This window comes from Morganella sp. BCCO 40_0007, assembly GCF_032989665.1.
Taxonomy (GTDB): Bacteria; Pseudomonadota; Gammaproteobacteria; order Enterobacterales; family Enterobacteriaceae; genus Morganella; species Morganella sibonii.
Genome location: NZ_JAVBIN010000011.1, coordinates 114824 through 171289, shown reverse-complemented (window position 1 = coordinate 171289; position 56466 = coordinate 114824). Strand labels below are relative to the sequence as shown.

Here is a 56466-nt window from a genome sequence, read left to right as displayed (position 1 = left end):
GCTCCGCGGCCTTCTCTCCCTGCGAGGCTCTGACTTTCTGAACCTCCGTGGCCACACTCAGATCCGCCATTTTACGGGCATACTGCTCCGCCTGACGTTCCGCTTCTTTCTGCTCTTTATTGAAAGCACTCTGAGCACTTTTACCCGCTTTCAGTTCCTTACTCAGCTTTTCCTGATTCCGGTAGGCTGCCACCTGATTATCAATATACTTCTGCCGGTTATCGGCAAATTCAGGTTTATTCAGCAGACCGATATCATCTGCGGCAAACTCAGCCTGCCGGATAACACGGGCTTCCCCGGTCAGTGCGGACAGTTCTTTGTCCCGCTCTGATTTTTGAATGAAATCCTGCTGTTTTTCGCTGAGAGGCGCTGCCGGGATACGCATCGGGCTGTTAACCAGAGCCAGGCGGTTAGTCAGGATCTGATTTCCGGCAGACATTATCCGGTTAAATTCGCTATGCTCCGCATTCACCATCAGTAATGAATGACGCATATTATTCTGGGCAGCAGACTGCTGACGAATAAGAAAATCACGCTGACTTTCGACCGCCTTCAGTGCTGACTGAATCTCTTCCGATTTTTTGCTCAGCTCATTGAGCCTGCTCTGTTCAACAGAAAGTTCACCCTGCGCAGCCGCCAGGGATTTAACCGCATCCTCCTGACTGATCAGATGATTAATCAGATAGCCGTTGATGCTGGGGCCGGGTGAGGCCAGCATCTGCTGATATCCTGCTATCGCTGATTTTAATCTCTCGACTTTCTGACGCTGCTCATCAACCAGTTTATTTTGCACCGCCAGCGATTCTTTGGTTTTACCAGAGTTATCAGCGGTTTCCGGCAGCGTCATTTTATTAAGATTGGCACGAACCTGGTCAATGGTGGCGGCGTATTCAAGTGCGGACTGTCTTGCCTGTTCCTGCTTCTGGTACATGGTGTACCAGGCACCGGCACCCAGCATCACCAGCCCCGGAATACCACCGACCAGCCCCAGCGCACCACCAAGAAGACGTGAACCGACAGATGTGACGTTATTCAGGTTGTTTTGTGCGATATTGCGGGCGTTAATATTGCGTGTAACGGATGCCTGTACAGCGGCAAGCCGCTTTTCTGCGCCTGCCTGCGCATCGGTTCCGCGTGCAGCTGCCAGTGATTTTTGTGCCCGGTACTCTGCCGCACGCGCTCTGGCAACCGCAATTTGTGTCCCGCGCAGCTGGGCCTGCGCAAGAGCGACCTCGCCTTTTGCGGCACTGACCACCCCGGAGGATGCTTTAACCACGCTGGCGGTCAGTCCACCGAAATACCGTGCCAGGCCAACCCCGACCAGTGCCCCTGCAACAGTGGCGATGGTATCTATATTTCCTGCAATACCATTCAGTGCCCCGGTCAGTGTGCTGGTTGCACCAGATGCCTCATTAGCCCCGCCCACCCACGCCATAAAGGCGTTTTCCACCTTTTGCGAAGCCATACTGACGGTCTGCGGTAACTGCTCAAATTCTTTTCTGAGTTGCTCCGTATTTGTCAGGATCGGGACGATTTTATCCGTGGTCAGCTGCCCGCTCTGCGCCATATCGCGCAGCCCGCCGATGGTGGTCCCCATCCCGTCAGCCAGCAGTTTTGCCAGCCGTCCGCCGTTCTCCATCACCGCGTTAAATTCTTCACCGCGCAGAACACCGGAAGCCAGTGCCTGACTGAGTTGAGTAATAACAGAGCTGGCTTCTTCGGTGCTTGCACCGGACAGCTTCAGTGAAGTTGCGATGGTTTCAGTGACTTTTGCCACATCCCCCGAGGCATAACCCGCATCACGCATCGACTGTGCAATACGGGCATACAGGTTGGTATTTGCCGCCAGTGACGTGCCGGTACGCTGGCTCAGTGACATCAGTTCCTGCTGAGCACGGCTGAAATCCTCCGCAGACACAGAGGCCAGTTTCAGACGGCCGCTTAACTGACTCCAGGTATCGGCATAACTGATAAGCTGCTGCGTGGCAAAAGCACCGGCCATGCCCCCCATTACACCGGTTACCGTGGATTTTATTGATGACAGTTCATTATTCAGTTCACTGATTGCCCGTTTCGTTTCGCGTGATGCCGATGCTGCTTTGCGTCCGCCCTGCTCCAGCGTCCGGTAATAGTTCTCCCCCATCCGTGAAGCGCGCGCTATTTCAGACTGAAACGAGGAGGAATTTGCCGATATTTTAATAATAAGCTCACGAAGCTTTGCCATTACGTCCTCTGCTATGTCAGTACAATCAGGTTTCAGATACCGATTTCAGAAAACCCTCCAGCCCGTCATCTGCCTCACCGTTACCCGTTTTTCCCCATTGCAGCATCGCATCATTCAGGCTGAGTTTGCCGCCCTGTGCGCCGTACAGCGATGAGACAATATGGGCCGTCTGTATGTCACTGCGGATGTCCCCGATCGGACTGAGGCGGTCAAAAGCCATCCACATGGTCAGCTCACCGGCGCTCATCGTTCTGGTCAGTTCATCCACTGTACGCCCCATCCGGAGCGCCAGTGTCATCAGAAAAAACATCCCGGGCTGTGCTACTTTTTTTCCGCTTCATCCGGCGTGGTCATCAGGTCAAGCGCCTGTTTCAGTAAACGGGCATGAACCGGCCCGTAAACAGCCATCACTTCTTCAGTGTCGTCATCACTGAACACCCGCTCTTTATCTTCATCCAGCAGCACATCAGAAAACATCACCACATCTGCACGCAGATTGCGCTGCGCCTGTTCTGCCTCTGACAATTTTTCATCACCGTCTGCGCCGGTATTCATCAGCTCACGCCATCTGAGCCAGGCTGCCGAAGACGGTTCCCGCAGAATAACGGTGACTCCGCTCCATTCAGGTACCTTCACCATCTTTGAACGGAAGGCGTTTTTTGGACTGAGTGCCAGTTCTTTTAATGACAGTTTCGGATTCGCCACGGCTTATTCCCTCTTTCCCGGCTCAGTTACCGCCCCATTTTTCAGCGGAACAGGCTTACCTTTCATGCGCAGCGTGAAAGACGCGGTGACCAGCCCGCTGGTTGCCGCACTCCAGCTGTTCTGACGGACTTCTGCCAGGAAGGCATAACCATTACCTGACGGAAATTCCACTTTGAACGCATGAATAGTATCTTTGTCATAGGCAGTACGCAGAACTTCCTGGCCTTCATCCGGTGACCAGTTACCGGAGATCGTGATTTCCCCCGGAGAGGCCAGCCCGTTGGTCATTTCCTGCTCCGTTGAGCACAGGGTTGTGACATCAATATCCGACTTCTGACCACCGGTATAACTGATCTCTTTGGCCGCACAGGCCAGCGGCAGAAATTCTGCGGATGCGGGGTTCACTTCTGTTGCAGGCAGCTTTGAAATACTGATTTTCGTGCCCTGCGTTTTTTCATATTTGCTCGGCATGATTATTTTCCTGTAAGCATAAAAAAAGCTGCCGCAGCAGCTTGTTGTTCAAGATTACGTTATTGCCAGACCTGACACTCCAGCGTGGCCCGGTAAAGCGAGGTATCCGCTTCATAGCCCTGCTTTTCTGTGAACTCCGCCGGTGAAAGCGGAGAAACAGCAGCAACAGACAGTTCACGGATCCGGCGGGCTTCATCGATGGTTTTTGCATACACATCAATCTGGATATTGGTCATTGTCTCAGCACGGCCGCACAGCACATCGCCGCCGGTATCATAAAGTGAAAAAACACACCACGGCGGCTGAATTTTGGGTTCATCCTGCGGAGCCACATACGGGAAAACCCTGCCCGGCAGCACCGGGGCAAGCAAAGAAAACAAATCAGATTCTTTCATCCGCTCAGCACCTTATCGATAGCCTGACTGAGTTTGCTCAGCGCCAGATCCGCGGCCTCATCCGCCTTACCGTCAAATGCCGGGCGTATAAAGGGTTGTGGTGCCATTTTTGATGTACCGTTTTCCAGAAAGCGCCAGTAAAACGCATTACGCGGATCGTCCGTTTTCAGTGTGTTATCACTGTTGGTTCCTGCGGCGTTGGTTCCCCGGATGTACACCCCCGAGACAACCTCACCTTTATAACGGCTCCGCTGACCGCCGGTAACGATATTACGCACTAACCTGCCGGTTCTGCGGGGTGCACTCTGCCGGACCTCATCCCGCAGCATATCCGCTGCGGCTTTCGCAGCCTCCCGCAGCACACGGGTATTTTCAGCCCGGCTGAGTGATTCCAGATCACGGGATAGTTCAGCAAAACCGGACAAATCCAGCCCCATATCAGCCATCTTTCACCCCCTGTTTACACAGCAGTTCCAGCCGGGTAAATTTCACATCCGGGATCACAGCCTGAATATCGTAGACCTGACCGCGATATACCATCCGGCATGCAGGATGAATATCCGGCCGGTACCGCATCCATACGCGGACCGTTATTTCTGACATTTCCGCTCCGGCGGTCAGCAGTTCCCGGCCATTGACGGGTCTGACTTCCGCCCAGGTTACGGCAACGGGCAGCCATTGGTTTTCACGCTGGCCGGACGGTAAGATAACCCGTTCAGCACGCTGAAATGTGACGCGATGCCTTAATCTTCCGGCCTGCACAGTGCGCTCCCTATAAATTGATGAACCTGTACGGTTCAAGCAGCAGAAAGAAGCCCGCCGGTATTGCCGCATTTTCCCGTGATTCATACAGGTAACCAACGCAGACCAGCAGGGCCAGTTCTATATCATCCGTAACCGGTAATCCGTCCGGATCTGATGCAGGAACCTCTGTGTCATAAAGATGACGGTTAATATAATTTTCAGCCCGCTTCACGGCCGCCCCCAGGTAAGTCAGAAGCAACTCATCCTCAAGGTCATTATCCTCATCAATACGGCACTGCATTCTCAGTTTTTCGAGTGTCGGTAACGGCATATTTCCCCCATGCCTGCGGCCGCTTCAGACCGCAGGCACAAAAAAACCGCAGTTAAGCGGCACACAGGATTGCAACGGTATGACTATCAGGCAGCTTTTGCCACCAGCGCCTTAATCGCTGAGGTATCTTCCAGACAACAGTCAAAGCGGTGAAACGCCAGAAACGCGGTCTGGTCAAATTCAGCATAACGCTCGACCAGACGTTTCAGCGTCATATAAGTGACACGGCGGACAATAAAACGGTCAAAATCACCACAGAAGATAAATTTTTTACCGGCTTCCATACTGTCAACCGCCTGATCAATCACATACGGCATACCCAGAATTGTCGCGGGAGCAACACCGGTGATTTCCGGCAGCCACAGCGGACGCTTGTTACCATCCTCCATTTCCGTGAGCACTTTCAGGGTGCTGTCATTAAAGGCCAGCCGGAACTTAGGGCTGTTGCGGTACGCCGGATCAATGGCGTGTTTCAGCGCGTTGATGTCTTTCCAGCTGAATGCGGCTGTTTTCGCGTTTACCGTGCCTGTCACGGAAACATCCAGGCCTTTCGGCTGCACCGGCGTACCGGCACCGGTACCTTTCACCAGGTATTTAGCCTCACCACGGCCGATACGCTGCGCGATACGGGCGGCAAGGTAGGATTCAATATTGATCCCGCTGTCCTGCAGCAACTCATTTGATACACGGATAATTTTGGAAGACAATTTTTTGGCACCGAGAATGGCGGTGCCGAATTCCACATCCTGTTCACTGGCAGCGGTGTTTTCCCCCAGCAGTTCACCTTCCTCCGCTGTGCCGTCCGATGTTGACCAGGTAATATCCTGGCCGTCCGCCGTCGGCAGAACATGAGAAACCGAGACAATCCCGCCGTAGGCTTTCATCTGCTCAACAACTTTGTTCAGCATCTTAACCGGGACGGTATAGCCCCCTTTCTCATCCGGGGATGTTCCCTGAGCCCGTAATTCCCTCACGGCCTGACGTTCTTCTGCTGTCAGCTCACCGAAACCATGGCGGAGAAAGCGGTCAAATGCCGCTGCGCGGCGCTCTGCGGCTTCACTTTCCGGATTACCGTTCTGTTTTCCGCGCTGTTCCGGCTCCTGATCATCCACAAAAGCCTGATCTGCCGCACGCAGTTCCTCTTCACGGGCAATTTGTTCATTCAGACGATCAAACTCTGTTTTGGCCTTATTCCACTCCGCACGCTGTTCTTCGGTCATAACACCGTCACCGACCTTTTCATGGATTGCACGCATTTCGGTGGCGATGGTATTACGTTTCTGTTTTAATTCATGAAGTTTCATAGAATTGCCTTATACATTCATTAAAGTGAGAAGACGCTCACGCGCCAGTTTTTCATTGACAGCTTTGGCTATACCGCCGCTGTCGCGTGCTTCTTTCCACGCCTCCATTGACCGCACGGTTGAATTTGCGGCCAGATAGGCCGGATAAGTCACCGGACTGACATCATAGAGACGGGAGATCCGGTGAATTTCACGGACAACCATGCCGTCATCATCCTGATACCAGTCATCGCCGTTCACCGCCACGCTGAACGCGAACGAACTCTGACTGACATCCCCACGTAACATCGGAGCAACCACAAGGTCCCGGATAGTTTGTGTATCCGGCACCGTAATATCGTAGGCCAGTCCCTGTTCGCTGATACTCAGCGATAACGTTCCAGAAGCAGACCGGCCGAGGATATAATTGCGGTCATGATTGAACAGCGCCCGCACATCATCATTCAACACATCGTCAAATGCGCCGGGTTTAATAATTTCGCGGAATCCCCACATCGGCTCGGACAGGGAGTTAAACACCGAAGCCAGACCGATAATGTGGGCCGGTTTATCCTCTTCCCCCGGAGCGGCCCGGATCTCACCGCTGTAGCTGCGGGTTTCTCTTTCATTACTGCTCATCTTTTTCACCACCTTCTGATTTACTGCCGTCCGGTTGTGCGGCATTAACGCTGACCAGCATCTCATCCAGTCCGTCAACCGGGTTCATATCCTCAAATGCCCGTGCCTCATTCCGGCTCATCCAGCCGTCAGTAATGGCATAATGATAGAATTCAGCCCGCTCTCTCGGGGTTCCGCGCAGTAATCCGGCCAGATTAAACCGGACATAAAATCCGGCGCAGCGCTCCTGCCGGGTGAACAACCGCCTGTTAAGCTCCTGTTCCCAGTTCACCACCCACGGCATGATCGTATGCCGGACAAACTGAATGGATTGTTCAGAAATGTTGGAGAATGTCGCCTTTTCCAGATCATTGATCATGTGTGCCGGTACGTTAAAAATCCCGGCAATCATGGAGCGGTTCAGCTTCAGCATATCGATCAACTGAGCATCCACCGGGGAAACGGTCAGGGCTTTGTAATCCAGGTCAGCAGGCAACAGCATGGTTTTGTTTTCCTGACTGCGCAGCGCTGCAGACGCTTTCTGCCACATATCTTTCAGTCTGAGCCACCCGTCTTTCTGTAACTCCCCTTTCACTGAGACGATACCGGCCGGACGGGCATTACCGCCGAAGAAAGAACTGGTGTATTTCTGACCGGACATCCCCATGCCGATGGTTTCCGCATGCTGCACTATCGGACTGAGCCCCATCCGCTGGTTATTACCCAGCGCCCGGATGTGGATCATGTCATCCGGACTGACAGCAAAATTCCCCTGTTCGTTATAAACACCGTAGGTATACCGGCCACCTGTGTTAAGCAGTGCGGTTTCCCACGGCATACAGGCTTCCAGACTGGTCACCTCACCGCGACTGTTACGGATCACCTGCGTGTAGCCGTTTCCCCAGCCGAGAATATGGCGCTCTTTGGTTTCCCGCCATTTATAACTGGTCTGCCATTCGTTCGGCTCATCGTGAACAAGGTGAAACACAGGATGATCGCGGGCAGTCTCAACCTTATCGCCGGTTCTGCGCATCACATGCAGCGGCATCTGTGCTATTGAGGAAGAAAGAACATAAATACAAGCATATACAGCAGCCAGTTTCATCGAGGTTTCCGGGCTGACATACACATCTGCTTTGAACAGACCATCTGCATCAACAGAATCTGCACTGATGGGTACCGCCGGATTCTCAATACTGGTCGGTGTATCGCGGAATAATGCATCAAGAAGCACGTTTCCCCCTCATGGCCACAGCCAGTGAATAGATAACCATTGCTGACCCGCCAATCACCAGAGAATCCGACAGACCGTATTTCAGGTAACAGCCTGCCAGCACCGCGCCGAAACCTGTCAGGGCGGTGAGATCAAGAAGTATGTTTTTCATAGGAATAGAATTTCTTCGTCAGGATCCAGAGAGGAAAGGAAGTCGCTGCTGTCCCCGCCGTTCACCATCTGGCGTGATTTGGCAGTAAACAGGGCAAACGGCCCGTCAATTTTGTTTTCCGGTGTCGATTTGTTCGGGAAAATGTTGTCATTTCTGTCCGGTTTTACCGTCACGTTAGACATCATCCAGGACATTACCGGGTTGTGGTCATGGTGAAATTTGCCGGAATATACATCGGCCTGAACGGTTTTCATCGATTCAGACAGGTTTTTCACCGTCTGCGCCACCTCCACCAGCGGAATACCTTCTTCCGCCAGGCGGCGGGAGAACTGAACGGCACTCCACGGGTCAAAACCGAGTTCACGTAAATCCTCACCTTCGCACCATGCCAGAATATCGGCTTTGATGATGTCGTGATCGACAACCTCACCGTCCGTCAGTTCAAGATAACCAGCAGCTCCCCATTTCCGGTACAGGTCAGCGATATGCTTCGGTGCAGTCACTACTCTGTCCTCCGGCAGCCAGAATTTGCACTTCATATGCAGTTGTCCGCGCGGATCCTCATACACTTTAACGGCTGCGGTCACATCGATTTTGTTTGACAGATCCACACCAACCCAGACCGGGTAATTTTTCAGCTCATCATCCGGCGCATTTTCAGGGCAGCTGTCCCACTTACCGGTATCCATCCAGGCGGATTCGGCATTCACCCACATATTGAGGTGCTTGGTCAGGAAATTAGGCCGGGCCGCAATCTGCTCTTTTGCCTTTTTCGCCAGGCGGCGCATATCGTCAAAACGCTTACAGACACCCAGCCCCGGATTAGCTTTTATCCAGATGCTTTCATCGAACGGGTCATCATCCTCATCCGGTGTGTAAATTGCCGCGAAAAAGGTGTCATCCTCCACCACGCCCCGCAGCACCTTGATGGCGTAATCCCGCAGTTCGTAGCAGATGCCCTCGCGGTTAAATCCCGCTGTGGTGATCGCAAACAGCAGGGATTGAAGACGGGCACCGGTCGCGGTTTCCAGCACATCCCACACATCACGGGTTTTGTGGGCATGAAGTTCGTCCACAATGCCGCAGTGAATATTCAGGCCGTCGAGGTTATTTGCGTCACTGGACAGCGGCTCAAACTTGGATGCAGACCGCTCCTGGTAAATCGCCAGCTTGTTAAATTCAAACAGGCGGCCGAGTGAGCTTTTGGCCTTTTTGACCATATTTTTTGCATCTTCAAACACAATACGGGCCTGGTCACGGGTGGTCGCAGCCGAGTAAACCTCGGCGCCACCCTCACCGTCAGCGCCGGTCATGTACAGGCCGATACCGGATGAGAGGGTGGATTTAGCGTTTTTACGCGCAACTTCGTTATAGGCCGTCCGGAAGCGACGAACCAGCACCGGCTCACCGTCATCATCGTACTGAACCGCCCCGGTGAGTTCATCAACCAGCGGGATCACAAAACCAAAAATATTAATCAGAATAAAGGTATGCCACGGCATCAGCTCAATCGGCTTACCTGCCAGCGCCCCTTTGACATGCGGGACGAACCGGTAAAAATCCAGAATATGCCGGGCGCGTTCCTCCATGAAATAAATACCGCGCTCAGGGCCGTATTCCAGATCATCAAGAAACCGCTGACACGCCAGGCATATCAGTTCGCCCGTAACTATTTCTCCGGCAACCACCTGCTCGGCGTACCGGATCCCGTCTGCTACGGTTGCCATTCATCATTTTCTTTGTTTCAGAAATGCCTCGAAAGGGTCTTCTTCGGCTGGTGTGTTACCGGATACCTTGGCCCGGGATGCCGGAGTGATACCAAACTCTGACATCATTTTGCAGATATTGTTAAATGCCCGGTCCCGCATAGCCACCTGCGGATGCGCCCGGATAATAATGTCACCCGTACTGGTCGTGGTCTGATAAGACTCCCCGACTTCAGCGATCACATCACGGTGATGGCGCCACTCGATGTATGCGCCGATCATTAATTCCAGTGCCATCCCGTCAAGTCTGGTAATTACGCCGATATCATTAAGTTCTTCGGCCATCCGCCTGAACCAGTATTTTTCCTGTTTAGAAAAATGCTTCGGAGTTGGGGGTACCCCTGACGGTGGTTTTGGTTCTTTTTTATTGATCGGGCGTTTTGATGGGTTACCCCTGACCAAACGCAGATGTGTCGGGGTTCTTGGTGGTCCTGACATAATAGATATCTCCTGTTAATACATGCTGGGGGAACCCCAAAAAAAGTTTTCTAACCTGCGGCGATGTGAAAAAAGGCAAGGCGGCGGTCCTCTGGCGGTGGAGCGGCAGAGATTTGACCTCCCCCTCCCCTGTGCATTGCAGCGGTTCAGCCGCGATTGCGTTCAGTTGCCGTCTTCCGGTAGTGACATGGCCAGCACAGACTTTGCAGGTTGCTTTCCGCATCGGTACCCCCATGTGCTTTCGGAGTGATGTGGTCGACTGTCTTTGCTTCAGTTGCCCGGCCTTCACGCAGACATTGCTGGCACAGATGTTTATCCCTGTTCAGCACCCCAGTACGCAGACGGTCCCACTTTGTACCGTACCCGCGTTCGTGTCGGCTCCTGCCCTGCTGGTGGTTCTCCCACCCTGTATTGCGGTGTTCTTCGCAGTATCCGCTGCGGTCTGTGGTTGTCTTTGCGCAGCCTCGCTTGCGACAGGCGCGTGGTATACGTGGTGGCATAGATTTCCCCAATAAAAAACCCGCCGGAGCGGGTTATGTATTTGTTACGGTCTTTGCCAGGTAGCTCTGTGTTTTTTGCATTCCCGCATTACGGTGCTGATACTTCTCCCCGGCGGAGATTCCATTGCTACAGTCTGCTGGAATGATCCTCTCTTTAGCGGATCAAGGTACTCAAATGTTAGCTCTCCGACTTTAGCCCACAGATAACACTCTATTCCGCCAACTACTGACTTAATTTCTGCTGATACGATCGCTATTGTTACATCGCCACCGTGCTCCCCCATGATTTCATATTTCAAAAAATCATTGTCGCCATTGTCTATGTATATAGTTTTAAGCACATTATGCAGAATCATACAATTCCTCACCGTTGTGGCATGTACCCCGATACTACATGATGGCGGCAGACTTGCATAAACCTCTATCAACGCCACTCGTAAGCGACGTATGCGGAGTTTTATAAAATACAGGCAATAAATAGACCGCAGGGCGGTCTATTGAAGTGTTGCTGTATAATTATGTGGTTAGTCAGCAGGATAAATAATTTGCATATGCATCCCTGATTTGCCGAAAACCTTAATACAGCGAGCCTCGAAATCCTTATAATCAAGTGTTGTTGATTAGTACGCGAAGCAGCCTGTATATTGAACATCGTAGTTAGAGTAAATATTCTTCTTCAATTGCCTTACCGCCCTGTTTTACAGGGCTTTTTTTTGATTTTTTAATCGAATTGAAATTACGGAAGTTCTGAGGGTATACTCAGTACGAAAATAACAATAACTACTTCTCTAATATTCCATATGCGCCCCTTTATTCTGGGGCTTTTTTTTGCCTCTCCGCTTCAATCTCCCGTATTGCCCGTTTATCGTGATTGCAGTTGGCAATGTATTTCATAGCATCAGCCAGCAGCTCTACGGCACCACCGAACGTCAGATCATCCGGTATATCTACCTGCTCACAATCAGCGGTCAGTTGCGGCGGAAGCGGCACCACCGGCGCGGGTATTAATTCCGGTCGCGTATCTGCGCAACTCACTGACAGCATCAGCGGGAACAGGAGCAGCAGCGCATTCACTGTCTTTGAAAACAGTTTTGATAACAGTCTTAACTTTGACATGCTCTGTGTCCTCGGCCCGTTTGGCTTTGATGTTGTCGAGTGCTGCGCGGTGTCTGATGGCAACGGCTGAAAGCGTAATGGTGTTTATCGCCTGCTGTGCTGATAACTGGCCTGAGAGTACTGTGTTACTCACTTTCAGCTGTTGGTTATCTCGGTAGGTGTCATATACCCACCAGGCGGCAGCAATAAACAGCGCGGCAATTACCGCTTCTTTCCGGTTCATAACGCTTCACACTTATAATGGATCACACCGCCCAGCGGGTTACCCGGCAGAGGCTTACAGTGATTCGGGAGTGAATACAGATAACAAACCGACAGCAGAGCAGTAGTCAGCAGGATGATAGCAATGATGATCAACGTTAAGGGGTTCCGTGGCATACCGCGTTCTCCGTATCCCGCCGGTTAATCAGTCCGTGCCACTGCTTGCCACCGGCAAATGTCCAGCGTTTCATTTCGTCACACGCACCGGCGATATCACCGGCATTGAGTTTGCGCAGCATAGTGGAGCGCGAGAACGCGCCGGGGCCGACGTTGTAGACAAATGAATAGATGGCCGCCCGGGTATTGTCATCAATCGGCACTTTGATCATAGGATCAACCGCGCGCCGGACTTTCGTCAGGTCGTCGTGCAACAGGGCCTTGCATTCAGCGTCCGTGTACAGCTTGCCGGGCTGAATATCACTGCCGGTATGGCCATAACATACGGTGAGCACTCCGGCCACATCACGATAAGGCGTATACTCAACACCTTCATATACGGGGATCAGCACCAGCGCACCGGCAATTGCCCCAGCAGTACAAGCAGCCATGACCTTTTTAACCAATCGCTTATTCATGATGTTCTCCGGCTTTCAACTGAAATTCCTTCCGTTTGTAATACCAGTTCACCAGGAACGTACCGACAGTACAGATGATCCCGGCAACAATAGCCCACTGGTCCAGAGATAAAACGCCAAAAGCAGAGGTTATAAGTCCCCAGGCGTATGCTGTAGGGCTGGAATATTTGTCAGACATGCGCATATCCACCCCCTGCGGAGTGTTCCGTATGTTGAGTGATAGGGGTAATGCCGCAACCGGGTTATATGTTTTAAACAGGTTAAAGTGAGGTGGCTGCGGCATTATTCGGAATCCCACCAGCGGCGGGAAAGCAATAAGAAGAGCACTGAGACCGAATACGGATTAGATAATGAGCCTGTCGTATTCCAATGCTCTTATTGTTGCGGACAATAAAAAAGGCCGCACATGGCGACCTTTGTAATACGTTTTTTTTAATTCACACAATAAATATCTGATAGATAAGTCGAGAAAAGACATGTTCACATGCTTAATCGTTTTTCAAACTTATCACGGATAAATACGTATTTTCAGGCTATAATGATAAGGTAACAAAAACCTGAATTTATATGAAAATAATATCGTTTATTATTTATGCCGGTTATTCCCAAACCGGCTTTTTTTTTGTCTGAAATGAGAGCCTGATTTAGCTCAGCCAGGCTGCTATGCGCTAACAGGGCCATCGCTACTAATATTCAGCTGGAACAACCGAACATGTGAACTATCCGGACATTCCGGAGAGTTGAAGCTTAACGCATCCTTATATACACCATGTGCAATGATATATATGTTTAGATTTCATTTACGTTTGTTTTGTATAATCCACAGACATTTTAAATTGAAACGGATTCAGCAAATGAAAAAATCAATCGTAATACCTATTGTCCTTGGTTTCCTTTTAAGTGGCTGCGCAGTTAAAAATGACAATACCAAATTTAATGGATTAGGCCTGACATATCAGTCCGATATTCAAAAAACAGACGATGGTCATTACCTGGCCTCCGTGGAGTCAGCTCCGGCCGCCGGTAGACAAAGTGGCGCAGAAGCTCAGGCAATTAAAAATGCAGCATCATATTGCGCCGCACAAAACAAGGCTGTAAAAGTGATAAAGACAGAAATCGATTCTCATTTAGTTGTGAACGGTGTAGCCCACGTTACTTTTGAATGCAAATAAGCGATATCTGTCAGTTCCCGCTTCGTCCGCTCAAACCGCTCCGCTTCCATTTCCACACCCAGAACGCGGCGGTTGTACTTCAGGGGTGCTTTCAGTGTCGCCCCTGATCCCATAAAGAAATCAGCGACCAGATCACCTTCCCGGCTGCTAGCTTTTATGATGTGCTCCATCATTGCGGCCGGTTTTTCACAGGGGTGCTTTCCGGGGTAATACTGAACCGGCGGAAATGTCCACACATCGGTATAAGTCACATCAACTGATACCATGAAGTAACGGCGCAACAACTGATACTGATCTGACAGTTCGTAATATTCACGCCGGAGGGTGCGCAGCTCACTGACCAGATCATCATGTTCACGGCATGAAGGGTTATTTCGCTGACACTCTGCGGCTTTCCTCTGAAAAAGTGCCTGTAATTTTCGGTAATCCACTTCATTCGGTAACTGTCACTGACTATACCCGAACCAATGTGACGACATCTGCTTGCCGGTTGCCTGGTCAATTTCTTTTGCCGTGATACCCAATGCATCACGCGCCTGCCGGAAATACTCAATCAGCGGGTTAAACACATTTTTCTTTAATTCATTCCGCCGCTGATGGTACTCACTGCCTCTTCCTTTTACCTGTCCCTGATAGTGCTCTGCAAACAGAACCCGCTCAGTAGACGGGGAAAAACAACGCAGGCTTTCTTTGTTTTGCTACCGCCATGGACCGGAAGGGTTTTGATATAGCTGAGTGAGTCGTCGTTAACCAAATTAACACTGTTTAAATTAACAGTGTTTTTCATAGATCAGGGTAATCTTTTTTGTTAAGCTCACTTTGCTTTGTGCAAACAAGTAGTGGGCCTTTGGTTTATCCGTGATCGCTATAACGAGTGAATGGCTGGGAAGGTGCTACCAACCCCCACCAGCCGCCCATTTCACAGTTTAAAGTCGTTTGAATCACTCACCGTTGCCGCAGTCTTTCAAAAGACCGGCAAGGCTGAACTGAGTAAGAAGAAGTCGGCAACGCGGCATGGGAAGCCCTGACAAGGCAGCCGCATCGCTGACAGAGAAAATTCCGCCTGGTAACACCTCCGCCGCTGTTGTCATATCACTCTGTTTTAAAATGACATTTTATAACTTCGGTCAGTTATTGTGCATAACTACACATGTAACTCTGACTAAAAGTAACAGCAAGTCTTATATTTATTTCATGTAATAAAAAAACCCGCGAGTGCGCGGTTTAGAATTTGCGTAGTGTGAATATGTATAGAAATCCCACTATCGGAATATAATAAGGCACTTTCGGACAACATGGAATTATGCACAACATTACCTCATTTATCTGGCAGGAATGATATATTACATATGTTTATTATTCGATTTTGGGGCATATATGAATCTGACAAGAGAAATATGGTATTTTTTCAGCCTGTATCAATCACGTAAAGTACGATTGTTGCATTGTGCAGTCCTGATTTTTGTTTTGGCGCAAATCATTATCAGTAATTGGATGAAAGGCACAAAATCCCCTGTTATACCTCCGCTGGATTGGACTTATTTTTTCACATGGGCTCATATCACTATTGGTTTTTGCTTATTTTTCATTACATTACTCTTAATTATTGTATGCCTCCATGAAAGGGGAATGCGGTATTTTTATCCCTATCTTTGGGGAGATATTGTCCCATTGAAAAATGATATAAAACAACTGATGAAGCTAAAGCTACCAGACAGCGCTCCAAGGGGGTTGGCCGCCGTAGTTCAGGGATTGGGACTCGGGGCATTATCGATAGTCATCATATCAGGAATAATATGGTTTTTTTTATGGTTACAGCATTCACCATCAGCATTAGAGGCGAGAAACATCCATAAATCATTAACCGTGCTAATAGAAATATATATCTATGGACATGGTGGATTTGGACTTATCCATTTTTTTCTATGGTACAAAAAATCAAAAAATAATCATCAGTAATCCCTCTGAAACCAAACGGGCAGTTTGTCAAAAAAACTGTCCGTAATAAACAGCCAGTTAAATGTCATAATGTTACATATCAAAACAACAATTTTACTCAATATGGTACTTGCCAACCAAATCATCATAAAACGGCTTCCAATTACTTCGCCAAGTCCACTTATATTTGGTATCAGATGTTTTATCGCCTGATAATCCACCGACAACGACTCTCATTTCTCCCCATGACCTGAGCATTTCTGACAGCTCTTAAATACCAGTGCCCTCTAATTCATTCGGTTCGCCATAATAACTACCCCCCTTTGCAGCGGCACGCGCCGACAGGTCAGCCCTTTTCCACCGCAGTGCTGGTGCTGACAGACTACCCCCACTAACGGGTGTAATCCTTAAATGCCATTGTGATCGGAATTTTAATATATTGAGTACTACGAACCAAAACTCAATAGCATGGTAATCAGGTGTTCGGAATAACCAAACATGTAAACTATCTGTAAATTCCTGAGAGTTGAATCTGTGAGTTATCGTTACAAATTAGAGATATAAAAAAGCCCCACCGAAGTGAGGCTCATAATTCTTCAGTCAACACCGTAAGAAAATCACTTAAACCCATTCACCATTGCAAAAACAACTAAAAGCAGCAGTACGACAATAAAAAGGTTTTTAGTAAACATAAGAGCATAACTGAAAATAGTTTTTCTATTCACAGGTATTTCCTTAGGAAAATATTCCAGTTGGATACCACATTTATTTTAAGTAATAACCCGCACTTGCAAGATTTACTATTAATAGCAATGAGGTAAGGCGATCCTGGTATTATAGCTCTTTCTCAAAAAACAGACTGCCTATTGTACCAGATAACAAAAAACCCCGACATTGCGAGGTTTAAAATAATTGACTATTTAATGCTTAGTTGGTTTCTGCTTTCATCACACTTTTGCAAAAAATACATCTTGCTCCATGCGGGTTACTTAATGAAATATCAAATTGTGATGTTCGGTATTGTGAACCGCTACAGCATGGGCATTTAAAATAGAAAGCAATGATTATATTGTCTTTAAAGCGCCACCACATTACCAGCGGCAGGACCTTTCATTCCGTTTTCCATGGTAAATGATACCTCCTGACCTTCGATTAAGGATTTGAAGTTATCACTCTGAATTGCAGAGAAATGAACAAAAACATCCTTACTACCATCTTTAGGAGTAATGAAGCCAAAACCTTTATCATCGTTAAACCATTTTACTGAACCAGTCATTGTATTAGACATAGAATTTCCTTTAATTTTTTTGATTGCCATAAGGCATATGCGGTTTGTTTTTTATTTTTACTTATGGGAATTAATTAGAAGGAATTCGCAATGAAGTGGTATCGAGGATAACGCTAAATGGTGAACGACTTTAAACTGACTAGCATAAATAGGCCTGTACTTCCAAACCAGTGAGATCATTAAGCCACAGATGTTCACATATAGCAAATTATATTATTTTATCCCTCAGATGTTACGTATCACTACACGTAAATCACGACTGATTTTAACCAATTATCTTATCTGTTTATCAACATAAAAAAACCCCGTAAAAACGGGGGTTTCAGTTCATAATCAATAAGACACAGAAATAACTCTGATCACAATAGCGTCTTTTTTACGATCGTAAAGTATTAATTTTTAAATCATGTAATTTGTTCATAAATGTCCGCATACCTCCACGATGTGATGTACCGTCCATTTCCAGTTTTATATCTCCCATTATGAGCATTCCTTCCACCAGCCCTTCTGCCTTCTGGAGTTTTTTCCCTATGTGAGTGTCTGAGCACCCGTATTTCTTGGCCAACTGAATAAACGTCTTACCGAAAACATAGTAATCAAAAAGCAGATCATGCATATCGCTGTTGCGGATGTTCAGTTTTGCCATAATGCCGGATATCACCAGTGCATCATTATCAGTACATTGCTGACGACTCTTAACCTTTACGGGGATAAGCCCTTTAAACCCGGCGGCAATTGATGACCAGGTTACAGATTCCGGGTTATCCGCAACCCATGCCCCCCAGCGTTCTAATATCATCTGAATATTGCTCATCGTTTATCTCTCCGCACTCCGTACAGCGCATTAACCAAAAACACCGATCCCGTATGACCGGTTCATAAACTTAAATAACAACTCCAGCTGGCTGCCGTGTTTCCGCTCCCAGGCGTTCACATCCCGGTGTAACTCGTCATGGTGAATACGGCACAGCGGGATGGTAAAAATGTCGTGTGCCTTTGTACCGGTACCGCCGGTGCCGTGCCCGATGATGTGATGCGGGTCATCTGCCTGCTGACCACATACGCAACACGGCTGACTCTTCACCCATTGCAGGTACTTCGGACACTCCCAGCGCTTTAACTTCGGGATCCGCATAAAACTTGCTGGTGGTTCCGGCTCTATATCAGGAACAATGACAGGTTTTATCTGCTCAACGATGTCCTGAACAATCCGGCTGTGTGAGCGCGTCCGGTGAACGATGGAATGCTCCGTCATGGTGCCGGTTATCTCTTCTTCCGGTGACTGCATCAGAATGTAAGAACAGATGAAGGCCGGAAGATGCTCACTGACACGATGCATCACAGACCAGGTGAACAAATCGGAAGGATTCAGAAGATGATCGCCGGGCAACCGTAAATCGATAAATATGCTCTGCGCCACAAATGCCCGCTGGTTGCGTAACAGAATTTTGTCCGCCTGCTGCTGGCAGTACTCTCCCTTCCTGAGAATATTGTCATGATGCCAGCACGTCCGGATAAAACCGTCTTTGTGGCGGGTCATGGTCAGTTCATGGTGATGATACGGATCTGCTTCGTCGTCAATCTGGCAATGATTTACTGATGAAACGTAATGACGAAATCCCTGTAAACCACCGGCAGCTTTTACCACGGCGGGATTGTCCAGGAAACGCAGTACCCGCTCATCTGTCAGCAGCGGCTGTGCATCTGCAGGAACGCGGCCGGACGGAATGCCATCCATTGAACGGGGAGCCGCACTCACAACATAACGGGCACCGTTCCGGAAGTTGCAAATCTCAGCACCGGGATTAAACATCAGGATCCGGGTATCTTTCTGAACAAAGCCGGTTAACAGGTAATTCATCAGGCCACCGCCGGAGTCATCATCAGTGCCAGCAGTTCCGCTGATTTGCTCTCAAAGAAATGCGGCTGCGTTTCCCTCGGGTTCGCCGGAGATGTGATATTTTTGCCGTACAGAAGCCCCTTTGATGTAACAGACCAGAACAGTTTTTGTGTTCCCTTCGAACCCGGACGGGCTTTCTGTTCGACAATCCCCAGTTCAGCAAGACGTTTGTATGCTCTGGTCGCAGACAATGCGGCATTGTGATTTTTCAGCAGCGTAGTCAGAGAGGTTGTCGGTCTGCTGGAGCCATCTACCGCACCCGCCGGTGCATCAATCGCATAGGAGGGAGCCAGATCCGGAAGACCAGCCATTTTTTGCAGTTTCTGATACCCGCCCAGTTTTGAGGAATTCGACAGATTCAGCGTTTTCGCCATAGACTCCAGCAGGATAGCGCCTGCCTGTACCTTATCGGCCAGCTGTACCGCCTGCTGTGTTCCGGCCACCGCATCGAACGTGCGGATAACCTTCAGGTTGAACAGCGGGCTTATCCACATGGCATAGGCATAAACAACCTCACGGGCAACATATGTCCCCTGCTCCGTACCGCCGCGAATGGTGTTTACAGAGGCGATGCTCATATCTGAGCATCGGTCGATTTCTGAACACAATGCCTGTGTTGATTCCATCCGCATAAAGTTAGATGGCTTATGGCGCTCTTCACCCCCGGCGGCACGGTGTAAATCATTCAGGCAATAGCGACCGGCCATGTCCCGGCGCACATTAATACCGTCAACAATAATCAGATTGCTCATCGTTTATCTCTCCGCTCATTAAGCGCAGCCGTATACTGCGCCTCACATCGCCAGACCGTTTTTTCTTCTCAGTTCCCGCTGCTTTGCCGTGAAGGCCGTAAACAACCGGTTATAGACGGATACAAATTCCCGTTCGGTGAGAGTGGCCCGGTTCTCTTCCGGTACCGGGTCCGTACAGCGGACCTTTTTTACTCCCCGCCGACAGGCTGCCACCAGTTCCTCATATTCACGGACTTTCTCCTGTGCATCCGGCAATACCCGGAAAGCCATCCGGTCATTCCCCCGCCACCGGGTCGGCGTGACCGCTTCAATCTTCGCTAAAACCCTGACAGCTGACTGGCTGATACTGCGTGATACGCCGTATTTCTCCATGATGTACCCGGAGGTGATTTCAGTTCCGGCCGGTTCCTCTGCCGCAATTCGGGTGTAAAGCATCATCACGCAGCCTCCCGTTCTTTTGCGGCCTGCTCTGTGGCCTGTTTCCAGTACCCGCGAAATGCTGCTCGTCCGGCAATTTCATTCATCCGCCCAATGTAGGATTTGTGTTTTGCGACCAGCTCCTGTACGCGGTTTTCTGGCTTCCAGTCGGAGGATGAGAACATTTTTCTGAAGACTTCATCGCACTCGGTGGTGTCGATGTTCTTTGAGTCCGCAGAGCGTTTAAATCCGGCGGCCGTATTCAGCCAGTATCTGAAACCGGAGTTCCAGCAGACATACTGCGTACCCTTGCTGGCGTGGTAATCGCTGAACTTCTGAAACTCGTCCTGAATGTCCAGACCGGCGGCTTTGGCCTGCTCAATGTGTTCTGGTGTCGGTGCAAAGTTTTCCGGCATTACGGTTTTGCTTTTGGCTTTCCCGCGAACAGGATTAATATTTTTATTATCTGGATCTATGACTGGATCATGACTGATTCCGGGTGCAGCTCCTGCACCACTACCGGAACCATTTGCACCACCCGGTGCATCTGCTGCACCAGTCCGGGAACCATTTGCACCACTCACCCCCGCAGGATTTGCACCACAGGGTGCAGGAGATTCACCACTCACAGCGGTAGCATTCAGGCACAGATGATAAATATTTGACTGGTTCAGACCGTTGGCCGATTTTCGTGACTCAACACGAACCAGCCCCATTTTCACCAGGGCATTGATGTGGTTCTGCACTGAGCGTTCCGATATTTCACACTGCTCAGCAATGTACGGCACAGACGGCCATGATTCCCCCTGGTCGTTGGCATTGTCCGCCAGTTTGACCAGTACCAGTTTTCGCAGCGGGTTGCCTGTTTTTATCTGCAAAGCCCGTGCAGTTAAAATCATGCTCATGGTTTCACCTCATCCGGACAGCGTGTATACCGTTCCTGAAAGATTTTCAGCGGTTCAAAGCACGGGTGCTCATAACCGTCACGCATGAAAATCACCCGGCTGTTCTCCCGGTCGTACCGGATAACGTGAACTTTCCGTCCCCGCTTATCGGTGTAATACCGGTTCAGATTGTCAGCTGTTTCTTCAGGCATCCTGACCTCCGCTGCGGTAATAAAACTGTGACCAGCTGGCCTCCACCTTTTGCCGGTCTACCACTTCCGGTTTTTTCCGGTAGTTGTCGGCTGTGCCGCCACCCGGTATGCTTTCCACATAACGAAGTGGTTCACTGCCGGTAACAATGCATTTGAATTGCCTTTCCGGTATTGAATGAGTTAATCTGCTCATGCGTTTATCTCTTCACACAATTGATATGGCGCGATCGAAGCCGGGAGCCGTATACTCCCGGCTTCACCCTTTCTGAGTCCGGGTAAATAAAATAATCGTGGATTCAACCTCATCTGTTCTGGCCTGCATGTCTCTGTAGTGTGCAGTCCGTATTGCATCCGCTTCTCCTGTGGTTATTTCTCCGTCCTCAATAGCCTTACTGATACACAGGTCCACAGCCCCGCGCATAACGGATGCCCTGACGCTCTTTTCGTATAAGTCAGTACGGCCAATTTCACTTTTTTTCGGACTGTCCACCAGCAGCATTCCGGACTCCGCCGCGACGTATTCGGCATACAGCACAGTTCCGGAGACTTCCTGCATCACCATGAGGTCATGATGATCAAAGAACCGGCAGCCGTTTTTCTCATAAAACCGGTTATTGAATGACGTCAGGGACAAGCCAAGGGAACCGGCCATTGCATCACGTCTGCCGGGGACCAGACTGCACATCTCTCTTACAACTTCTTTCAGGGATTGGTTTTTCATTGCCTACTCACTTTCAGATTGGGTTGTAGTTAACCGTGCTTTTCCGTGCTGCTATGCTGATAAAGTGCAGGGTTGTACTTGAGCTTTCCTTTTGTAATCTTCTCTATTTCATACGCCCTGCCTTTCGGAATCACATCATCCCATCCGGATACAGAGGGGTGCTTTATTCCAAGGGCATCCGCTGTTTTGCAGATACCGCCAAAGTAGTTAATGACATCCGCTTTTTTCATATGAAGTTCCTGATAAGTCAGTTACACACAAAATGTAAGATATCCTACATAACAATGTCAAGATTCCTACATTTCATTTTGGTAGGATTGCCTACATGGAAATAAATGAAAGAATACGGCTAAAACGCCGCGAACTTGGAATGACTCAGCAAGCACTGGCAGATAAGACCGGTGTAAATCGCGTGACTGTTACTGGGTGGGAAAAAGGTGACTACCAACCAAACGGAGTGAACCTGCAACAACTTGCAGAAGCATTAGAAACTAATGCCAAATGGCTCACTGATGGTGTGACAGATGAACAAACAAATGTCAGCTTTTCAAAATTCAACAACCCTCGTGGTGAATACCCTTTAATTTCATGGGTTAGTGCAGGTAATTGGTGTGAGGCTCTGGAACCGTATCACCGGAAAGTAATTGATAAATGGTACGAGACGACCGTGTATTGCTCTGAAGAATCTTTCTGGCTTGAAGTAAAGGGAGACTCTATGACTTCTCCATCAGGCCTGAGTATCCCCGAAGGAATGGTGATTCTGGTCGATCCGAGGGTTGAACCGGTATCAGGGAAACTCGTCGTGGCAAAAATCGACTCTGACAATGAGGCTACATTTAAGCAGTACATTGTTGATGCCGGTAATCACTATCTTAAGCCACTAAACCCGCAATACCGAATGATAGAAATAAATGGAAATTGCCGGATCATCGGTGTTGTTGTTGATGCAAAGATTGCCCGCCTGCCATAACCCGAAAAAATCTATAAACCCCAGCCTGGGGTTTATTTTTTCACCTCAATGTAAGTTTTCCTACAAAAAATCTTGACACGCAAATGTCGGATATCCTACATTTGTGCTATCGAAATGTAGGAGAGTAATTAATGCAAAGCGAACCAATCATCACCACCAACAATATGTCAGCAGACGAAGTTGCAGCGTGGATTACTGAAAAAGCCCGGGCGCTTCAAAAACTGCAATCACTCCGTGCTGAACGCCAAAGAGAGATCCGTGACCACGAGCGCACTATGGCCCGCCTCGATGAAGACATCGCCAGATGGGAAGACTTCTGTGCTTTAACAGTACAACCGCAGTAACGGCTGCATATCTGAATAACTGTGTGAAGAGTATTAATTAGTGTGGGGGATAGACGCTATGACAACTGAGAATGAAAAAACAGGGCAGCAAGTTCCACCCTATGGTGATGAGCCTTTTATCTACTCAGGAAATCTTGATTTAGATGCACTGATCTGCTGGATGGAGAATGAGATCAATAAATTAAAAGTAACCAGACGTGCAATAATTGAATCAAGGAAATTACTTGGTTATCTCATAAAAGAAATGCACGGCGTCATTCAGTGTCAGGCCCTGATAAATAATCTGCGCCATCACCCAGATTCCAGTTTACTTTCAGATTCCAATCAATTTTCGAATAATCTGAATTCAATTTTATTACATTTAAATAGTCACGAACTCCTTCACAGAAGCTATCAGGGGATAGGTGTTTCAGAAGAAGAAAAACCATTTACTGAAGCGAAAGAGAATTAGCCTGTTCAATTGGATACCGGTATTCAGTTAGTATCGCATGCCTTAATACTGAATCACCCGTCAATTTAATAAATGGTGTCTTGCTTAAATTTAATTTTTCTTTGTAGTCAGCAATGTAAATTTCAAGAACCAATAGCATGTAGGAATGCAACTTGGCGCTATCTTTATCGCCGCTACGGGAATAATTATCATTATATATGGCGTTATAGAATGGATAAACAATGCGTTGTATCTGTTCAAACAGAGTAGCAAGTTGACCGGTTTTCATGCTTTACCCTCTTGGTTGTGTGAGAACACCAAGATACCACCGTCGCCCGAGGTGGTTAAACAACCGGGCACGAATATTGTGAAGAGAGACGACCCCATAACAATAACGATGCAGCATCATTAGCGGCCGTGCATAACACGGTGCAGTCCACCTGTCGGCCGCCATTTTTTACAAATATAAGTCCACCGGTGTAAATCGTCCTGCCGGATAGATACCTTGCCTGACCGCCGGTGGACTTATCTTTGTGTGAAGAGACAACGAAAGGAAAAACGCGATGAGCGAGAATAACCGTATGACCAATGTCCCGGAGTTTCTCTCCGGGTTAAATACCGGTGTGTTTAAAAACCGATATTCAAAACCTATACCGGTAAATTCAAAGCTTAATTATTTTATGCCGCTTTAACCGACGGTATTTTTACTGCCCGCACCAGAGAATAAATTAGTTTAATAAAATATATAATCTTTATTTTAAAGAGGATATACATCATGTCAGAACAGGATAAGCCAAGTGTTAAGATTAATATTACAGTGACTTTAAATGAAGCACCCTGCATTAATGTTGAAGTAAGTAAGGAATTCAACATACCTGAAAATGCACCTTATATAGCCTCTTTTTTAGAAAAAATCGGTGAACATATTGCCAGCGAAGGGACGACTACAGAGGCTATAAAAAAAGCAATAAAAGACACTATTAAAAAAAGAAATATTCACTGAAGCTACGCTCTTCTTATATCTGAACAGTCTTAATCGTATACGGTGATGTGCAGAGTGTGACTATGAAAATGTTAACTTTGGATGAATGGGCAGAAGACCGGTACAGGAGCCGCCCGCCTAAACTGGGAACATTACAGCGGTACGCCCGATGTGGTCTGTTTTTCCCACCGGCACAGAAAGAAGGTGGTATTTGGCGCGTGAGAGAAGATGCCGAACTTGTCGGTAATTTAATCTCACCGGTGATCAGTAAAAGTGACAATCCCAGGCTGCAAAGGATTTTAACTGATGGCTGCCAGACCCCGTGAAAATAATATCACTATCCCCAACCTGTACCCGTTTTTCAGCAGGAAAACCAGCAAGGTGTACTGGCGGTACAGACATCCCGTCACCGGGAAATTCCATTATCTCGGTGACAATGAGGAAGAGGCCAAAATAATTGCGGTTGAGGCTAATCTGCGGCTGGCTGAACAGCGAAGCCGTCAGGTAATGGCGATCAGTGATCGGATGGCAAAAATAAAAGGCAAAGAAATCACTGTTAATACCTGGCTGGATCGGTACCAGAAAATCCAGGCGGAGCGTCTGGCAGACGGTGAAATAAAACAGAATACCTTTAAGCAAAAACAGAAACCTGTTGCACTGATGCGTCATGCGTTGTCACAAAAGCCATTACCGGCAGTCGATGCCCGTGATATTGCCGATATTCTGGATCAGTATAAGGCCAGTGGTCAGCACCGGATGGCTCAGGTTGTCCGTTCGGTGTTAATCGATGTATTCAAAGAAGCACAGCATGCCGGTGAAGTTCCGCCCGGATATAACCCAGCCCTCGCAACAAAGCAACCACGACGAAAGGTAACCCGGCAACGACTTAGCCTGGAAGAATGGCTGAAAATTTATGATATCGCCTGTAAGGACCATAAATATCTCGGAAATGCTATGTTACTGGCTGTTGTTACCGGACAGCGCCTCGGTGATATTTCAGAAATGAAATTCCGTGATATATGGGATGATCATCTGCATGTCATCCAGCAAAAAACCGGAACACGGCTTGCTATCCCCCTATCCCTCCGGTGTCAGGCACTCAATATCAGCCTGCGGGATGTGATTGCCGGATGCCGTGATCTGTATGTCAGTAAATATTTAGTCCACTACACACGAAACACATCACAGTCACAGCCCGGCGGACAGGTAACCGCAAATACCCTGACCACCAACTTTAAAAAAGCCAGGGATAAAACCGACATCGATTGGGGAGAAGGAACACCGGCAACATTTCATGAAATGCGGTCATTATCGGAGCGTTTATACCGGGAACAGGGAATTAATACCAAAAACCTGTTGGGTCATAAAAACCAGCAACAAACCGATAAATATCATGATGATCGTGGCAAAGATTGGATAAAGGTCTTGATCTGATATTTTATTGGCCCATAGTTGAATTCGTATATCTGCCTTTCAAACTGCATATCAGCTTTGTGCCAAAAGAGGACCTTTTACCCTTACATGTGTATAAGCTCGTCCTCAGTCCTAAATTCTCAACGTATCGATAACTGCTCGCAGAGCAGGCGACACATTGCGGTGCGGATAATATAGAAATGAGCCTTCCAGGCGTTGGCTGTAACGTTGTAAAACTCTGATGAGAGAACCCTGTTCTAAATCATCAGATACCAACTCTTCGGGAACATAAGCCAATCCCAGGCCCAGCCTGGCTGCTTTGGCCTCCATATAGCTGTCAGCGAAAATCCACTGCCCTTGCGGCCGATGGGTGATTTTTTTACCGTTATGGTGAAGTTCCCACGAGTACAGTTTCCCGTCGCCAAACTGATAAGCGATGCAGGGATGAACCGCTAAATCTGCGGGGGCTTGCGGAAAGCCATAGCGACGAAAATGATCAGGCGTGCCGACAACAGCCATCTCCATGTCAGGGGAAATACGCACAGCAACCATGCCACTACCTACTTCAGGCCCCAGGCGAACACCCGCATCAAACCTCTCGGCAATAATATCGACAAATCGGCTTTCGCTAATAAGTTCAAGTCGGATATCCGGGTAGCTCTTCTTAAACACCGCAAGCTTTGGCAGAAGCAATTTATCAATAGCATGCTGACTGGCATTGATGCGTACCGTCCCCGATGGGGACTGGCGATAATGAGCCAGCGTGTCCAGCCCCATATCTAAAGCGTCGAATCCTGCTTCAATGGTCCGGTAGAGCTTTTCACCGGCATGGGTGAGAGATAATCTGCGCGTGGTGCGTACCAGGAGCTGAACGCCCAGCCGTTCTTCAAGTTCCCGTACTGAACGACTTATTCCTGATTGTGCCAGGCCAAGGCGATGTGCTGCGGCTGTAAAGCTCCCTTCCCGTACTACCTGCATGAACAGGTACAAATCGTTATAGTTTTCCCGTTTCGCCATCATTCCGCTCCCGAAACCACTTCTTAATTTAGAACAATATGGTATTAATCCTAGCACTTTCCTCCCTCTAATCAGCACTATTTCCGCTAACTATAATGAGTGCATTGCTACAAAGCACAGCAGTGTTGTCCGTATGAAACCTGTTTCAATCACGTTTTATAAGGGGAGTTTTGATGACTGTTTTCACTCAAAAACTGGCAACTGCGATACCTGCCATACTGTTATGTGCATCATTAAGTGGAGTCACAAATATGAGTTATGCAGATACAACTAATCCGAACGCGCCTGTTTCGCTGGTCGAAAAATGGGATAAAACATTCCCAGAAAGCACGAAAGTGGATCACCGTAAAGTGACCTTTCAGAACCGTTACGGGATCACTTTAGTGGGGGATCTCTACATCCCTAAGGATCGTAGTGAGCGTAAGCTGGCGGCCATTGCCGTTAGTGGGCCTTTCGGCGCAGTGAAAGAGCAATCTAGCGGCCTGTATGCACAAACGCTGGCTGAACAGGGGTTTATTACCCTGGCGTTTGACCCTTCGTATACGGGAGAAAGCGGTGGCTCTCCACGTAATGTCGCCTCTCCGGATATTAATACAGAGGATTTTAGCGCGGCAGTTGACTTCTTAGGTCTGCAAAAAGAGGTGGATCGCAATCGTATCGGGCTGCTCGGTATTTGCGGTTGGGGCGGCATGGCCTTAAACGACGCCGCAATGGATACCCGTGTGAAAGCGGTGGCGACCAGCGTGATGTATGACATGAGCCGTGCGATGGGGCATGGTGTGGGTGATGGTAAAGACCGCTATTCCACTAAAGATCGTCGCACCGTACTACAGCATCTGAACGCACAGCGTTGGAAGGATGCGGAAAATGGCACTTACGCACCCGGCGGCCATGACATTAATGTTGATGAGAAGGGTAACGTCAGTGCATCGGATCGTGTTTTGCCGGAAACGTTACCTGCCAATCCTCATGCTGTTTTGAAAGAGTTCTTTGATTATTATCGCATGCCGCGTGGTTTCCATGTGCGTTCGGTCAATTCAACCGGGGCCTGGAATGCGACGATGCCGCTGTCATTTATGAATATGCCGTTGCTGAGTTACGCCAATGAAGTCACTATCCCTACACTTATTGTGACCGGCGAAAAGGCCCACTCACGCTATTTTGCTGAAGATGCCTTTAAGGCCATTGGCAGTAAAGAGAAAGAGCTGGTGATTGTTTCGGGGGCAAACCACGTTGATTTGTACGATAACGTTGCGGGCAAGATCCCGTTCGCTAAATTTGAGCAGTTTTTCAAAGCTAACTTAAGATAACGACCTGAAACTGCCTGCTGATTGCAGGCGGTTTTAATCGTCCGCTCCCCATTCTCATCCGCATGTTCTCGTTATTCTCTGAATAGTGTTTGTCCCGGCTGCTGCTGAATCTCGTCACGTCCATATAAAGAGATGCTGATAATGTCCATAATAAGTCTTAAAAGATCACCTAAGAAAACAGATGCGCACTGGAGTGGCGTGTTTGCCATGACGCTCTGCGTTTTTGTACTAATCGCTTCCGAATTTATGCCGGTCAGCCTACTGACGCCTATTGCCAGCGAGCTGCACATCACGGAAGGCCTGGCAGGCCAAGGAATTGCAATATCTGGCGCGCTGGCGGTACTGACCAGCCTGACTATCTCCCATATCGCCGGAGATTTGAATCGTAAATATCTTCTGCTGGGGCTAACCGTCCTGATGGCCATATCTGGATTGGTTATCGCCATGGCACCCAGCTATCCGGTTTATATGCTGGGGAGAGCCCTGATTGGCGTCGCCATCGGTGGATTCTGGTCACTCTCAGCTGCAACCGCCATTCGGCTCGTGCCGCAGCATCAGGTTCCCCGTGCACTGGCGATTTTTAATGGCGGGAACGCGCTGGCTACCGTTGTGGCTGCGCCACTTGGTAGCTATCTGGGGACAACTGTCGGCTGGCGTGGGGCCTTTTTATGCATCGTCCCCCTGGCGATAGCCGCGTTTATCTGGCAATGGGTCAGCCTGCCCACTATGGAAAGCGATAAAAAACAAAAGCCACAGGGAACTCTGCTTCGTCTGTTCAGAGACGCCATTGTACTAACAGGACTGCTGGCCTGCGGTCTCTTCTTTATTGGGCAGTTTGCCTTATTTACCTATGTGCGCCCCTTTCTTGAGACCGTGACCAACGTAGGTCCTGCCGGGCTCTCTCTGATTTTGCTCGCAATAGGCGCAGCAGGTTTTGTCGGCACATTAGCCGTATCGACATTCCTGAATGCCTGGTTGTATCAAATATTAATAATGATCCCTCTGCTTATGGCAACGGTAGCCGGTACATTATTGCTGTTCGGACACAGCATCTGGGCGGTTACCGTTTTACTAAGCCTGTGGGGGTTACTGGCCACGGCTGCACCAACGGGATGGTGGACATGGATTGCACGGGCGCTGCCCGAAGATGCTGAGGCGGGTGGTGGTCTCATGGTTGCGGTGATCCAGCTTTCGATTGCACTTGGTTCAACGGCAGGAGGAGTGGTATTCGACAGTCTGGGATGGCAAAGTGCTTTCGGCCTGAGTGGGTTATTACTGCTGGGGGCGGCAGCGATTACTTACGTCACATATCTTCAAAACAGTAAAGCGCACTAGCACAATCCATTTATTCCAGGTGTGATCTTAATTGTGGCATATGGCAGAGAGCCGAAAGTTTGCTATTCGCTCAAAGCAGCCATACTTGCTTAAAACCCCTACTCACCTGAATCTTAAACACATCACAAACCGTACAAATTTCATACCGTTTTGCTAAATCATTTTGCAAACTTTTTGATAACCGTTTCAGACTGAACAGTAAAAAACGGGAACTAATAAGTTCCCGTTAATTATTTCACTGTAAACTTAATTACATGTGTTTGATGATTGCGTCACCAAACTCTGAGCATTTCAGCAACTTAGCGCCTTCCATCAGACGTTCGAAATCGTAAGTGACGGTCTTGGCAGCGATTGCCCCTTCCATTCCTTTAACGATTAAGTCAGCAGCCTCAAACCAGCCCATGTGGCGCAGCATCATCTCGGCAGAGAGGATTTCTGAGCCCGGGTTGACTTTGTCCTGACCGGCGTATTTTGGTGCGGTGCCGTGAGTGGCTTCGAACAGTGCGCATTCATCACCGATGTTGGCACCCGGTGCGATACCGATACCGCCGACCTGTGCCGCCAGGGCGTCAGAAATATAGTCGCCGTTGAGGTTCATACAGGCGATAACATCATATTCTGCCGGACGCAGCAGGATTTGTTGCAGGAATGCATCCGCAATCACATCTTTGATAATGATCTGTTTGCCGGTTTTCGGGTTTTTCAGGCTTAACCACGGGCCGCCGTCCAGTAATTCACCGCCGAACTCTTCACGTGCCAGTTCGTATCCCCAGTCTTTGAAGGCACCTTCGGTGAACTTCATAATGTTGCCTTTATGAACCAGGGTGACGGAATCACGGTCATTATCAATGGCGTAGTTAATCGCTGCGCGGACCAGACGTTTTGTCCCTTCTTCAGAGCACGGTTTGATACCGATACCGCAATCCTGCGGGAAGCGGATCTTGGTTACGCCCATTTCGTCCTGCAGGAATTTAATCACTTTATCAGCTTCCGCAGAACCGGCTTTCCACTCGATACCGGCGTAGATGTCTTCCGCGTTTTCACGGAAAATCACCATATCAGTCAGTTCAGGTTGTTTTACCGGGCTCGGGGTGCCGGCATAGTAACGTACCGGACGCAGACAAACATACAAATCGAGGATCTGGCGCAGTGCCACGTTCAGGGAGCGGATACCGCCGCCGACCGGGGTGGTCAGAGGGCCTTTGATAGCCACGCGGTAGTCACGGATATAATCGAGGGTTTCATCCGGCAGCCAGACATCACTGCCATACAGTTTTGTGGATTTCTCACCGGTGTAGATTTCCATCCAGGAGATTTCACGCTTACCGCCGTAGGCTTTTTTTACAGCAGCATCAACAACTTTAATCATTACAGGCGTTACATCAGCCCCGATTCCGTCCCCTTCAATAAACGGGATAACCGGATTGTCCGGAACGATTAATTTGCCTTGTGCGTCAATGGTGATTTTAGCGCCTTTCGCCGGAACAACTACTTTGCTTTCCATCAACCTCTCCTTAATGTTATGTAAGCGCAATGCTTTGTTAATTTTTTGTAATGGCCCTGTCAATACTACTTGAATAATTGCATCACGCAAATCCTAACTGTTTTAAGCTATAATGTAAGTCTCATTTTTTATAAAAAAGATATCATGGCTGTCAAAACTCCCCGAATCCGTACGACCGAAAAAAAACATTCGCACCCGGCGGCACAGCGCCATCTGAATAAGCCTGCCCGTCAGCGCGGTCCGCGTAAAATGGTTTTGTTTAACAAGCCGTTTGATGTACTGCCGCAATTTACCGGTGAACCCGGGCAGAATACGCTGAAGGATTATATTCCGATCAAAGATATTTATGCCGCCGGTCGTCTGGATCGCGACAGCGAAGGTTTATTAATCCTGACGAATGACGGTGTGTTGCAGGCCCGGCTGACACAGCCTGATCATAAAGCAGAGAAAGTGTATTACGCTCAGGTGGAAGGGATCCCGGATGAGGATGCGCTGAATCAGTTACGTAACGGTATCACTCTGAATGATGGCCCGACCCGCCCGGCAGGGGCGGAGATTGTTGCTGAGCCTGAATGGTTGTGGCCGCGTAATCCGCCTATCCGTGAGCGTAAATCCATTCCCGTTACCTGGCTGAAACTGACACTCAGAGAAGGCCGTAACCGCCAGGTACGACGAATGACCGCACATATCGGACATCCGACTCTGCGCCTTATCCGCTGGCAGGTCGGTGACTATACCCTGGACGCACTGAAACCCGGTGACTGGAGAAGCATTAATGACATTTAAGCCCCATATTACCGTGGCCTGCCTGGTCAGCGCCGGTGAGAAATTTCTGGTGGTGGAAGAGACGGTTAACGGCAAAGCGACCTGGAATCAGCCCGCCGGGCATCTGGAAGCCGGAGAATCCCTGATTGCCGCCGCAGAGCGCGAACTGTATGAAGAGACCGGTATCCGCGCCACCCCCGATGCCCTGCTGAAAATCCATCAGTGGGTTGCGCCGGACGGCACACCGTTTATCCGTTTTCTGTTCCGCGTGCTGCTGGACGATGAATGTGAGACGCACCCGCAGGACAGCGATATTGACTGCTGCCACTGGGTCAGTGCCGATGACATTATTCACAGCACGATACTGCGCTCCCCGCTGGTCAAAGAGAGTATGTTTGCCTGGTTTGCCGCTGAGCCGCAACCGCTGTCTCTGCTGGGAACATTCGGCGACGCATTCGGGGAACCGGTCGCGCCGTAATACCGCGCCGTAATACATAGCGGGGAACAAACTGCGGAAAACTCTTTGCGGGAAATTCTTTACGGAAAATACTTTGCGAAAAAAGTGCCGATCCCGCACCTGAGTGATGCGTCGCTGTACGTATCATGGTAAAGTACGGCGCTTGTTTTTTTCCCCGGTTCTTCTTCGCATAACCTGTTTGCGGGGCAGACCGAATCGCCGCGAGATCAGCCATGTCAGATAACAGCCAGAAAAAAGTCATCGTCGGAATGTCCGGCGGTGTGGATTCCTCCGTCTCAGCCTATTTACTGCAACAGCAGGGTTATCAGGTGACCGGGCTGTTTATGAAGAACTGGGAAGAGGATGATGATACCGAATACTGTTCCGCCGCCGCTGACCTGGCGGATGCGCAGGCGGTATGCGATAAACTAGGTATTGAACTGCTGACGATCAACTTCGCGGCGGAATACTGGGATAATGTGTTTGAGCATTTCCTGGAAGAATATAAAGCGGGACGCACACCGAACCCGGATATTCTGTGCAACAAAGAAATCAAATTCAAAGCGTTCCTGGAATATGCCGCAGAAGATCTCGGGGCTGATTATATCGCCACCGGCCATTACGTGCGCCGCCGCGATATTAACGGTACCACGCAGTTACTGCGCGGCCTGGACAGCAACAAAGATCAGAGCTACTTCCTGTATACACTGAGTCACGACCAGGTGGCGCAGAGCCTGTTCCCGGTCGGGGAGCTGGAAAAACCGGAAGTCCGCCGCATTGCGGAACAATTAGGGCTTATCACCGCGAAGAAAAAAGATTCCACGGGGATCTGCTTTATCGGTGAGCGCAAGTTCCGTGACTTCCTCGCCCGTTACCTGCCGGCTAAACCCGGCCCGATTATGACCGTTGATGGTCAGGAGATCGGTCAGCATGACGGGCTGATGTATCATACCCTCGGCCAGCGCAAAGGGCTGAAAATCGGCGGAACCCGTGAAGGTTCAGACGAGCCGTGGTATGTTGTCGACAAAGACGTTGAAAATAATATTCTGATTGTTGCGCAGGGTCACGAACACCCGCGTCTGATGTCTGCCGGGCTTATCGCGCAGCAGCTGGACTGGGTATCGCGGGAGCCGCTGACACAGCCAATGCGCTGTGTGGTGAAAACCCGTTACCGTCAGGAAGATATTCCCTGTACTGTCACCCCGCTTGGTGATGACAAAATCAGTGTCCGGTTTGATAACCCGGTTGCTGCGGTCACCCCGGGTCAGTCCGCTGTTTTTTATCAGGATGAAGTCTGCCTGGGCGGCGGCGTCATTGAAGCGCGTATTACGGAGTGATTATGGCTAAAAATTATGAAGACATAACCCTCGCCCTGGGCGGTATCTGCCAGGCCGCGCGCCTGGTACAGCAACTGGCGCATGAAGGTCAGACCGATAATGACGCGGTTGATGTGATGATCAACAGCGTCATCAATAATAATCCGTCTTCCGTCCTCAATGTCTACGGCGACAATGTACAGAATCTGCATACCGGCCTGTCCGTATTCGCCGGGATGTTTAATATGACCGGTACTCAGGGGCTGAATGCCGAGCTGACCCGCTATATGCTGGGTGTGATGCTGCTGGAGCGCCGCCTGTATAAAGCGCCGGGGGCGATGGACGAACTTGGCCGCCGTATTGATAACCTTGAACACCAGCGCGACCATTTCGGTTTGTCGCAGGAAGCGATGCTCAATACCATCGCCGGTATTTATGTGGACAACATCAGCAGCCTCGGTCCGCGCATCCAGGTGACCGGTTCACCGGAGATCCTGCGTAATACCCTCATTCAGGCTAAAGTCCGCTCGCTGTTACTGAGCGGTATCCGCAGCGCCGTGCTCTGGCGTCAGGTCGGCGGCAACCGTTTACAGCTGCTGTTTTCCCGTTCACGTCTGGTGGACACAGCCAAATATCTTCTCGCTCAACACTAAAATTACCGGGAGTTGCAACCAATGGAATTATCCTCACTTACCGCCGTTTCCCCTGTCGATGGCCGTTATGGTGACAAAACACGCGCACTGCGCGATATTTTCAGTGAGTACGGCTTACTGAAATTCCGTGTACAGGTCGAAGTGCGTTGGTTACAAAAACTGGCCGCGTGTGCAGACATCCCTGAAGTTCCGGCTTTTGATAACGACGCAATCGCTTACCTGGATGCAATTGTCGCGAATTTCAGCGAAAACGACGCAATGCGGATCAAAGAAATTGAGCGCACCACCAACCATGATGTGAAAGCGGTGGAGTATTTCCTCAAAGAGAAAGCCGAAGCTGTACCTGCACTGCACGCAGTGTCTGAATTTATCCATTTCGCCTGTACATCCGAAGATATCAATAACCTCTCTCATGCCCTGATGCTCAGTACTGCCCGCGAAACCGTGCTGCTGCCGGCATGGCGTCAGATGATTGATACTGTCCGCGCAATGGCGGCGGATTACTGCGACCTGCCGCTGTTGTCCCGTACTCACGGACAACCGGCAACACCAAGTACCGTCGGTAAAGAGTTTGCCAACGTGGCTTACCGGATGGAGCGTCAGTACCGCCAGTTACAGCAGACAGAGATCCTCGGCAAAATCAACGGGGCTGTCGGTAACTACAATGCTCACTTATCAGCTTACCCGGATATTGACTGGCATAAATTCAGCGGCGATTTTGTGACCTCGCTGGGTATCCAGTGGAACCCGTACACCACACAAATTGAGCCGCATGATTATATTGCTGAGTTCTTTGACTGCGTGGCGCGTTTTAACACTATCCTGATCGATTTCGACCGTGATATCTGGGGTTACATTGCCCTGAATCACTTTAAACAGAAAACGATCGCCGGTGAAATCGGTTCATCCACCATGCCGCATAAAGTCAACCCGATTGATTTTGAAAACTCAGAAGGCAACCTGGGTCTGGCAAACGCGGTGCTGGGCCACCTGGCAACCAAACTGCCGGTATCCCGCTGGCAGCGTGACCTGACAGACTCCACCGTGCTGCGTAACCTGGGTGTGGGGATCGGTTACTCGCTGATTGCCTATCAGTCCACGCAAAAAGGTCTGAGCAAACTGGAAGTGAACGAAAAACATCTGCGCGACGAGCTGGATCAGAACTGGGAAGTGCTGGCAGAGCCGATTCAGACAGTAATGCGCCGCTACGGTATCGAAAAGCCGTATGAAAAGCTCAAAGAACTGACCCGCGGCAAGCGTGTTGATGCTCAGGCGATGCAGGTGTTTATCGACGGACTGGATCTGCCTGACGCAGAAAAAGCCCGGCTGAAAACCCTGACCCCGGAAAATTATCTCGGTGATGCTGTCCGTCTGGCAGACGAGTTGTAATAATTAACACACGAATAATCAATAACACAGAGGCAGAGAATATCTGCCTCTTTTTTTATGATTAAACGCATATCTGACGTATTATTTGACGTACAAGTTCCCCCGCCTTCATGTAAACTGTTACAATTCACATCGTTATTTGTTCGGATATCTGTCTTTGTAAGGAATTGTGTATGCGTGTGCTCATCGTGGAAGATAACAACTTACTCCGTCACCATCTGACGGTTCAGATCCGCGACCTCGGCCACCAGGTTGATGCGGCCGAAGATTCAAAAGAAGCAGATTATTTTCTTCAGGAAAGTCAGCCGGATATCGCGGTAGTTGACCTCGGCCTGCCCGGTGAGGACGGTATGGTAATGATCGCCCGCTGGCGTCAGCAGCAGGTCAAAATTCCGATTATGGTACTGACCGCCCGCGAAAGCTGGCAGGAAAAAGTCGCCGCACTGAATGCCGGGGCGGATGATTATGTTACCAAACCTTTCCAGCTGGAAGAGATTGTCGCACGCATGCAGGCACTGATGCGCCGTAACAGCGGCCTTGCCTCCCAGACACTGGAACTGGGTATTTTTGTTATCGATCTTTCCCGCAAAGAATTCCTTGTTGACGGTAATACCGTCAAACTGACCGCATTTGAATACACGATTATTGAAACGCTGATGCGCAATAATGGTAAGGTTGTCAGTAAAGATTCCCTGATGCGCCAGCTCTATCCGGATGCCGAACTGCGTGAAAGTCATACCATTGATGTGCTGATGGGACGTCTGCGCAAAAAAATCCAGGCATTTACCGATATTGATGCCATTATCACTGTCCGCGGACAGGGCTACCGCTTTGACGCCGGGAAGTAACAGACGCCACTTCAACCACTGAGGTATTGCGCATGACCAGGCGGAAAACGCGCCCTTTTTCTCTGCGGACCCGGTTTTTACTGGCAACATTTGCTGTGATCCTCGCGATGACACTCTCTTACGGTGCGGTGGCGCTGGTCGGTTATCTGGTCAGTTTTGATAAAACCACCTACACCATGCTGCGCAGCCAGAGTAATCTGTTTTACAGCCTGTCGCAGTGGGATAACGGAAAACTCAATATCCGTTTTCCGCCGAATTTCTCACTCAATGCCCCGTCTGTGGTTCTGATTTATGACGATAATCAGAATCTGCTCTGGCGGCAGTATCATATCGATGCACTGGAAAAAGTGATTCCGGCCAAATGGCTGACCAAAGAGGGATTGTATGATCTGAATACCTCGCTGGATGCCACCAAATCCCTGCTGGTTAATACCCCGCTTTTTGCCACGGAAGACATCCGGATTAATGACCTCGATGATGATCATGATGGCCGGATGATACACTCCGTATCGGTCAGCCGTTACGGCAAAACCGATACCCTGCCCCCGCTGACGATTGTCGTGGTTGATACCATCCCTCAGAATCTGCAAAAAACGTTCCGTGTCTGGGAGTGGTTTGGCTATGTGGTGCTGGCCAATCTGTTCCTGCTCACACCGCTGATCTGGCTGGCGGCACACTGGAGCCTGCGGCCGATCAATGCGCTCAGCGGGCAAATCAGCGCCCTCGAAAAAGGTGAGCGGGAAGATCTGGATGAAACACCGCCCAGCGAACTGCGCGGACTGGTGCGCAACCTGAATCTGTTGCTGCACAGCGAACGGGAACGCTACACCCGGTATCAGCGGACACTCTCTGATCTGACCCACAGCCTGAAAACCCCGCTGGCAGTGCTGCAAAGTACCCTGCGCTCACTGCGCAGCGGCAAAGACATGACAATTGAAACCGCCGAGCCGGTCATGCTCGAACAAATAGGCCGGATTTCCCAGCAGGTCGGATATTATCTGCACCGTGCCAGCATCGGCGGGGATAATACCGTACTGATGCGGGATATCTCTTCCGTACCCGCCCTGATAGACAGCCTCGCCAGCGCACTCAGCAAAGTGTACCAGCGCAAAGGGGTGGATATTACTGTTGATATCCCGCCGGATATTACCTGGCTGGGACAGCAGAATGACTTTATGGAAGTCATGGGGAATATCATGGAGAACGCCTGCAAATACTGTCTGGAGTTTGTCGAGGTGACGGCACAGTGGCAGCATGATGCGGTTATTCTGATCGTCGATGATGATGGTCCGGGTGTGCCGGAAGAGAAACGGGAGCTGATTTTCAGCCGCGGACAGCGTGTTGATACTCTGCGCCCGGGACAGGGGCTGGGCCTGGCGATTGTCACCGATATTCTGGAGCAGTATGACGGCGGTGCGGTTGTCACCGACAGTCCGCTGGGCGGCGCCCGTATTACCGTGACTTTCCGCCGCCAGGCGGTTCACGACGAAAACACGGACTGATAATCAGTCTGCCGGGCACGTAATTTATCAGTACAGGCATGAATAAAACGTGTCTTTTTCCGTTATACTCCTTTCATCTGCCTGATCACGGCGTTTATTGAGGACGACTACATGGATTATGAACTGAATTTAGACTGGCAGACCTTTATGGAAAGCCACTGGCAAAAACGTCCGTTACTGATCAAAGGTGGTTTCCGTAATTTCCGCGACACGATTTCCCCGGATGAACTGGCAGGACTGGCGATGGAAAATGAAATCGACAGCCGTATGGTCACCCGTTTCAACGGGAAGTGGGATGTGCGCCACGGACCGTTTCAGGAATTTGACGGGCTGGGAGAGAAAGACTGGTCGATCCTGGTTCAGGCCGTTGATCACTGGCATTTCCCGTCTGCCGCGCTGATGAAGCCGTTCCGCTGCCTGTCTGACTGGCGTATGGATGACCTGATGATCTCTTATTCTGTTCCGGGTGGCGGTGTGGGTCCGCATCTGGATCAGTATGATGTGTTTATTATCCAGGGTCAGGGTCGCCGCCACTGGCGTGTCGGGGAAAAAATCCCGATGAAACAGCACAGCCCGCATCCGGATCTGTTACAGGTCGACCCGTTTGACGCTATCATTGATGAAGAAATGGTACCGGGTGATATCCTCTATATTCCGCCGGGATTCCCGCATGAAGGCTATGCTATTGAGGAATCACTGAACTATTCCGTCGGTTTCCGTGCACCGAATGCCCGTGAGCTGTTCAGCGGCTTTGCCGATTATATCATTGCTAATGAGCTGGGCAGTTACCGCTACAGTGATCCGGATCTGGCGTTCCGCGATAATCCGGCATTAATTCAGCAGGGTGAACTGACCAAGCTGCACGGTATGATGCAGGATTTACTCGACCAGCCGGATGTGTTCCGTCAGTGGTTCGGTGAGTTTATCTCTCAGTCCCGCCATGAGCTGGATCTGGCACCGCCGGAGCCGTCATACAGCCCGGATGAAATTCAGGAACTGCTGTTACAGGGTGAATCTCTGTTCCGCCTGAACGGTCTGCGTGTACTGCGTGTCGGTGATACCTGTTTCGTTAACGGTGAAGCACTGAAAACCCCGCACATTGAAGCGGCTGATGTACTCTGTCAGTATGATGAAGTGACGGCCGCTATGCTGGGGGATGCCATCAGTGATCCGGAATTTGTGACGCTGCTGACTGTCCTGATCAATAGTGGTTACTGGTATTTTGATGATTAATCAGCAATAAAATCACATTCACCGTTCAGATAAAAATGCCACGTGATATCACGTGGCGTTTTTTTTACAGATAACGAATAGTGTAATGCAGGATAGTTTCTGCCGTTCCCGGCTCGATAATATCCCGGGTCTGCACAAACGCAGCCTGTAACCGGAGCACTGCCCGCTGCGCTGTTATCTCATCAAATAAAAGCGATTCCCCGAACGTAACCGGGCTGCCATTGTGCAGCAGCCTGACACCCACACCGGCCGCACTGCCTTTTTGCCGCGTCAGCTTCAGTGTTCCGGGACTGTTTTTCGCGGCAAATACATTGCCGGACAGACGGATATCCGCCTGAGCCAGCTTACTGCACCGTAGTGCAATGGTCAGGTTGCGGACACTCCCCGGAGCAACAGAGCCTTTACCGCTGAAATCTGTCCGCGTTACAGCACCTAAATCCACATCCGTTTCCGTCTGCGGATCAAGGTCGCAGGAATTCTGCCGGACAGCAAATCCGCTCAGGTGAAGCTTCGTTTCCGGAACGCCGTATACGCCACCTGCCCATTGTTCCCCTATCCGCATGGCAAATTCACCCAGATAGCCCCCCGGATGATGAGACGATATTTCCGGTGCCAGTTTATAAAGAGTCACCGTTGCCCGCACACGATAAGGCTGCAACTCATTCATTCCGCTGCTGATAGTACACAGCCGTTTATTGGCAGAGTTGTTATCCGGTGAGTCACGCCCGTCGACATAACGTTGTGAACGCAGGCACTCCGGATGATCCACAACGGCCCCCAGGCTGTATCCGATGTCGTCAGAGAGTTCATAGATCGTGTGTCCGGATGCATTTTGTGTTCTGTTACCGGGCATTCCGCCCACCAGCACAAACTCAATATTTTTACCGGGGTCAATCCGGCACTGATAGACATCAATACTGTCCGAAACAATAGCTTCACCGATAACCCCGCCGACCGGAACATGATGCGCGGCAGTGATAACATCGCCGGGTATACGAATAGTCGTTTCCGGCGTTATCAGTACGCAGGTTTCCCCGGCTGATGCGGATGCAATAGCCCCTGCTGTCAGCCAGAAAAAGAAACCGGCACCGCATAGTATTCTGAACTAAAAAAACATCATTGCTCCTTTACCGGCACATCAGCGGGAGAGTTATCAGCCCCTGCTGTTCCGGCGGAATAGTAAAATCTGCTTCGCACTGTCCGTGCGTTCCTTTTCCCCAGACCGCCTGTAAGCGCCCCTGTGCCGGTAATCCGCTGAGATACACCTCCCCGTCTTCACCGCTAATACCGCTGACGGTGCTGCCGCCGGTTTTTTTCACCTGTATACGTGCCGCAAACGGTACCACGCCCCCGGTGGTCCGCAGAGCAAAAATCGCACGAAAACCGGTATTCACAGCAAAACGGACAGGCACCACCGCACCTTTAGACGGGATCACCTGCACGACCGGATCATCCGCATCGGCATTATCCGGCAACGTTTCCGGATCGATACGGATAATGTTCTGATGGTAATGACTCAGATGAGGAATAACGCTGAACCCGTTGCGGTCAGTACGCGCAGCAGTCCGTGATGCGATGCGGACGCCGGCGGCAGTGCCGGTATCTGCCAGGCCGTTGGTTTCCCCGAGCGGACGTGACAGGGTAATACCATTTTCGTGAATGATCAGCCCGCCCTGAACATCCCCGCCCAGCAGATTATGATCCCGGCTGTGATTGATACTGCCGCGGATATCCGCCAGATCATGCCGCCAGCGCAATTCCGCACTCTTATGGTGAACTGCATCCTGCTGCTGATACCGGTGAGTAACTGAATACCCGAGACGTTGCTCATCCCCCGTCAGGCCATTTGCGGATGACTGAAAAGATGATTTTCCTGCCTGATGGTGATAATGAAAGTGACTGCGGGCCTGCTGACCGGCAAAATCCAGTGGTACTGACAGTGAAACGGACACCCGTTTATCCGCTTTCCGGTAGTGACCTCCGGTACGGTACTGAGCATTCACGCCGTAATGTATCCGGCCGGCATGGCTGAAGTAACCGGCATCCCGGCTGATCAGCGTCCGGTATCTGTGCCCGTCATATCCGGTGCGGTTATAGTGATACCCTGCTGAAACTGCCCCGTTATTTCCCGGCAACGGCTGTACCAGCCGGGTCTGCCATTGCCGGGAATACTGTTCATAACCTGCACCGGCGCTAAGCAGTGTCCCGGTCAGTGAAAAAAAATTCTGATAATTCATCCGGTAGCGGAGATTTTGTTTTACGGCTGTGTGGCGCATCAGGATATCGGCGGAAACCCCGCCGGCCGCCCCCATATTCAGCCCTGCTCCGGCCCCGCTGCTCAGGGCATTTTTTGCCGCATAACTTCCGCCATATAATGTCAGAAGTGAATTGATACCATAGGCCGCCGTACCCTGAACAAACAGCATTTTTTTGCTGTTTCCGTGCCGGTTAAGCTTTCCCGCATCCAGAGTGTATTTCAGCCGGCCTTCCCGCTGCATAACCGGCACGGACATTCCGTACTGTGTAAAATGCTGCACAGTACCGTCCGCTTCCTCAAGCGTGATATCCAGCGCCGCGCCCTGATACGCACTGTTCAGGTCATCAATCACAAATTCACCGGCGGGCAGCGACTCGCGGCGGATAACGACACCCTGCTGCCGGATAGTCAGCTCCGCACTCTGTCCGGCGATACCACGGATAACCGGGGCATAGCCCTGCTGGTTCAGCGGATGCATATCACTTTGTGACACCAGTCTGATCCCCCGGAACGCCCTGCTGTCAAACAGCACATCACCGGTGAACACGTCCCCCAGCTGTAATTCACTTCGCCAGGGCACAATGGCGCGGTACATCCGCAAACGCTCTGACTGCCATTGTATTTTCCCGTCCCGGTGCTCTGCTCTGCTGTGATGACGCAGCCGCCAGAATCCGGCATTAAAACCACTTTGCAGTGACAGGGTATGTCCGGTGCTGTGACTGAACCGGCTGCTGTTGCGGGAGAAACGGTAATCATAATTGAGCATAAATGCGGTGATACCGGGCTCCCATAACGCAGCATCGGCCCCCCGCTGTTCATCCGTCAGAAAAAACCGCTGCGGAATCGTAATATCCAGCGCCTGCTGTGCGGCGTCAAAATGCAGCGTGACACCACTGACCAGCCCGGTGATATCCTCAATCTGTTCAGTATGATCTGTTGCGGCAAAAGCAGGTGATGCATCAGGACGTAACCCCCATACCAGCCATTGCCTGCGGGTTAACTGCGGCAACAGCATTTTTTGTTGCAGGTGATAGCGGAATTCCAGCCACTGGCCGCTGACAGTCCGCTGATTAACTCTGACAGTGACAAAATAGCGCCCTTCTTCCTGAAACTGCCGCTCACGTAAATACTGAAACTGTGCAGGGTCCATCAGCGGTTCATCGCCGTTCAGGCCAAGCACTGCCGGATTAAAATATGGCGCGGCAGATATCTTTACGGAAAAAAAAACCGGAAGTACCACCAGAAGAAAAAAATACGGTGTTCTTAATTGCATAGTATTATTATTTTTTAAACGTCACAGGTTTGGAAATAATTCCGCCGAAGTCAGAAATATAGCTGATTGTGATCTTGTCTTTATTATGGATTGCAGTTACCGGTACAGTGAGCGATTCAAACGGAACAATCATATCTGAAACGGTATGTTCCTTATTATTAACAGTAATATCTCTCACAGTAATATGGAATGGTGTGTTATTAATGATATTTATTTTATTGCCTTTCCGCTCATACTTCAGGTCGTTATAATCAGGTTCAGTTAACTTTTCAGGGCGGTAGAAAAATTTAAACTTTGAATTAATAACAACCTGTAGCTTATTTTTTCTGTGTTCTTCTGTTTCCGGAATACCCCTGACATTCAGCCATAGTAAAGTTTCTCTGTCATCCGGAAAAACGGGGTTTTTAACGATAACACGCAGAATACTTTTTTTTCCCGCATCCAGCTGAAAGAGAACCGGTGTAAGAATAAAATCCTTACTCTTTGTGACTCCATCCTCTTTCTCAATCCAGCTCTGAATTAAATAAGCTGTTTTTTTATCGGTATTATCAACAGGAACTGCGATCATTTTTTTATCCTGCGGATAAATAAACCGGGTTCCGCCGACGACTACCGCCGCAATGGCCTGATTTATCATCAGGTAAATAATAATAAGAAGAAAAGTAAAATAGTTTTTCATCGTGCAGATTATCCGTGGCGGCAACGGGCATTGCCGCCGGTATTAACAGTTACTCGTAAGAAACCGTATAATTAATAGTTGCATTACCTTCGCCGGGTGTTGCCAGCCCCGTTGCCTGATAGGCTGCGCTATAGGTCAGCGTGTAATCCCGTGAATCCGGTGTCAGAGCAATATCACGATAGCCTTCTGCGGGCGTTATCTGATAGTTACCGGAAGTGGTAATAACGATACCAACATTACCGGCACTGTTATCATTCGCATCCAGTGCAAACAGTGCAGGATTATCATTATGTGCGGTACCTGTCATTTTTATTTGCAGGGATTTCATTGATAATGAACAGTTTGTTATAGCAATATCGAAATTTTCCGGAGGTGTTCTGTCATCTCTGTTTTTCAGCAGGGCTGCTGAATGATTTTTGAGATCAACATCAATATCTTTCTGAGTAATATCACAACTGGAGTCGGTAATCTTACCGCTAAAATTAATGCTGCCATTAATTTCTGTCGGATCTTTACGCTCCGCCTCAATAAAAGAATCTTCATCAGCAGAAAATGTATTTACTGATAACAATATCAGAGAAGTGATTAATAGTTTTCTTTTTAAATAAAACATAAATATTTACCTTTAAAGTATACAAATTATATATAATTTTAATGCTATGAATTATATTGCACAGATTATCAGCACTGAAACCTGACAGGCGTAAAACAATATCAGCAGTAGTTAAACAAATACAAAACAAAAATAAGATAATGAAGAATAAAAAACATCACACTACCGAAACAGATCTTACTCCCTTTATTAATTTATTTATTTAATAAAAAAGCCACCTCTATTAAGGTGGCTTATTGATATTTAATTTGTATTGATATTATTTATTTCTTCATATCCAGTGCCGTTAATTCTGCAATCCGCATAATCACAGAAACAGCCTGTTCCATGCCTTCCAGTGAAATAAACTCATGTTTACTGTGGAAGTTATAACCGCCGGTGAACAGGTTAGGACACGGCAGGCCGCGATAAGAGAGCTGAGCACCGTCCGTACCGCCGCGGATTGGCTTAATATCCGGTTCAATATCGCAGTCAATCATCGCCTGTTTGGCCAGTTCAATCACATGCGGGTGTTTCACCACATGGTCGCGCATATTGTAATAGCTGTCATCAATCGTCAGCTCAATATAGCAGTCCGGATGCAGGCCTTTACCGACTTTTTCCGCAATAGCAATGACATTACTTTTGCGTTTTTCAAAGTTGTTACGGTCAAAATCACGGATGATATAGTGCATTTCCGCACGTTCGACAGTACCTTTAATACTTTGCAGATGATAGAAACCCTCATACCCTTCGGTATTTTCAGGGGTTTCTTCCGGTGGTAATTCGCTGTGGATACGGGTTGCCAGTGACAATGCATTCACCATCACGCCCTTGGCACTGCCCGGATGCACATTATTCCCCTCAATACGGATGGACACCGCCGCCGCATTGAAGTTCTCGTATTCCAGTTCACCGACGCCACCGCCATCAACGGTATAGGCCCACTGCGCACCGAATTTTTTCAGATCCACATACTGCGCGCCGCGGCCGATTTCTTCATCAGGTGTGAAGGCAATGCGGATATCGCCATGCGGAATATCACTGTTTTTCAGGCGCACCATCGCGGTGATGATTTCCGCAATACCGGCTTTATCATCCGCACCCAGCAGGGTTTTACCGTCGGTCATAATCAGGGTTTTACCCAGCATGGTGTGCAGCACCGGGAACATGACCGGCGACAGCACTTCGTCACCGATACCGAGTGCGATATCACCACCGCGGTAATTTTCCAGAACCTGAGGATTCACATTACGCCCGGAGAAATCCGGTGAGGTATCAAGGTGAGAAATAAAACCAATGACCGGTACCGGCCAGTCAACATTCGCCGGTAGTGTGGCCATCACACAGCCGTTGTCATCCAGCGAGACATCTGATAACCCCAGCGTTTTCAGCTCTTTTTCCAGAGCACGCGCCAGCCTTAACTGACCATCGCTGCTCGGCGTCAGTTTCGCTGATGGCTTCGACTGCGTGTCAAAAGAGACATAACCGAAAAAGCGCTCTAATAACTTATCCATGTGTTCCCCCAATAACATTGATTTCCTATTATCGGGGAAACATAAATTGAGTTATTGCGTCAAATCAGATTTAGTGTTGTTAATCTGCGTCAGTAACTGACGGACATACTCCGGCACCACCTGTCCGGCAGGCCCGTAGTGACACTCCTCAAACTCACTCTGTACCTTACTCGGCTCCAGATTAAGTTCCACAGTATGTGCTCCGCACAGCCGTGCCTCATGAACAAACCCGGCCGCCGGATAGACATGCCCGGAGGTGCCGATGGCAATAAAGATATCGGCATCATTCAGCGCCTGATAGATTTCATCCATACCGAACGGCATTTCACCGAACCAGACAATATGCGGCCGCAGCGGTGACGGGAACTGGCAGCAGTGACAGCGCTCATCGGCAGACAGATCACCGGTACACGACTGTACCTGGCCGGACATAGCACAGCGGATTTTCAGCAGTTCGCCGTGCATGTGAATGATCCGCTGACTGCCCGCGCGTTCATGCAGGTTATCAATATTCTGGGTGACCAGCAGGAAGTTATCCCCCAGCACCTGTTCCAGCTCAGCCAGTGCGAGATGTGCCGGGTTCGGCTGCACGTCCGGGGACTGTAACTGACGGCGGCGGTCATTATAAAACTGCTGCACCAGACGCGGATTGCGGGCGTAACCTTCCGGTGTCGCCACATCTTCGATATTGTGCTCTTCCCACAGCCCGTCTTCCGAACGGAATGTGCGGATACCGGATTCGGCAGAAATCCCCGCGCCCGTCAGCACAACAATTTTCGGTTTAAACTGATCCATTTTCCCGGCCATCCATTTGTCGCGATAGAAAAAGCGTAAGTGAAAACGCTGGCGCAGGGTCCGCCGCTGTTTGCGTAATTTTCTTAATCGGTGCGTTCTGCGCATCATCCGGCCTTTGTTCATCACTGTCTCCGTTCAGGGTAATGCATCTGCACTTCGGTTTCAAAACTTCGGATTCAAAACTTCGGATTCAAAAATCCTTTCAATTTATGCGGGTTTTACTGCCCGCTCAGAATACGCGCCGGTTCAAGACGGCAGGCGCGTCTCGCCGGATACCAGCTTGCCAGCAGACTCAGTACAATGGTGGTTAAGACCACATACAGCAGGTCTGTCAGCCGCAGCTCCGACGGCAGAAAATCAATAAAATAGACATCACCGGACAGCAGTTTATGTCCGATAAGCCACTCAACGCCCCGGATAAGCGGTGTCAGATTCAGCGCCGCCAGCGTGCCCAGTACCGCTCCGCTGATACAGCCGACCATACCGGTCAGCAATCCGTACCAGAGGAAAATAGCGCGGATCAGGCTGTCTTTTGCCCCCAGCGTGCGCAGAATGGCGATATCACCGCTTTTATCTTTTACAGCGATAATCAGGGTGGAAACGATATTGAAGCACGCCACACCAATCACCAGAATCATCGCCAGATACATAATACTGCGCACTAACTGAATGTCGCTGTACATATAGCCGTATTCGTTGATCCAGCTTTTATAGAAAACGTGCTCACGGCTGGCTTCTGCCGCCCGCAGAACAATATCATTGGCATTGAAGACATTATCCGTACGGATTTCAATACCGGTGACACCCTCGCCGTAATCCAGATACTGCTGCGCATCCGCCAGCGGGATCAGCGCCAGCCGGTGATCCAGCATACCGCTCAGACGAAAAACACCAGCGACCTGCAAACGGATACGTTTCGGCTGTAACAGGCGCTCAGTGCTGTCATGATTCGGGATCATGATAGTGAGCCATTCTCCCGGTGCAACGCCGAGAGATTTCGCCGCGCCGTCACCGAGGATTATCTGACTTTTCCCGGCCTGAAATCCGGCCCAGGCATTATCCGCGACAAACTCCGGCAGCCCGCTGACCGCCGGCTGAGTGGCCGGGTCCACGCCCATCAGCTGCATCGCCTGCAATTTACTGCCTTTCTCCGCCAGTCCGGTAAACTCGATATACGGGCTGGCCGCGACCACGCCGGGGGTATTTTTTATCCGCAGCAGGCTCTGCGCCCAGGTGTCAAACGGCTGCTCAACAGTGGAAATCTGTCCCTGCGGCACCACGGAAAGCACCCGGTTCTCCAGCTCGCGCTCAAAGCCGTTCATGGCGCTCAGCCCGATAATCAGTACCGCCACCCCGAGCGTGATCCCAAGAGTGGAAATCACGGAAATCAGCGAGACCATTCCCGCCCGTTTCCGCCCTTTGCTGAAACGCAGCGCAGTCAGTAATGACAGCGGTAATGCATTCATAGCGCCGTCTCCGGCTGTGCATTCAGAATACCGTCACGCATTTCCATCTGACGTCCCATTTTCGCCGCCAGAGAGAGATCGTGAGTCACCACCAGAAACGCCGTGCCGAGTGTCTGATTCAGTTCGGATAACAGGTCAAAAATACTTTGCGCATTGCGCTGATCCAGGTTACCGGTCGGTTCATCCGCCAGCACCAGCGACGGCTTGTTCACCAGCGCACGGGCAATCGCCACCCGCTGGCGTTCCCCGCCGGAAAGCTCCGACGGACGATGATGCGCACGCGCTGCCACACCGACACGTTCCAGCATATCCCCCGCCTGTGCCAGGGCTTTATCCCGCGCCATGCCGCCGATCAGCAGCGGCATCGCCACGTTTTCCGCCGCCGTAAAGTCCGGCAGCAGATGGTGAAACTGGTAAATAAAGCCCATTTCCTCATTACGCAGCGCAGACAGCGCATTCTGGCTCATGGCGGAGAGTGCGGTGCCGTTAAAAATCACCTCACCGGAGGTCGGGGAATCCAGCCCGCCGAGCAGATGCAGCAGTGTACTTTTCCCCGAACCGGAGCTGCCGACAATCGCCAGCATATCCCCGCGCCGGAGTTCAAAATTGACCTGTTTCAGGACATCAGTTTCCACTGTGCCCTCATGATAGGATTTGCATAACTGACGACATGCCAGTAATAACTCACTCATAACGTAAAGCCTCCGCGGGTTGTACCGCTGCCGCCCGCCACGCAGGCCAGAGTGTGGATAATAAAGAGATAAACATGGCTGCCGCGCCGATGGTTATCACGCGCAGCGGCTCAATCACCGTCGGCAGGGCGATTCCTTTCGGGATCAGCCCCAGCAGCGGCATCAGAATATTCAGCTGTGAAGAGAGCAGCGTGCCCAGCAGAACGCCGATCACTGAGCCGAGAATCCCCGCGCCTGCCCCCTGGATCATAAAGATCAGCATAATTTTACCGCGTGTCATACCCAGCGTTTTCAGGATGGCCACTTCGGTCTGTTTTTCCATCACCAGCAAGGCCAGTGAAGTAATGATATTAAACGCGGCCACAGCAATAATCAGGCTGAGCAGCAGCCCCATCATATTTTTCTCCATACGCACGGCCTGGAAAAATTCGCCTTTCTGTACGCGCCAGTCTGTCCAGACCAGACCTTCCGGCAATGTCTGCTGACTGAGTGTATCCACCTGCAACGGCTGTGACAGATAAAGACGCCAGCCGGTGATACTGCCCGCCGGATAGCGCATCAGACGCGCCGCATCTTCCTGATTCATCAGTACCTGAGTGTTATCGGATTCACTGCCGGAGGAGAAAAAGCCCGCGACGGTAAACAGACGCTGGCTCGGGATGCGGCCCATCGGCGTCAGCTGTGACACATTCGGCACCAGGATACGGACACTATCCCCGCGCTTAAGCCCCATGCGTTTCGCCACGCCCTCGCCGACCACCACATGGTATTGTCCTGCCGCAAGATCAGACGGCCGGGTATTCACCAGATAATCCAGCAGCGGCTCATCCCCCTGCGGGTCAATCCCGGTCACGGAGGCGATCCCCACGTTGCCGGTACTCTGCAATACCACGTCGCCGGTCACAATAGGTGCGGTTTTCACCACATCGCGCAGCCCGGCTAATTGTGATACCGGATGCACCTGCGGGTCCAGTACACCATTTCCGGTGGTGATCACTGCCTGCGGCATAAAATTGAGAATACTCTGCTGTAATGAGCGTTCAAAACCGTTCATCACGGATGTCACGGTGATAAGTGCTGTCACCCCCAGCGTGATGCCGATGGCGGAAAGCAGCGATACGAAACGGGCAAAGCGATCTGTGCCCCGCCCCCGCATGTAACGCAGACCGATTAAAAATGAGACAGACTGAAACATGAAATCTGAACGCCCCTGTTGCCAAAGCGAAGTGTTCAGGGATAATAAAGGCTCCGGTTGATGAATGGAACCACTCCCGCCCGTTTGCGGCAGTTTTTTTTCATTGACGGTCAGCGTGTTGCCGGTATCAGACCACCTCTGAACCGGCGGCGCGGCGGCCTTTTATTGCCCGGACAAGCCACTCCGGTATGGCAGAACCTTGTTACCTGACAGAAACACGCAGCCCGATGGAAAACCGAATGTCGCTGAAAACACGTTATGAACTTCCGGCCCGTGCCGCAGATACCCGCCAGCTCGGTGAAATGACCGGTGCAGCCTGTGCGGTGGAAGCCGCGTCGATAATTGAACAACACGACGGCCCCGTCATCCTGGTCACCCGCGATATGCAGAATGCCCTGCGGCTGCGGGATGAAATCCGCCAGTTTACCGCACAGCCGGCAGAAACCCTCGCCGACTGGGAAACCCTGCCGTATGACAGCTTTTCACCACATCAGGAAATTATCTCCAACCGGTTATCCACACTGTATCGCCTGCCAACCCTGGAAAAAGGTGCACTGATTCTGCCGGTCAATACATTGATGCAGAAAGTATGTCCGCCTGAATTTCTCACCAGCCATGCACTGGTGATGGCAAAAGGGGAAAAACTGTCGCGCGATAAGCTGCGTGAAGAGCTGGTTCAGGGCGGTTACCGCAGTGTGGAACAGGTGCTGGAGCACGGCGAGTTTGCGATCCGCGGCGCATTACTGGATCTGTTCCCGATGGGCAGCGAACTGCCGTTCCGGATTGATTTCTTTGATGATGAAATCGACAGCCTGCGCACCTTTGATGTCGACACCCAGCGCACCCTGGATGAGGTGAACGCAATCAATCTGCTGCCCGCCCATGAGTTCCCGACGGATAAAGATGCCATAGAACAGTTCCGCAGTCAGTGGCGGGAAATCTTCGAAGTGCGCCGTGATCCGGAACATATTTATCAGCAGGTCAGCAAAGGTACGCTGCCCGCCGGGATTGAATACTGGCAGCCGCTGTTTTTCACCGCACCGCTGGTGCCGTTATTTGATTATCTGCCTGACAACACGCTGCTGGTTACCCAGGATTTGCAGGAATCCGCCGACCGCTTCCGCCGCGATGTACAGCAGCGCTTTGAAAGCCGGGGTGTCGACCCGATGCGGCCATTGCTGCCGCCGTCTCAACTGTGGCTGACACCGGAAGAACTCAATCAGCAGATGAAAACACTGCCGCGTGTGCAGCTTAATAATGACAAACTGCCGCGCAAAGCCGCTAATACTAACCTCGGCTATACCCCGCTGCCGGATCTGAAAGTCAATCCGCAGCTGAAATCCCCGCTTGACCCGCTGCGCCGTTTCCTGGAAAGCACAGACGCTGCCGTGATTTTCTCGGTGGAAAGTGAGGGACGCCGCGAGAGCGTGCAGGAACTGCTGGCGCGGATCAAAATCAAACCGGCGGAAATCCGCAGTTTGCAGGATGCAACCGTACCGGGCATTTATGTCATGATCGGCGCTGCCGAGCACGGTTTTGTTGATAATGAGCGCCAGCGCGTCCTGATTTGTGAAAGCGATATGCTGGGTGAGCGCGTGGTGCGCCGCCGTCAGGACACCCGCCGTACGATTAACACTGACACGCTGATCCGCAACCTCGCGGAACTGCGCCCCGGACAGCCGGTGGTGCATCTGGAGCACGGTGTCGGCCGTTATCAGGGATTAACCACCCTGGAAGCCGGGGGGATCAAAGCAGAATACCTGATCCTCACCTACGCCGGGGAAGACAAGCTGTATGTGCCGGTATCGTCCCTGCATCTGATCAGCCGTTATGCCGGAGGCGCGGATGAAAGCGCACCGCTGCATAAACTCGGCGGCGAGGCGTGGAGCAAAGCCCGTCAGAAAGCGGCGGAAAAAGTCCGCGATGTGGCCGCGCAGTTACTGGATATTTATGCACAACGAGCCGTCAAACCCGGTTTCGCGTTTAAGCATGATCGCGAACAATACCGCGAATTTTGTCAGTCTTTCCCGTTTGAAACCACCACAGATCAGGAACAGGCTATCAATGCCGTGCTGAGCGATATGTGCCAGCCGGTGGCAATGGACAGGCTGGTGTGCGGCGATGTCGGTTTCGGTAAAACCGAGGTCGCCATGCGGGCGGCGTTCCTCGCCGTCAATAACCACAAGCAGGTGGCCGTGCTGGTCCCGACCACCCTGCTGGCGCAGCAGCATTATGATAACTTCCGTGACCGTTTCGCCAACTGGCCGGTGCGGATTGAGGTCCTTTCCCGTTTCCGCAGCGCCAAAGAGCAGCAACAGGTGCTGGATGATACCAAAGAAGGTAAGGTGGACATCATTATCGGCACACACAAGCTGTTGCAGAGTGATGTGCACTGGCATGATCTCGGCCTGCTGGTGGTGGATGAAGAACACCGTTTCGGCGTCCGTCATAAAGAACGTATTAAAGCCATGCGGGCCAATGTGGATATCCTGACCCTCACCGCCACACCGATCCCGCGCACCCTGAATATGGCGATGAGCGGCATGCGTGACCTATCTATTATCGCCACACCACCGGCAAGACGGCTGGCGGTGAAAACCTTTGTCCGTCAGTATGATGAGCTGGTGGTGCGGGAGGCGATTCTGCGTGAGGTATTGCGCGGCGGTCAGGTTTATTATCTCTACAATGATGTGGAAAACATTGAAAAAGCCCGTGACCGTATTGCGGAGCTGGTACCGGAAGCCCGTGTGGCGGTCGGCCACGGACAGATGCGTGAGCGCGAACTGGAACGGGTGATGACTGATTTCCACCACCAGCGTTTTAATGTCCTGGTATGCACCACGATTATTGAAACCGGCATCGATATTCCCAGCGCCAATACCATTATCATCGAACGGGCCGATCATTTCGGGCTGGCACAGCTGCATCAGTTGCGCGGCCGTGTCGGGCGTTCGCACCATCAGGCCTATGCCTATCTGCTGACACCGCATCCGAAAGCGATGACCACCGATGCCCATAAACGTCTGGAAGCTATCGCCTCGCTGGAAGATCTGGGGGCCGGGTTTGCGCTCGCCACACACGACCTGGAAATCCGGGGTGCAGGTGAACTGCTGGGGGACGATCAGAGCGGCCAGATGGCCAGCATCGGTTTCACCCTTTATATGGAATTGCTGGAAAGCGCGGTCGATTCCCTGAAAAGCGGCAAAGAGCCGTCGCTGGAAGATCTCACCCAAAATCAGACCGAAGTGGAGCTTCGCATGCCCGCTCTGCTGCCGGACGATTATCTGCCGGATGTCAGTATGCGCCTTTCCTTCTATAAGCGGATTGCCAGTGCGCGCAGTGATACCGAACTGACAGAACTGAAGATTGAGCTGATTGACCGTTTCGGCCTGCTGCCCGATGCCGGACGCCACCTGCTGGCAGCTGCCGGTTTGCGCTTACAGGCGCAGCAACTCGGGATACGCCGGATTGAAGCACAGGAGAAAGGCGGTTTTATCGAATTCAGTGAGAAAAACCATGTCGATCCTGCTTACCTTATCGGGCTGCTGCAAAACAATCCGAAACAGTACCGGCTGGACGGTCCGTCAAAACTGAAGTTTATCTGTGACCTGACCGATCGTACCAAACGTATTGAGTTTGTCTCGGATTTACTGACGGCCTTTGCCGCTCATCCTGCATAACGCACAACATCCGCACTAACAGGCAGGTGCCGGTTTCGGCCGGCACCGCTAAAATGAATAAAAATCCACTTATTGTGAATATTAATTTGCAAGGGGATTGTTAGTTCGGTTAGTATTTACCAAAATATAATGACAACAACAGGGTAAATACTATGGATCGTCGTTCGTTTCTGAAATCAACAGGGATCGCACTCGGCGGCTTAACCGCTGCTTCTCTGATCAGTACCGGTCATGCCGCCACTGATACCGCTTCTCCCGCTGTTAAAACCGCGCCGCTCAGTGCAGAAAATCCGCTGCTGCTGAACTTCAATGAAAATTCGTTGGGGATGTCACCGAAAGCCCGTCAGGCGATTATCAATGCACTTCCCGGCGCGTTCCGTTATCCGGATGCTGCCCGCGAAGCGCTGATTGAACAAATCGCCGCGCATTTCTCACTGACACCAGAACACATCAGCCTCGGAAACGGGTCATCAGAAACCATTCAGGCAGCAGTGCAGATGCTGGTGGCGGAAGCACAGAAAAAACAGCAGCCGGTACAACTGATTGTTCCGGACCCGACCTTTAATTATGCCGAACTGTATGCTGAGCCGCTGGGTGTGAATATTGTCAAAGTTCCGCTGAAAGCCGATCTCTCTTTCGACCTCGCAGCGATGCAGGCAATTGCAGATAACTTTGCCGGTCATTCGGTTATCTATATCTGTAATCCGAATAACCCGACTGCCATGATCACCCCAGCCTCACAACTCGCGCAGTGGGTGAATCAGGCTCCGCCGCAGCAGAGTTTTATTATTGATGAGGCTTATGCAGAATTTGTCTCTGACCCGCAATTTAAAAGTGCGGTTGAATGGGTGTCTGCCGGTAAATCCAATATTATTGTGACCCGGACATTCTCAAAAATATTTGCGCTGGCCGGGCTTCGTGTCGGTTATGGTATTGCCGTACCGGCAGTGACAGAACAGATAAATAATTTCAATTCTATCGATAATACTAATATAGCAGGCGCCGTTTCCGCACTGGCATCCCTGAATGATAAACCGTTTATTGATTACAGCCGCCATTCAACAGATGTAGCACGGGAAATTGTGGTGGCCGCACTGAAAGAATTAAACCTGCCTTATGCACCATCACAGGCTAATTTTATCTTCCACAAAGTGGACGGGGATGTAAAAACCTATCAGCAGCGGATGAAAGAGAACCATATTATGGTCGGCCGTGAATTTCCGCCGGTTACCGGCTGGAGCCGTCTGACATTAGGGACTCCGGAAGAGATGCAGCAATTCGTTGCGGTATTAAAACAGTTCCGTCAGAAAGGCTGGGTTTAATTTCCGGTTATATTAAATAAAATTGACTGATACCGGTTTACTGAATAAACCGGTATTTTCTTTTTTTGTCCGTAGCACAATTTATTTTACGCTATCCAGCCCCGGTAAAATGATCAGCCGCCCTGAATTATCCACCGGCATCGCATCACCCGGATTATAATTGATTCTGACCTTACCGACGGTATTGTTAATTTTATATACCACATCGTAGCCGATAACCCGCTGCTCATAAGTGTACGCTGTGGTGCAGGAGCGGTATGTCGGGCCGCCGTACACCTTCGGTTCATGCAGCAGTGTTTCATACAGCAGATACGGGGTACACACCTGTTCCGTCGGATGAACGATATCCAGAAGCTCCCGTTTATACGGCCCCGGCATGGTTGTCAGGTCACAGTATTCGTGGCGCACCGGTATCGTCGCCGTAATCGGTTCTGATGAAAGCACCTCAGCAACAGCGGGACGTTTATGTTTTATCACAGCAAGGGAAATAATTACCGCAAAAATAACAAAAAGAAGCCCGAGCCCTGTAACAGTTATTCGTGATAACGGTTTCCATTTAGTTTTATTCATTGTCAAATTATCTAAATATCCAGCGGTAATGATTAGGATTATTCCTATCGCACAACGGGGGTATTTTTTAACTGTTTATCTGTCGTGCTATATTCCTTCAGTGCCGCTAAATAAAGGTTAAATAATATTGAATTAAAATCTTGTCCCTGTAATTTATTAATTCAATACGGCTGTGTGTGTACTGACAACGATCAACATTCATTAATAAATGAGCAGTATCTGCCTTATTTTGTTCATTACTACCGGAATTATCTGTTAGTGATGATACTGAGCGCCTGTTTAATAATACCTTTTTTGTGCTGCCTCAAATTTGAGTGGTCTGTATTTCCTTGTGTTCAGCAGGGTTTCTTACGGATAAAAAATGACGCCCGGAGGCGTCATTTTTAGCAGAGATCAAATTAATGCAGTTTCAGCCGCGGCCGGATAATCCGGTTTATTCCGCCGACCAGCATCATCAGCCCGGTTTTTATATAACCGTGCAGTGCTATCTGGTGCATACGGTACAATGAAATATACATCACGCGGGCGATCCGCCCTTCAATCATCATATTTCCGCGCATCAGGTTCCCCATCAGACTGCCGACTGTACTGAAACGGGACAGAGAGACCAGAGAGCCGTGATCTTTAAACACATAATCCTTCAGCGGCTTATCATTAAGCACCGCAAGGATGTTGTGATAACAGCGGGTGGCCATCTGGTGTGCTGACTGTGCACGCGGCGGAACAAATCCGCCCTCTTTTTTCGGGCAGGATGAACAGTCACCGATAGCAAAAATCGCGTCATCGCGGGTGGTCCGGAGCGTTGGTTTGACCATCAGCTGATTGATGCGGTTAGTTTCCAGTCCGCCGATCTCTTTCAGGAAA

The 56466-nt window shown here is 50.2% G+C and carries 64 protein-coding genes and 2 pseudogenes (2 of these 66 only partly in view); 20 read left to right on the top strand and 46 right to left on the bottom strand.

All coding sequences use genetic code 11. The features are described 5' to 3' along the window. From R5268_RS14780 to R5268_RS14685, 20 genes are all read right to left on the bottom strand, one after another. Positions 1-2224, bottom strand: the 5' portion of a protein-coding gene (locus R5268_RS14780; RefSeq protein WP_218426304.1) for a phage tail tape measure protein. The gene continues 1037 nt to the left of window position 1, outside the view; only the first 2224 of its 3261 coding nucleotides appear in the window; the start codon lies at positions 2222-2224; the stop codon falls past the left edge of the window. 25 nt (positions 2225-2249) lie between these two features. Beyond that, positions 2250-2534 carry a DUF4035 domain-containing protein gene (locus tag R5268_RS14775; RefSeq protein ID WP_046025031.1) on the bottom strand — a complete coding sequence of 95 codons (285 nt, stop codon included), beginning with the start codon at positions 2532-2534 and terminating at the stop codon, positions 2250-2252. Positions 2535-2545: 11 nt separating this feature from the next. Next, positions 2546-2929, bottom strand: a complete 384-nt coding sequence (locus tag R5268_RS14770; protein WP_036412064.1) for a phage tail assembly chaperone — start codon at positions 2927-2929, stop codon at positions 2546-2548. Positions 2930-2932: 3 nt separating this feature from the next. Next, positions 2933-3400 carry a phage tail tube protein gene (locus R5268_RS14765; protein WP_098935582.1) on the bottom strand — a complete coding sequence of 156 codons (468 nt, stop codon included), beginning with the start codon at positions 3398-3400 and terminating at the stop codon, positions 2933-2935. Positions 3401-3459: 59 nt separating this feature from the next. Further along, a complete protein-coding gene (locus R5268_RS14760) occupies positions 3460-3795 on the bottom strand; it encodes a hypothetical protein (RefSeq protein ID WP_025154456.1) in 336 nt (111 codons plus the stop codon). Beyond that, on the bottom strand, positions 3792-4241 hold the full coding sequence (locus R5268_RS14755; protein ID WP_218426305.1) for an HK97-gp10 family putative phage morphogenesis protein: 450 nt from the start codon (positions 4239-4241) through the stop codon (positions 3792-3794). The genes R5268_RS14760 and R5268_RS14755 overlap by 4 nt, the downstream gene beginning before the upstream one ends. Beyond that, positions 4234-4557: a phage head closure protein gene (locus R5268_RS14750; RefSeq protein ID WP_186749077.1), complete on the bottom strand. Its 324-nt coding sequence runs from the start codon at positions 4555-4557 to the stop codon at positions 4234-4236. Before R5268_RS14750 ends, R5268_RS14755 begins: the two co-directional genes overlap by 8 nt. A 10-nt stretch (positions 4558-4567) precedes the next feature. Next, positions 4568-4870 (bottom strand): head-tail connector protein, encoded by a 303-nt coding sequence (locus tag R5268_RS14745; RefSeq protein WP_004239763.1) that lies wholly within the window; start codon positions 4868-4870, stop codon positions 4568-4570. An 86-nt stretch (positions 4871-4956) separates the two neighbouring features. Continuing rightward, positions 4957-6174 (bottom strand): phage major capsid protein, encoded by a 1218-nt coding sequence (locus tag R5268_RS14740; RefSeq protein WP_186749078.1) that lies wholly within the window; start codon positions 6172-6174, stop codon positions 4957-4959. A gap of 9 nt (positions 6175-6183) precedes the next feature. Then, the gene (locus R5268_RS14735) at positions 6184-6792 is read right to left on the bottom strand and encodes an HK97 family phage prohead protease (protein ID WP_004239758.1); all 609 of its coding nucleotides are present in this window, start codon (positions 6790-6792) and stop codon (positions 6184-6186) included. Beyond that, complete coding sequence (locus tag R5268_RS14730) at positions 6782-8005, bottom strand: phage portal protein (protein WP_218426306.1); 1224 nt, start codon at positions 8003-8005, stop codon at positions 6782-6784. Before R5268_RS14730 ends, R5268_RS14735 begins: the two co-directional genes overlap by 11 nt. Further along, complete coding sequence (locus R5268_RS14725) at positions 7995-8156, bottom strand: hypothetical protein (RefSeq protein ID WP_218426307.1); 162 nt, start codon at positions 8154-8156, stop codon at positions 7995-7997. The genes R5268_RS14730 and R5268_RS14725 overlap by 11 nt, the downstream gene beginning before the upstream one ends. Further along, on the bottom strand, positions 8153-9883 hold the full coding sequence (locus tag R5268_RS14720) for a terminase large subunit (RefSeq protein WP_317419676.1): 1731 nt from the start codon (positions 9881-9883) through the stop codon (positions 8153-8155). The genes R5268_RS14725 and R5268_RS14720 overlap by 4 nt, the downstream gene beginning before the upstream one ends. Positions 9884-9886: 3 nt before the next feature. Beyond that, a complete protein-coding gene (locus tag R5268_RS14715) occupies positions 9887-10360 on the bottom strand; it encodes a phage terminase small subunit P27 family (RefSeq protein WP_046025040.1) in 474 nt (157 codons plus the stop codon). A 146-nt stretch (positions 10361-10506) separates the two neighbouring features. Beyond that, positions 10507-10860, bottom strand: coding sequence for an HNH endonuclease (locus tag R5268_RS14710; RefSeq protein ID WP_107678681.1), 354 nt, complete (start codon positions 10858-10860; stop codon positions 10507-10509). 44 nt (positions 10861-10904) lie between these two features. After that, entirely contained in the window at positions 10905-11216 is a 312-nt protein-coding gene (locus tag R5268_RS14705) for a hypothetical protein (protein ID WP_107678682.1), read from the bottom strand. 605 nt (positions 11217-11821) lie between these two features. Next, positions 11822-12199, bottom strand: coding sequence for a hypothetical protein (locus R5268_RS14700; RefSeq protein ID WP_107678684.1), 378 nt, complete (start codon positions 12197-12199; stop codon positions 11822-11824). Further along, positions 12196-12354 (bottom strand): hypothetical protein, encoded by a 159-nt coding sequence (locus R5268_RS14695; RefSeq protein WP_181257571.1) that lies wholly within the window; start codon positions 12352-12354, stop codon positions 12196-12198. The genes R5268_RS14700 and R5268_RS14695 overlap by 4 nt, the downstream gene beginning before the upstream one ends. Beyond that, positions 12336-12812 (bottom strand): lysozyme, encoded by a 477-nt coding sequence (locus tag R5268_RS14690; protein ID WP_111759703.1) that lies wholly within the window; start codon positions 12810-12812, stop codon positions 12336-12338. Before R5268_RS14690 ends, R5268_RS14695 begins: the two co-directional genes overlap by 19 nt. Next, complete coding sequence (locus R5268_RS14685; protein WP_004240322.1) at positions 12805-12996, bottom strand: phage holin family protein; 192 nt, start codon at positions 12994-12996, stop codon at positions 12805-12807. The genes R5268_RS14690 and R5268_RS14685 overlap by 8 nt, the downstream gene beginning before the upstream one ends. Before the next feature lie 670 nt (positions 12997-13666). Between R5268_RS14685 and R5268_RS14680 the strand changes: the two genes are divergently transcribed. Next, positions 13667-13984, top strand: a complete 318-nt coding sequence (locus R5268_RS14680; protein ID WP_107678686.1) for a hypothetical protein — start codon at positions 13667-13669, stop codon at positions 13982-13984. Here R5268_RS14680 and R5268_RS19485 read toward each other — a convergent pair. Then, positions 13936-14715, bottom strand: a pseudogene (locus tag R5268_RS19485) (site-specific DNA-methyltransferase); the annotation flags it as partial. The gene R5268_RS14680 and the pseudogene R5268_RS19485 overlap by 49 nt on opposite strands. 646 nt (positions 14716-15361) lie before the next feature. Between R5268_RS19485 and R5268_RS14665 the strand changes: the two are divergent. Next, complete coding sequence (locus tag R5268_RS14665) at positions 15362-15943, top strand: cytochrome b/b6 domain-containing protein (protein WP_046894999.1); 582 nt, start codon at positions 15362-15364, stop codon at positions 15941-15943. 924 nt (positions 15944-16867) lie between these two features. Here R5268_RS14665 and R5268_RS14660 read toward each other — a convergent pair. The 11 genes and pseudogenes from R5268_RS14660 to R5268_RS14610 form a co-directional block, all read right to left on the bottom strand. Next, positions 16868-17014 (bottom strand): annotated as a pseudogene (locus tag R5268_RS14660) (cold-shock protein); the annotation flags it as partial. Further along, positions 16998-17210 (bottom strand): RNA chaperone/antiterminator CspA, encoded by a 213-nt coding sequence (gene cspA / locus R5268_RS14655; protein ID WP_046025049.1) that lies wholly within the window; start codon positions 17208-17210, stop codon positions 16998-17000. The gene cspA and the pseudogene R5268_RS14660, both read right to left, overlap by 17 nt. A gap of 376 nt (positions 17211-17586) precedes the next feature. After that, positions 17587-18024: an antiterminator Q family protein gene (locus R5268_RS14650; protein WP_087769948.1), complete on the bottom strand. Its 438-nt coding sequence runs from the start codon at positions 18022-18024 to the stop codon at positions 17587-17589. 30 nt (positions 18025-18054) lie between these two features. After that, positions 18055-19071, bottom strand: a complete 1017-nt coding sequence (locus R5268_RS14645; protein ID WP_218426309.1) for a DUF968 domain-containing protein — start codon at positions 19069-19071, stop codon at positions 18055-18057. Beyond that, positions 19071-19862, bottom strand: coding sequence for a KilA-N domain-containing protein (locus R5268_RS14640; RefSeq protein ID WP_109882464.1), 792 nt, complete (start codon positions 19860-19862; stop codon positions 19071-19073). Before R5268_RS14640 ends, R5268_RS14645 begins: the two co-directional genes overlap by 1 nt. A gap of 42 nt (positions 19863-19904) precedes the next feature. Further along, positions 19905-20300 (bottom strand): hypothetical protein, encoded by a 396-nt coding sequence (locus R5268_RS14635; protein WP_218426310.1) that lies wholly within the window; start codon positions 20298-20300, stop codon positions 19905-19907. Next, positions 20300-21184 (bottom strand): helix-turn-helix domain-containing protein, encoded by an 885-nt coding sequence (locus R5268_RS14630; protein ID WP_214188554.1) that lies wholly within the window; start codon positions 21182-21184, stop codon positions 20300-20302. Before R5268_RS14630 ends, R5268_RS14635 begins: the two co-directional genes overlap by 1 nt. Next, a complete protein-coding gene (locus tag R5268_RS14625) occupies positions 21181-21375 on the bottom strand; it encodes a DUF4222 domain-containing protein (RefSeq protein WP_046025054.1) in 195 nt (64 codons plus the stop codon). Before R5268_RS14625 ends, R5268_RS14630 begins: the two co-directional genes overlap by 4 nt. Continuing rightward, complete coding sequence (locus R5268_RS14620) at positions 21368-21568, bottom strand: hypothetical protein (RefSeq protein WP_148042439.1); 201 nt, start codon at positions 21566-21568, stop codon at positions 21368-21370. The genes R5268_RS14625 and R5268_RS14620 overlap by 8 nt, the downstream gene beginning before the upstream one ends. A gap of 63 nt (positions 21569-21631) precedes the next feature. After that, positions 21632-22096: a YmfL family putative regulatory protein gene (locus R5268_RS14615; RefSeq protein WP_317419677.1), complete on the bottom strand. Its 465-nt coding sequence runs from the start codon at positions 22094-22096 to the stop codon at positions 21632-21634. Between the two features lie 29 nt (positions 22097-22125). Beyond that, positions 22126-22326, bottom strand: coding sequence for a Cro/CI family transcriptional regulator (locus R5268_RS14610; protein ID WP_025154477.1), 201 nt, complete (start codon positions 22324-22326; stop codon positions 22126-22128). 95 nt (positions 22327-22421) lie between these two features. Here R5268_RS14610 and R5268_RS14605 point away from each other — a divergent pair, with 95 nt between their 5' ends. The 3 genes from R5268_RS14605 to R5268_RS14595 all read left to right on the top strand — a co-directional run bounded on the left by R5268_RS14605 (position 22422) and on the right by R5268_RS14595 (position 23861). Further along, positions 22422-23066 carry a LexA family protein gene (locus R5268_RS14605; RefSeq protein ID WP_025154478.1) on the top strand — a complete coding sequence of 215 codons (645 nt, stop codon included), beginning with the start codon at positions 22422-22424 and terminating at the stop codon, positions 23064-23066. A 131-nt stretch (positions 23067-23197) separates the two neighbouring features. Next, positions 23198-23410 (top strand): hypothetical protein, encoded by a 213-nt coding sequence (locus tag R5268_RS14600; RefSeq protein ID WP_025154479.1) that lies wholly within the window; start codon positions 23198-23200, stop codon positions 23408-23410. 58 nt (positions 23411-23468) lie between these two features. Beyond that, the gene (locus tag R5268_RS14595; RefSeq protein WP_317419678.1) at positions 23469-23861 is read left to right on the top strand and encodes a hypothetical protein; all 393 of its coding nucleotides are present in this window, start codon (positions 23469-23471) and stop codon (positions 23859-23861) included. Here R5268_RS14595 and R5268_RS14590 read toward each other — a convergent pair. Further along, entirely contained in the window at positions 23839-24129 is a 291-nt protein-coding gene (locus tag R5268_RS14590; RefSeq protein WP_317419679.1) for a hypothetical protein, read from the bottom strand. The genes R5268_RS14595 and R5268_RS14590 overlap by 23 nt on opposite strands. Positions 24130-24615: 486 nt before the next feature. On the opposite strand from R5268_RS14590, the gene R5268_RS14585 reads away from it, so the two are divergent. From R5268_RS14585 to R5268_RS14575, 3 genes are all read left to right on the top strand, one after another. Beyond that, positions 24616-24843 (top strand): hypothetical protein, encoded by a 228-nt coding sequence (locus R5268_RS14585; RefSeq protein ID WP_015422824.1) that lies wholly within the window; start codon positions 24616-24618, stop codon positions 24841-24843. A 62-nt stretch (positions 24844-24905) separates the two neighbouring features. After that, the gene (locus R5268_RS14580; protein ID WP_071997735.1) at positions 24906-25148 is read left to right on the top strand and encodes an excisionase; all 243 of its coding nucleotides are present in this window, start codon (positions 24906-24908) and stop codon (positions 25146-25148) included. Beyond that, positions 25129-26256, top strand: a complete 1128-nt coding sequence (locus R5268_RS14575) for a site-specific integrase (RefSeq protein WP_317419680.1) — start codon at positions 25129-25131, stop codon at positions 26254-26256. The genes R5268_RS14580 and R5268_RS14575 overlap by 20 nt, the downstream gene beginning before the upstream one ends. Positions 26257-26367: 111 nt before the next feature. Here R5268_RS14575 and R5268_RS14570 read toward each other — a convergent pair whose 3' ends face one another. After that, positions 26368-27252, bottom strand: a complete 885-nt coding sequence (locus tag R5268_RS14570; protein WP_096747033.1) for a LysR family transcriptional regulator — start codon at positions 27250-27252, stop codon at positions 26368-26370. Between the two features lie 173 nt (positions 27253-27425). On the opposite strand from R5268_RS14570, the gene R5268_RS14565 reads away from it, so the two are divergent. Further along, positions 27426-28562: an alpha/beta hydrolase gene (locus R5268_RS14565; protein ID WP_107678696.1), complete on the top strand. Its 1137-nt coding sequence runs from the start codon at positions 27426-27428 to the stop codon at positions 28560-28562. 141 nt (positions 28563-28703) lie between these two features. Continuing rightward, positions 28704-29897, top strand: a complete 1194-nt coding sequence (locus tag R5268_RS14560; RefSeq protein WP_072868877.1) for an MFS transporter — start codon at positions 28704-28706, stop codon at positions 29895-29897. A 250-nt stretch (positions 29898-30147) separates the two neighbouring features. On the opposite strand, the gene icd is transcribed toward R5268_RS14560, so the two are convergent. Next, positions 30148-31401 carry an NADP-dependent isocitrate dehydrogenase gene (gene icd / locus R5268_RS14555; protein ID WP_046894958.1) on the bottom strand — a complete coding sequence of 418 codons (1254 nt, stop codon included), beginning with the start codon at positions 31399-31401 and terminating at the stop codon, positions 30148-30150. Positions 31402-31545: 144 nt separating this feature from the next. On the opposite strand from icd, the gene rluE reads away from it, so the two are divergent. From rluE to R5268_RS14515, 8 genes are all read left to right on the top strand, one after another. Further along, the gene (gene rluE, locus R5268_RS14550; protein ID WP_046894957.1) at positions 31546-32187 is read left to right on the top strand and encodes a 23S rRNA pseudouridine(2457) synthase RluE; all 642 of its coding nucleotides are present in this window, start codon (positions 31546-31548) and stop codon (positions 32185-32187) included. After that, positions 32177-32644 (top strand): NUDIX domain-containing protein, encoded by a 468-nt coding sequence (locus tag R5268_RS14545; RefSeq protein ID WP_166708151.1) that lies wholly within the window; start codon positions 32177-32179, stop codon positions 32642-32644. The genes rluE and R5268_RS14545 overlap by 11 nt, the downstream gene beginning before the upstream one ends. Positions 32645-32856: 212 nt before the next feature. Further along, entirely contained in the window at positions 32857-33960 is a 1104-nt protein-coding gene (gene mnmA, locus R5268_RS14540) for a tRNA 2-thiouridine(34) synthase MnmA (RefSeq protein ID WP_004238115.1), read from the top strand. 2 nt (positions 33961-33962) lie between these two features. Beyond that, entirely contained in the window at positions 33963-34592 is a 630-nt protein-coding gene (hflD, locus tag R5268_RS14535) for a high frequency lysogenization protein HflD (RefSeq protein ID WP_046894955.1), read from the top strand. Between the two features lie 21 nt (positions 34593-34613). After that, positions 34614-35981, top strand: coding sequence for an adenylosuccinate lyase (gene purB, locus R5268_RS14530; protein ID WP_317419681.1), 1368 nt, complete (start codon positions 34614-34616; stop codon positions 35979-35981). Positions 35982-36154: 173 nt separating this feature from the next. Then, complete coding sequence (phoP, locus tag R5268_RS14525) at positions 36155-36829, top strand: two-component system response regulator PhoP (protein ID WP_046894953.1); 675 nt, start codon at positions 36155-36157, stop codon at positions 36827-36829. Between the two features lie 32 nt (positions 36830-36861). Beyond that, positions 36862-38331, top strand: coding sequence for a two-component system sensor histidine kinase PhoQ (phoQ, locus tag R5268_RS14520; RefSeq protein WP_046894952.1), 1470 nt, complete (start codon positions 36862-36864; stop codon positions 38329-38331). 111 nt (positions 38332-38442) lie between these two features. Then, complete coding sequence (locus tag R5268_RS14515) at positions 38443-39564, top strand: cupin domain-containing protein (protein ID WP_112549526.1); 1122 nt, start codon at positions 38443-38445, stop codon at positions 39562-39564. Between the two features lie 64 nt (positions 39565-39628). Here R5268_RS14515 and R5268_RS14510 read toward each other — a convergent pair whose 3' ends face one another. From R5268_RS14510 to lolC, 9 genes are all read right to left on the bottom strand, one after another. Next, positions 39629-40417, bottom strand: coding sequence for a fimbrial protein (locus tag R5268_RS14510; RefSeq protein ID WP_317419682.1), 789 nt, complete (start codon positions 40415-40417; stop codon positions 39629-39631). Between the two features lie 274 nt (positions 40418-40691). Then, a complete protein-coding gene (locus R5268_RS14505) occupies positions 40692-43094 on the bottom strand; it encodes a fimbria/pilus outer membrane usher protein (protein WP_317419683.1) in 2403 nt (800 codons plus the stop codon). A 7-nt stretch (positions 43095-43101) separates the two neighbouring features. Beyond that, positions 43102-43773, bottom strand: a complete 672-nt coding sequence (locus tag R5268_RS14500) for a molecular chaperone (protein WP_317419684.1) — start codon at positions 43771-43773, stop codon at positions 43102-43104. A gap of 49 nt (positions 43774-43822) precedes the next feature. Beyond that, positions 43823-44386 (bottom strand): fimbrial protein, encoded by a 564-nt coding sequence (locus R5268_RS14495; RefSeq protein WP_317419685.1) that lies wholly within the window; start codon positions 44384-44386, stop codon positions 43823-43825. A 263-nt stretch (positions 44387-44649) separates the two neighbouring features. Next, the gene (gene pepT, locus R5268_RS14490; protein WP_107678706.1) at positions 44650-45882 is read right to left on the bottom strand and encodes a peptidase T; all 1233 of its coding nucleotides are present in this window, start codon (positions 45880-45882) and stop codon (positions 44650-44652) included. 51 nt (positions 45883-45933) lie between these two features. Next, positions 45934-46782 (bottom strand): Sir2 family NAD+-dependent deacetylase, encoded by an 849-nt coding sequence (gene cobB / locus R5268_RS14485; protein ID WP_317419725.1) that lies wholly within the window; start codon positions 46780-46782, stop codon positions 45934-45936. A gap of 113 nt (positions 46783-46895) precedes the next feature. Continuing rightward, the gene (lolE, locus tag R5268_RS14480) at positions 46896-48143 is read right to left on the bottom strand and encodes a lipoprotein-releasing ABC transporter permease subunit LolE (protein ID WP_046894946.1); all 1248 of its coding nucleotides are present in this window, start codon (positions 48141-48143) and stop codon (positions 46896-46898) included. Then, complete coding sequence (gene lolD / locus R5268_RS14475) at positions 48140-48835, bottom strand: lipoprotein-releasing ABC transporter ATP-binding protein LolD (protein ID WP_107678707.1); 696 nt, start codon at positions 48833-48835, stop codon at positions 48140-48142. Before lolD ends, lolE begins: the two co-directional genes overlap by 4 nt. After that, entirely contained in the window at positions 48828-50030 is a 1203-nt protein-coding gene (gene lolC / locus R5268_RS14470; RefSeq protein WP_107678708.1) for a lipoprotein-releasing ABC transporter permease subunit LolC, read from the bottom strand. Before lolC ends, lolD begins: the two co-directional genes overlap by 8 nt. A gap of 239 nt (positions 50031-50269) precedes the next feature. Here lolC and mfd point away from each other — a divergent pair, with 239 nt between their 5' ends. Next, entirely contained in the window at positions 50270-53710 is a 3441-nt protein-coding gene (mfd, locus tag R5268_RS14465; RefSeq protein ID WP_317419726.1) for a transcription-repair coupling factor, read from the top strand. A gap of 152 nt (positions 53711-53862) precedes the next feature. Further along, the gene (locus tag R5268_RS14460) at positions 53863-55032 is read left to right on the top strand and encodes a pyridoxal phosphate-dependent aminotransferase (RefSeq protein WP_218454271.1); all 1170 of its coding nucleotides are present in this window, start codon (positions 53863-53865) and stop codon (positions 55030-55032) included. 81 nt (positions 55033-55113) lie between these two features. Here R5268_RS14460 and umoD read toward each other — a convergent pair whose 3' ends face one another. Next, the gene (umoD, locus tag R5268_RS14455; protein ID WP_107678710.1) at positions 55114-55602 is read right to left on the bottom strand and encodes a UmoD family flagellar biogenesis regulator; all 489 of its coding nucleotides are present in this window, start codon (positions 55600-55602) and stop codon (positions 55114-55116) included. Between the two features lie 398 nt (positions 55603-56000). Continuing rightward, positions 56001-56466, bottom strand: the final stretch of a protein-coding gene (locus R5268_RS14450) for an NAD(P)/FAD-dependent oxidoreductase (RefSeq protein WP_107678711.1). 839 nt of this gene lie beyond the right edge of the window; the window shows 466 of its 1305 coding nt (coding positions 840-1305); its start codon lies off the right edge, out of view; the stop codon is at positions 56001-56003.

Coding starts and splice junctions, on each gene's coding strand:
- R5268_RS14775 (WP_046025031.1), bottom strand. CDS start 2,534: ATGTTTTTTCTGATGACACTGGCGCTCCGGATGGGGCGTACAGTGGAT.
- R5268_RS14765 (WP_098935582.1), bottom strand. CDS start 3,400: ATGCCGAGCAAATATGAAAAAACGCAGGGCACGAAAATCAGTATTTCA.
- R5268_RS14760 (WP_025154456.1), bottom strand. CDS start 3,795: ATGAAAGAATCTGATTTGTTTTCTTTGCTTGCCCCGGTGCTGCCGGGC.
- R5268_RS14755 (WP_218426305.1), bottom strand. CDS start 4,241: ATGGCTGATATGGGGCTGGATTTGTCCGGTTTTGCTGAACTATCCCGT.
- R5268_RS14745 (WP_004239763.1), bottom strand. CDS start 4,870: ATGCCGTTACCGACACTCGAAAAACTGAGAATGCAGTGCCGTATTGAT.
- R5268_RS14740 (WP_186749078.1), bottom strand. CDS start 6,174: ATGAAACTTCATGAATTAAAACAGAAACGTAATACCATCGCCACCGAA.
- R5268_RS14735 (WP_004239758.1), bottom strand. CDS start 6,792: ATGAGCAGTAATGAAAGAGAAACCCGCAGCTACAGCGGTGAGATCCGG.
- R5268_RS14725 (WP_218426307.1), bottom strand. CDS start 8,156: ATGAAAAACATACTTCTTGATCTCACCGCCCTGACAGGTTTCGGCGCG.
- R5268_RS14720 (WP_317419676.1), bottom strand. CDS start 9,883: ATGGCAACCGTAGCAGACGGGATCCGGTACGCCGAGCAGGTGGTTGCC.
- R5268_RS14715 (WP_046025040.1), bottom strand. CDS start 10,360: ATGTCAGGACCACCAAGAACCCCGACACATCTGCGTTTGGTCAGGGGT.
- R5268_RS14710 (WP_107678681.1), bottom strand. CDS start 10,860: ATGCCACCACGTATACCACGCGCCTGTCGCAAGCGAGGCTGCGCAAAG.
- R5268_RS14705 (WP_107678682.1), bottom strand. CDS start 11,216: ATGATTCTGCATAATGTGCTTAAAACTATATACATAGACAATGGCGAC.
- R5268_RS14700 (WP_107678684.1), bottom strand. CDS start 12,199: ATGAACCGGAAAGAAGCGGTAATTGCCGCGCTGTTTATTGCTGCCGCC.
- R5268_RS14695 (WP_181257571.1), bottom strand. CDS start 12,354: ATGCCACGGAACCCCTTAACGTTGATCATCATTGCTATCATCCTGCTG.
- R5268_RS14690 (WP_111759703.1), bottom strand. CDS start 12,812: ATGAATAAGCGATTGGTTAAAAAGGTCATGGCTGCTTGTACTGCTGGG.
- R5268_RS14685 (WP_004240322.1), bottom strand. CDS start 12,996: ATGCGCATGTCTGACAAATATTCCAGCCCTACAGCATACGCCTGGGGA.
- R5268_RS14680 (WP_107678686.1), top strand. CDS start 13,667: ATGAAAAAATCAATCGTAATACCTATTGTCCTTGGTTTCCTTTTAAGT.
- R5268_RS14665 (WP_046894999.1), top strand. CDS start 15,362: ATGAATCTGACAAGAGAAATATGGTATTTTTTCAGCCTGTATCAATCA.
- cspA (WP_046025049.1), bottom strand. CDS start 17,210: ATGTCTAATACAATGACTGGTTCAGTAAAATGGTTTAACGATGATAAA.
- R5268_RS14650 (WP_087769948.1), bottom strand. CDS start 18,024: ATGAGCAATATTCAGATGATATTAGAACGCTGGGGGGCATGGGTTGCG.
- R5268_RS14645 (WP_218426309.1), bottom strand. CDS start 19,071: ATGAATTACCTGTTAACCGGCTTTGTTCAGAAAGATACCCGGATCCTG.
- R5268_RS14640 (WP_109882464.1), bottom strand. CDS start 19,862: ATGAGCAATCTGATTATTGTTGACGGTATTAATGTGCGCCGGGACATG.
- R5268_RS14635 (WP_218426310.1), bottom strand. CDS start 20,300: ATGATGCTTTACACCCGAATTGCGGCAGAGGAACCGGCCGGAACTGAA.
- R5268_RS14630 (WP_214188554.1), bottom strand. CDS start 21,184: ATGAGCATGATTTTAACTGCACGGGCTTTGCAGATAAAAACAGGCAAC.
- R5268_RS14625 (WP_046025054.1), bottom strand. CDS start 21,375: ATGCCTGAAGAAACAGCTGACAATCTGAACCGGTATTACACCGATAAG.
- R5268_RS14620 (WP_148042439.1), bottom strand. CDS start 21,568: ATGAGCAGATTAACTCATTCAATACCGGAAAGGCAATTCAAATGCATT.
- R5268_RS14615 (WP_317419677.1), bottom strand. CDS start 22,096: ATGAAAAACCAATCCCTGAAAGAAGTTGTAAGAGAGATGTGCAGTCTG.
- R5268_RS14610 (WP_025154477.1), bottom strand. CDS start 22,326: ATGAAAAAAGCGGATGTCATTAACTACTTTGGCGGTATCTGCAAAACA.
- R5268_RS14605 (WP_025154478.1), top strand. CDS start 22,422: ATGGAAATAAATGAAAGAATACGGCTAAAACGCCGCGAACTTGGAATG.
- R5268_RS14600 (WP_025154479.1), top strand. CDS start 23,198: ATGCAAAGCGAACCAATCATCACCACCAACAATATGTCAGCAGACGAA.
- R5268_RS14595 (WP_317419678.1), top strand. CDS start 23,469: ATGACAACTGAGAATGAAAAAACAGGGCAGCAAGTTCCACCCTATGGT.
- R5268_RS14590 (WP_317419679.1), bottom strand. CDS start 24,129: ATGAAAACCGGTCAACTTGCTACTCTGTTTGAACAGATACAACGCATT.
- R5268_RS14585 (WP_015422824.1), top strand. CDS start 24,616: ATGTCAGAACAGGATAAGCCAAGTGTTAAGATTAATATTACAGTGACT.
- R5268_RS14580 (WP_071997735.1), top strand. CDS start 24,906: ATGAAAATGTTAACTTTGGATGAATGGGCAGAAGACCGGTACAGGAGC.
- R5268_RS14575 (WP_317419680.1), top strand. CDS start 25,129: ATGGCTGCCAGACCCCGTGAAAATAATATCACTATCCCCAACCTGTAC.
- R5268_RS14570 (WP_096747033.1), bottom strand. CDS start 27,252: ATGGCGAAACGGGAAAACTATAACGATTTGTACCTGTTCATGCAGGTA.
- R5268_RS14565 (WP_107678696.1), top strand. CDS start 27,426: ATGACTGTTTTCACTCAAAAACTGGCAACTGCGATACCTGCCATACTG.
- R5268_RS14560 (WP_072868877.1), top strand. CDS start 28,704: ATGTCCATAATAAGTCTTAAAAGATCACCTAAGAAAACAGATGCGCAC.
- icd (WP_046894958.1), bottom strand. CDS start 31,401: ATGGAAAGCAAAGTAGTTGTTCCGGCGAAAGGCGCTAAAATCACCATT.
- rluE (WP_046894957.1), top strand. CDS start 31,546: ATGGCTGTCAAAACTCCCCGAATCCGTACGACCGAAAAAAAACATTCG.
- R5268_RS14545 (WP_166708151.1), top strand. CDS start 32,177: ATGACATTTAAGCCCCATATTACCGTGGCCTGCCTGGTCAGCGCCGGT.
- mnmA (WP_004238115.1), top strand. CDS start 32,857: ATGTCAGATAACAGCCAGAAAAAAGTCATCGTCGGAATGTCCGGCGGT.
- hflD (WP_046894955.1), top strand. CDS start 33,963: ATGGCTAAAAATTATGAAGACATAACCCTCGCCCTGGGCGGTATCTGC.
- purB (WP_317419681.1), top strand. CDS start 34,614: ATGGAATTATCCTCACTTACCGCCGTTTCCCCTGTCGATGGCCGTTAT.
- phoP (WP_046894953.1), top strand. CDS start 36,155: ATGCGTGTGCTCATCGTGGAAGATAACAACTTACTCCGTCACCATCTG.
- phoQ (WP_046894952.1), top strand. CDS start 36,862: ATGACCAGGCGGAAAACGCGCCCTTTTTCTCTGCGGACCCGGTTTTTA.
- R5268_RS14515 (WP_112549526.1), top strand. CDS start 38,443: ATGGATTATGAACTGAATTTAGACTGGCAGACCTTTATGGAAAGCCAC.
- R5268_RS14510 (WP_317419682.1), bottom strand. CDS start 40,417: ATGCCCGGTAACAGAACACAAAATGCATCCGGACACACGATCTATGAA.
- R5268_RS14505 (WP_317419683.1), bottom strand. CDS start 43,094: ATGCAATTAAGAACACCGTATTTTTTTCTTCTGGTGGTACTTCCGGTT.
- R5268_RS14500 (WP_317419684.1), bottom strand. CDS start 43,773: ATGAAAAACTATTTTACTTTTCTTCTTATTATTATTTACCTGATGATA.
- R5268_RS14495 (WP_317419685.1), bottom strand. CDS start 44,386: ATGTTTTATTTAAAAAGAAAACTATTAATCACTTCTCTGATATTGTTA.
- pepT (WP_107678706.1), bottom strand. CDS start 45,882: ATGGATAAGTTATTAGAGCGCTTTTTCGGTTATGTCTCTTTTGACACG.
- cobB (WP_317419725.1), bottom strand. CDS start 46,782: ATGCGCAGAACGCACCGATTAAGAAAATTACGCAAACAGCGGCGGACC.
- lolE (WP_046894946.1), bottom strand. CDS start 48,143: ATGAATGCATTACCGCTGTCATTACTGACTGCGCTGCGTTTCAGCAAA.
- lolD (WP_107678707.1), bottom strand. CDS start 48,835: ATGAGTGAGTTATTACTGGCATGTCGTCAGTTATGCAAATCCTATCAT.
- lolC (WP_107678708.1), bottom strand. CDS start 50,030: ATGTTTCAGTCTGTCTCATTTTTAATCGGTCTGCGTTACATGCGGGGG.
- mfd (WP_317419726.1), top strand. CDS start 50,270: ATGTCGCTGAAAACACGTTATGAACTTCCGGCCCGTGCCGCAGATACC.
- R5268_RS14460 (WP_218454271.1), top strand. CDS start 53,863: ATGGATCGTCGTTCGTTTCTGAAATCAACAGGGATCGCACTCGGCGGC.
- umoD (WP_107678710.1), bottom strand. CDS start 55,602: ATGAATAAAACTAAATGGAAACCGTTATCACGAATAACTGTTACAGGG.